Here is a 57,671-nt window from a genome sequence, read left to right on the forward strand (position 1 = left end):
ACGCTTACAGGCCGTCATCAAGCCTGTTTAAGGGATTTATGGTTTCTATCTACGTGTGTGGCGAAAACAAGCCTCGACAGGTCAGCGACTGGGTTATAAAAAAGAATACTCAGGACGAATTCACGCTGACGTGTCATTACCCCTCTCAACCGTCTGACGACAGCCCGCTTAGCGACTGTAAGATCGTTCCCACCCTTGAGCTGAAGGGCATGCTTCTTCTGAAAAAAGGAAGCGCTGTGCTCAATCCCGTCGAGAAGGTGGAGATATATGGCGAAAAATACGCGCTCGTTCAGTATCCGAAAAGCTTGAAAAAATACCTGTTCAAGATGGACAACATCGAACTCGTTTCACCGACGTCGATCACCGATGAACCTGCATTCACTTATTTTCGCTCTGTGGCTGAAGCTCGGGTTAGCAACGCGGCTGATGATGACAAAAAGGGCATCGCCGAAAATGTTGCTCGCCAGATGGGGAGCCTTTCGTTGTCTCCGGACACAGCGCTACATGCGTACTGTAAAAGGCAGCAAGCAAAACTGGACTCGCCGGGGAAGTTTATCTTTCCATTCGGGCTTAACGAAAGTCAGCTCAAGGCGGTCGAGCAGGCTTTCAGTTCGCAAATAAGTGTGATCGAAGGACCACCCGGTACTGGCAAGACGCAAACAATCTTGAACGTCATTGCCAATATTCTCTTGCAAGGGAAAACCGTGGCGGTGGTGTCCAATAACAATCCTGCGGTCGAGAATGTCTATGAAAAGCTGGGCAAGTGCGGGCTGGGCTATCTGGTTGCGAGGTTGGGTAGCCAAAAAAACCAGAAAGCATTTTTTGCCGATGTGTCTTCTCGGCCTTCAGCAGGCCTTGAGCCTGCGCCTTCAATTGAAAGTATCCAGAGCGTTCTGCAGCAACTCAAACGCTGTCTGAGCGCGCAAAATGCAGTGGCCCAGTTACAGATCGAAATTAACGAGCTGGAGATAGAACGGCGCTACCTTCTTGAGTGGCAGCAGGAAAATGGAATCGTGCCTGTCCATGACAGGTACAGGTTGTCGCCACGAAAAACGACGGATTTGATGGCCTACCTGCCGCGCATTCCCGGTGATCGGATCCGGATCAAGGACCGGATCGGGTTGTTGTTCAACTTCAGAATAGTGCGCACCCGGTCGCTGAAAGACCGGGAGAAGCGCATGTCAGCTTTTTATAGCTTGCAGCTTCATTACTACGACGCGGTGCTGCAGAAGAAAAAGTCCGAACTGTCTGGTCATGAGGAAGCGCTTAGGGTCGGTAATTTCAAGGCACTGCTGGAAGAGCTGACGGCCTCTTCGATGCACCATCTGAAACACCATTTGCAGTCTCATATTCCTGACGATGACAGCTTCGATATCAATTACAAAAAGCGGCTCGATGCGTTTTTAAAGCGCTATCCGGTCATCGGCAGCAGTACGCATTCGATCGTCAATTCCCTTGGGGGCAGGGCGGTTCTGGACTATGTCATCATCGATGAGGCCTCGCAGCAGGACATTGTCCCCGGCGTACTGGCGCTGAGTTGCGCGAAGAATCTTATTATCGTGGGTGATCGAAAGCAGCTTGCCCATATTCCGGAGAAACTGGGACTGGAGGCGCCAGCTCCTTGGTATGACTGCGAGAAGTACAGCATGCTGGACTCATGCATCAGTGTATTCGGGGATTCAATCCCGATGACATTGCTCAAAGAGCATTACCGATGTCATCCGCGGATCATTCAGTTCTGCAATCAGCAGTTCTATGACAATCAGCTTGTTCCGATGACGCAGGACGGCGGCGAGCAGGCACTGACGCTGGTGGTAACCGCCAAGGGAAACCATACGCGCAACAATTCCAACCTGAGAGAACTGGACTCATTATTGGCGGTGCTCGAGGGCAATGGGGAAAGTCTCTGGGAAGGCGAGGATGGAAGAGGGTTTATCGCACCTTTCAAGAATCAGGCGGTACTTTCCAGTTCGTGTCTGCCAGCAGATTTCGTTAATGACACTGTGCATAAATTTCAAGGGCGAGAGTGCGACGAGATCGTTTTTTCTACCGTTCTGGACAAGCATAAAAGCCCGAAACGCTTGAGCTTTGTAGACGATGCTCGCATGGTTAATGTGGCAGTTTCCAGAGCCAAGAGCAGGTTCACGCTGGTCACGGGCGACAACGTATTCAAGGCTGGTAATGGCCATATCGCCGCACTTATCCGCTACATGGAATATTACGCAGAGAACGGGCAGGTGCATCGTGCGCCGGTTATCTCCGCGTTCGATCTGCTCTACAAAGAGTTCGACCAATCACTGGAACGCCTGGACCAGAGGCTCGACCCTGAAGACGTATCAGTCAAGTCCGAACGAATTGTGGCGCAGATACTTCGTGAGGCGCTGGAACACAAAGCCCGTCAAGGCATCATGTTTCATCGCGAGGTTCTGCTCAAACAACTTGTGTCGGTAACCCGCGCCGACTTCACCACACGAGAGCTGGAGTTCATGAACAACGCGGCCCGCTGTGATTTTGTGCTCTATTTCAAGGTGGGGAAAAGCCCGTTGGGTGTCATTGAAGTCGACGGCGGTCACCATAACGATACTGTACAGATTGAGCGCGACGCTGTGAAAAACAGCATTCTGAGTAAATGCGCTATCCCCTTGCTTCGTTTGCGGACTATCGAAAGCCATATCGAAGAAAAAGTAGCAGCGTTTCTGGATCAATGGACGCCACGCGCAACGGATGAAGATTCTGCAACTGCGCCGCCTTGAAAGTCATCACGTCAGGCGAGCAATTCTTCTCTCCACTGGCGAGCATTTCCAGGGCAGCAAGGCTTCGTGAGCCGAGCGCCGAAAAGCGGAAACAAGCAACAGATATCAGTTGATCTCGGAACCCATTCGCGCTGGGTGACCACCGATGAGTGCGTTCATGCTGAAAATCCGAGAACTGAATTGAGCGCTAACTTGATCAGGAATAATTGATAAAAAAATTCTGAGGAGTAAGTGATGAAAGCTTCAAGATCTATCAGTGCGCCCAAGGCTACCGAAGTCCTGGCTGATGACTCTAAACGCAAAGACAAGAATGCAGGCTCCCTCGCGTCTGATGCTGGCAGTCGTGGTGCCCCTGATAAAAAGTCAGACGAAAAAAGTGGTTCGCGTCTGGACAAGGCTACTTCAGCCGTAAACTTTGCATCGTCGCTCGTCAATGCGGGAACAAAAAGCTATACCGCCCACCAGACACTGAGCGATGGTCTGCATAAGGCAAATAAGCCAGAACAAGAAAATGTTACTTTCGCGTCTTCCGATGAGCGCGCTGAACTACAGAGCCCGGCTGTCAGCCAGGTAAGCGCTGACCAAAAGTCTGGTTCTTTAGCAGCCTTTGCAGATTTACTCACGCAGTTGCGTTCAACGGCTACGCGGTTATTAGATGACATTAGCGCCAAGCCAGTGCCACAGGTAGCCATCAATCGGCACGATACACCGCCGCCTCCGGAAAAGGAGTACCCGGGTGTTGTCAACGCTGATGGCTCGATCATCGAGACGGAAAAGGATTTGTCTGACAAACCGAGTGATGCTTCAGGCCGGCCGCGGGGCGATACCCGCACTGCGGAGCAAATTATCGATGCCAATCCGATTCTGAAAAACCTGGGTGATCAGAAAGATATAAAACGTACTGAAGCCTACGCCAGGATAGGTGACTGGACTCAAAACAATGCTGATCCAAAAGCCCGGGCGGATGCTGCATACAATGCCGCCAAAGTGCTCAACTGGAACAATAGCTCAGATCAGGCAGATGGCGCCCCTCGCCAATGCACGAACGACAGTGACTTGCAGGGTATTACCCACGACGGTGATGCCAGGCATGGTACTGAAGCAGGTAATTGGAAAGACTTCGTCGAGCAGGGCTACGCAGCGTTGAAGGGCGATCATCGTCTGGATAAAGCCAATGATTCACATGTTCGGCCTGACGTTTCAAACAAGGACAATTTTCAGGCGTTTGCAGGAGAAGCAGGTAAAAAGCTATGGCCTTTGCCGGCCGCCAGTAATGTGTTGGTCGCGGTAGGTGACTCGAAAGGCGGATTGACAGGTGCTTTGAAAGCCGGTGCAGGTGCGGCGGCGCAGACAGGCATTGCGGCTGCTGAAGGTGCTGCAGGCGGGATCAAGGGTGGACGTGCCAGTTCGGCTTCCGTAGTTGCTCTGGGTGCTGCGGGGGCAATGTCCGAGTCTCAGGCCGCGCCGGATTCGGTAAAGACCATTGCTGGCATGGTGTAGAGCCATATGCCCTTTTTTGATCACCCGACAGGTGTTGATAAAAAGGGCATTTAGCACCTGAGGAAATGCACCGCTTATAGTCTTGATACGTTTCTACAGACAGGCATAGCTACACAATCACAGCCTGAAGTAGCTGTTTTGTGCGCGCTTCTTCATATAAGGCATGGCTGGAACGAGCCAGGCAGCAATAACCTCTCGCGACTCTGACGGCCGCAGCGTTCGTAGCTGCTTTGCCGGCTTGTTTACGCCCCAACATCAGTTCGCACCCTCTGCTCTTATCTTTCCCCAAATGCAGGTGTATCGTATTCGCCCTTCGCATCTGCTCGCAGGTGCCCTCAGTTTTCGTTTCAGAGGTCCCGCCGTTCATGTCCTTCACCCGTCGTCAAATCCTCACAGGCATTGCCGGTCTTGCTGTAGTCGGCCTTGGAGCAGGCGGTGCTTCGCGTTACTGGATGGGACGTCGCGAATCGGAGGCTGGTTCGGATTTTGTGCTGATCGCTGCTCCGCTGGATGTGGAGCTGGTGGCGGGCCACAAGACGCCTGCCTGGGCATTTGGCGGTTCTGCGCCAGGTACCGAGTTGCGGGTGCGGCAGGGCGAGTGGTTGCGGTTGCGCTTCATCAATCAGTTGCCGGTCGAAACCACCATTCACTGGCATGGTATCCGGTTGCCGCTGGAGATGGACGGCGTGCCTTACGTTTCGCAGCTGCCGGTCAAGCCGGGTGAGTATTTCGATTACAAATTCCGTGTGCCGGACGCCGGTAGCTACTGGTATCACCCGCACGTCAGCAGCAGCGAAGAGCTGGGACGTGGGCTGGTCGGGCCGTTGATCGTAGAAGAGCGCGAACCGACCGGCTTTGCCCATGAGCGCACGGTCAGTCTGAAAAGCTGGCATGTGGACGAAGAGGGCGCATTCACCGAGTTCAGCGTGCTGCGTGAAGCGGCGCGTGAAGGCACGGCTGGGCGGTTATCTACGTTGAACGGCGTTGCGCAGGCCGTCATCGATCTGCCAGCCGGACAGATTACCCGAGTGCGGCTGCTCAACCTCGACAATACCGTGACCTATCGGCTCAATCTGCCGGACGCCGAGGCGCAGATTTATGCGCTGGATGGCAACCCGATCACACCGCGCCCGTTTGGTGAAGAATACTGGCTGGGGCCGGGCATGCGCATCTGCCTAGCAATCAAGGCACCGCCTGCGGGTGAGGAGATTTCATTGCGCAACGGCCCGGTGCGTCTGGGGACATTTCGTTCGGTTGCCAATAATGATGCTCCCGGCTCGTGGCCGCCCGAGCTGCCAGCCAATCCGGTGTCCGAGCCCGATCTGGATAAAGCCGAGAAAATCAATTTCAATTTCGAGTGGGTTGGCTCGATGTCGGTCAACACCGGCAATGGCAAGCCACCCAGCCTGTGGCAGATCAACGGCCAGGCCTGGGATATTACCGACAAGACCTGTGCTGATCGCCCCATCGCCAAACTGAAGCTCGGCAACAGCTACATTTTCGAACTGAAGAACATGACGCAGTATCAGCACCCGATTCACCTGCATGGCATGAGTTTCAAGGTGATTGCGTCCAATCGGCGCAAGATCATCCCTTACTTTACCGATACCTTCCTGCTGGGCCGCAATGAGCGGGCGCGGGTCGCGCTGGTGGCGGATAACCCAGGGGTGTGGATGTTCCATTGCCACGTCATCGATCACATGGAAACCGGCCTGATGGCCGCCATTGAGGTGGCGTGATGAGGCAGCCGCCGATCATTGACCGCAGTAACGACCAGTACTTTATGCGCGAAGCGTTGGCGTTGGCGGCCCAGGGTGCGTTGCTGGGTGAAGTCCCAGTCGGCGCGGTTGTAGTTCACAACGGTGAGATTATCGGGCGTGGTTACAATTGCCCGATCAGCGGCAGCGACCCCAGCGCTCATGCCGAGATGGTTGCGATTCGCGAGGCTGCAAAGGCGCTGGACAATTACCGGCTGCCGGGCAGCACGCTTTACGTGACACTTGAGCCGTGCAGCATGTGCGCCGGGTTAATCGTGCATTCGCGTGTGGCGCGCGTGGTCTACGGCGCGCTTGAACCCAAGGCGGGCATTGTTCAGAGCCAAGGGCAGTTTTTCAGTCAGGCCTTTCTCAACCATCGCGTCCTGTTCGAAGGCGGAGTGCTGGGCGAGGAGTGTGGCGCGATGCTGAGCGAGTTTTTCAGAATGCGCCGAGCGGCCAGAGAGGCGAGTAAAGGCCAGGCGAGTTAGAGCGCCGGTTTTTCTTCGTTGCTGGCAGGCGCCGGACCGGGCGGTACGGCGGGTTGCGTCTTGTCGACACCTGGCACGTGCAGATTGCCATCGGCCACCTGGCTGCCTTCAAGCTGCGGCTGAGTGACCCAGGTCAGAATGTCGTAATAGCGGCGAATGTTGGCAACGAAATGCACCGGCTCACCGCCTCGGGCATAGCCGTATCGGGTTTTGCTGTACCACTTCTTTTGTGCCAGACGCGGCAGCATTTTTTTCACGTCGAGCCATTTATCGGGATTCAGCCCCTCGGTTTGGGCGAGTTTGCGCGCATCTTCGAGGTGGCCGCTACCAATGTTGTAGGAAGCGAGAGCCAGCCATGTGCGATCTGGCTCTTTAATAGAGTCGTCCAGTTGATCCTTCACGTAGGCAAAATACTTTGCCCCGCCTTGAATGCTCTGTCGGGCATCCAGCCGGTTGGTCACGCCCATGGCTTGAGCCGTGTTCTGGGTGAGCATCATCAGGCCGCGCACACCGGTTTTTGACGTCACTGCCGGTTGCCACATCGATTCCTGATAGCCGATAGCGGCCAGCAACCTCCAGTCGACTTGCTCTTTCTTGGCAGATAACTGGAAGTGCTTTTCGTATTTGGGCAGGCGCTCCTGCAGGTGCTGGGCGAAGGTATAGGCGCCGACGTAGCCAAGTACGTCAACGTGCCCGTAGTAGCGGTCCTTGAGGCGCTGCAGCGTGCCGTTCTTCTCGACCTTGTCGAGGTAGGCATTGATTTCGTTGAGCAGGCTGTTGTCTTCCCCCGGAGCAACGACCCAGCGCTGTTGGCGGGCCTCGCCCAGGTCGAACGCGACGCGTACGTTGGGGAAATACACCTGATTCATCGCCAGTTCGTTGGAGTCGACCAGTGTCAGGTCAATCTGGCCCTCATCCACCATCCGCAGGAGATCGACGACCTCGACCGCGTCCGACTCTTCATATTCAATGGCAGGATTCTTTTCCTTGAGCGCCGCCAGCTGTTCGGCATGGGCGCTCCCCTTGAGCACCACTATACGTTTGCCCACCAGCTCGGCGGGGTCAGTCGGGCGCGACTGGCCATTGCGGTACACAACCTGAGGGGTGACTTCCAGATAGGAGTGCGAGAAGCGCGCCTGTTGCTTGCGCTTTGGCGTGTCGATCAGCCCGGCTGCGCCAAGCACCGGGCCGCCCGGTTTGTTCATCTGATCGAACAGATCGTCGAGATTGTCGGCCGTTTCGATTTTCAGTTCGACGCCTAGATCTTCGGCGAAACGCTTGACCAGCTCGTACTCGAAGCCGGTTTCACCGTTGCGATCCTGGAAATAAGTCGCCGGGCTGTTACGGGTGATCACGCGCAGAACACCGTCCTCCTTGACTCGTTCCAGTGTGGTGGGTTTCTCCACGCAGGCGCCGAGCATCAGGAAGAGTCCGGTTGCGATGAGCCACTTGGCGCAACGTGGGCGGAAATCTGGTCTGAAGAACATCGGTGCAGTATACGCAAAGCGCACCGGGCGCCATATCTCGACAGTGATGCTTGCGTCTGATAGGCGAAGGTATTTTTCAGGCATTTGTCGGCTTTTTTCGAGCGCAGCGACATTTGCGCGCATGAGGGGCTGCCGTTTTGAGTGATCAAAGGCCCGGTTTAGGCTAGAATACGCGGCCTCAAAGCACACCCCCTTCTCGAGGCTGTCCCGAAGATGTTGATCCTGCGCGGTGCTCCTGCCCTTTCTGCCTTTCGCCACAGCAAATTACTGGAACAACTGAAACAAAAAGTTTCAGCTGTCAGTGGCTTGTACGCCGAATTCGCCCACTTCGCTGACGTCACCGACGTTCTGACCAGCGAAGAACAGCAGGTTCTCGACCGTCTCCTGAAATACGGCCCAAGCGTGCCGGTTCAAGAGCCGAGTGGTCGTCTGTTTCTGGTGTTGCCACGTTTTGGCACCATTTCTCCCTGGTCGAGCAAGGCCAGCGATATCGCTCGCAACTGCGGTCTGAGCAAAATTCAGCGCATCGAGCGCGGGATTGCCTTCTATGTAGAAGGCCAGTTCAGTGAAACAGAAGCTCAGGCCATCGCCGACAGCCTGCACGACCGCATGACACAGCTGGTATTGGGTGATCACGACCAGGCCGCGGGTCTGTTCAGTCACGCTCAGCCAAAGCCGCTGACCGCTGTGGACATTCTGGGAGGCGGTCGTGCTGCGCTGGAGAAGGCCAACGTCGAACTGGGCCTGGCCCTTGCCGAAGATGAAATCGATTACCTGATCACCAGCTTCAATGGCCTGGGGCGCAACCCTCATGACATCGAGCTGATGATGTTTGCCCAGGCGAACTCCGAGCATTGCCGCCACAAGATTTTCAACGCCAGTTGGGACATCGACGGGCAAAGCCAGGAAAAAAGCCTGTTCGGCATGATCAAGAACACCTATCAGATGCACAGCGAAGGTGTGCTGTCCGCTTACAAGGACAACGCGTCGGTGATCGTCGGCAACGTCGCCGGGCGCTTCTTCCCGGACCCTGAAACCCGCCAGTACGGTGCGGTACAGGAGCCGGTGCACATTCTGATGAAGGTCGAGACCCATAACCACCCGACTGCGATCGCTCCGTTTCCTGGCGCAGCCACCGGTTCCGGCGGCGAGATTCGCGACGAAGGTGCAACCGGTCGCGGCGCCAAGCCCAAGGCCGGTCTGACCGGTTTCACCGTGTCCAACTTGCAGATCCCCGGTTTCGTGCAGCCTTGGGAAGTGCCTTATGGCAAGCCCGAGCGCATCGTGACGGCGCTGGACATCATGATTGAAGGCCCGCTGGGTGGCGCGGCGTTCAATAACGAGTTCGGCCGTCCTGCGCTGACGGGTTATTTCCGCACCTTCGAGCAATCCATTACCACACCGCATGGTGATGAGGTGCGTGGTTACCACAAGCCGATCATGCTGGCAGGCGGTATGGGCAATATCCGCGAAGATCACGTCCAGAAGGGCGAGATTACTGTCGGTTCCAAGCTGATCGTGCTGGGCGGTCCAGCCATGCTGATCGGTCTGGGCGGCGGCGCGGCGTCTTCGATGGCGACTGGCACCAGCTCTGCAGACCTTGATTTCGCTTCTGTTCAGCGTGAAAACCCTGAAATGGAGCGTCGTTGTCAGGAAGTCATCGACCGCTGCTGGCAGCTGGGCGATCGCAACCCGATCAGCTTTATCCATGACGTCGGTGCCGGTGGTTTGTCCAACGCCTTCCCTGAACTGGTCAATGATGGCGATCGCGGCGGTCGTTTCGAACTGCGCAACGTGCCCAATGACGAGCCGGGCATGGCCCCGCTGGAAATCTGGAGCAACGAATCCCAGGAGCGTTATGTGCTCGCGGTCGGCGTCGAAGACTTCGAGCGCTTCAAGGCTATCTGTGAGCGTGAGCGCTGCCCGTTTGCAGTGGTCGGCGAAGCCACTGCCGAGCCACAACTGACCGTGACCGACAGCCACTTCGGCAACAGCCCGGTGGATATGCCGCTGGAAGTGCTGCTCGGCAAGGCGCCGCGCATGCACCGCTCGGTCGAGCGTGAAGCCGAGATCGGCGATGATTTCGACCCGAGTACGCTGGACATCGAAGAAAGTGTGCAGCGTGTGCTTCGTCACCCGGCCGTGGCCAGCAAAAGCTTCCTGATTACCATCGGTGACCGCAGCATCACAGGCCTTGTGGCTCGCGATCAGATGGTCGGCCCCTGGCAGGTGCCTGTGGCTGATTGCGCCGTGACGGCGACCAGCTTTGACGTCAACACCGGTGAAGCAATGGCTATGGGCGAGCGCACACCGCTGGCGCTGCTGGATGCCCCGGCTTCGGGCCGCATGGCGATCGGCGAGACGCTGACCAACATTGCCGCCTCGCGTATTGCCAAGCTGTCCGACATCAAGCTGTCGGCTAACTGGATGTCGGCTGCCGGGCATCCCGGCGAAGATGCGCGTCTGTATGACACCGTGAAAGCGGTCGGCATGGAGCTTTGCCCGGAACTGGGGATTACCATTCCAGTGGGCAAGGACTCGATGTCCATGAAGACCCGATGGAGCGACGAAGGCACCGAGAAAAGTGTGACTTCGCCGCTGTCGCTTATCGTGACCGGCTTTGCGCCGGTGGTCGATATCCGTCAGACCCTCACGCCCGAACTGCGCATGGACAAGGGCATCACTGACCTGATCCTGATCGACCTGGGTCGTGGCCAGAACCGTATGGGCGCCTCGATCCTTGCGCAGACGCACGGCAAACTTGGGCGCGTTGCACCGGATGTCGACGATGCGGAAGACCTGAAAGCATTCTTCACCGTGATTCAGGGCCTGAACGCCGATGGCCATATTCTTTCCTATCACGACCGTTCTGATGGCGGTCTGCTGGTCAGCACGCTGGAAATGGCGTTCGCCGGTCACTGCGGCCTTAACCTGCACCTCGACGGTCTGGCTGACAATGTTTCAGAAATCGCGGCCATCCTGTTCAATGAAGAGCTGGGTGCGGTCATCCAGGTTCGTCAGGACGCTACGCCTCTGGTGCTGACGCAATTCAGCGCGGCTGGTCTGGCGGATTGCGTTGCGGTGATCGGGCAGCCGATCAATAACGACGAAGTGTCGATCAGCTTCCACGGCGAGCCGGTGTTCAGCGGCCAGCGCCGTCTGTTGCAGCGTCAATGGGCCGAGACCAGCTACCAGATCCAGCGCCTGCGCGACAACGCCGAGTGTGCCGATCAGGAGTTCGACGCACTGCTGGAAGAAGATAACCCGGGTTTGACTGTCAAACTGGGCTTCGACGTCAACGAAGATATCGCTGCGCCTTACATCAAGACCGGTATCCGCCCTCAAGTGGCCGTTCTGCGCGAGCAGGGCGTCAACGGTCAGGTCGAGATGGCTGCAGCCTTTGACCGCGCCGGTTTCAACGCAATCGACGTACACATGAGTGACATCCTCGCCGGTCGTGTCGATCTGAACGACTTCAAGGGCATGGTGGCTTGTGGCGGCTTTTCTTACGGCGACGTGTTGGGTGCCGGCGAAGGCTGGGCCAAGTCGGCGTTGTTCAACAGCCGCGCGCGTGATGCGTTCCAAGGCTTCTTCGAGCGTTCCGACAGCTTTACGCTGGGCGTGTGCAATGGCTGCCAGATGCTCTCCAATCTGCATGAGCTGATTCCAGGGAGCGAGTTCTGGCCGCACTTTGTACGTAACCGCTCCGAGCAATTCGAAGCGCGCGTGGCAATGGTGCAGGTGCAGGAGTCGGCGTCGATCTTCCTGCAAGGCATGGCCGGTTCGCGCATGCCTATCGCCATCGCGCACGGCGAAGGTCATGCGGAATTCCGCAACGACGATGCGCTGCTCGAGGCAGACGTCTCCGGTACCGTGGCACTGCGTTTCGTGGACAACCACGGCAAGGTCACAGAAGCCTATCCGGCCAACCCGAATGGCTCGCCACGGGGTATCGGCGGCATGACCACCCTCGACGGTCGCGTCACCATCATGATGCCGCACCCGGAACGAGTGTTCCGCGCGGTGCAGAACTCGTGGCGTCCAGAGGACTGGAATGAAGATGCGGCCTGGATGCGCATGTTCCGCAATGCGCGGGCGTGGGTTAACTAAGGCTCGTGTACAAGCTCGCTTTCTTTGTGCCAGCGAGCCATGTGGACGAGGTCAAGAGCGCTGTATTCGCAGCTGGTGCAGGGCGAATCGGTGCTTACGATCAATGCTCATGGCAGGTGCTCGGCCAAGGCCAGTTCCGCCCGCTGAATGGCAGTCAGCCATTTCTCGGGCAGAGTGGCGTGGTCGAGCAGGTGGACGAATGGAAAGTCGAGCTGGTCGTTGCGGACGAACTGATCGCGCAAGCGGTAGTGGCGCTCAAACAGAGTCATCCCTATGAAACGCCTGCTTACGAAGTATGGCGTCTGGAAGAGTTCTGAGGCGCATCCAGGGCTGGACGCAGAGCGTCCGGAAAGGCATTGCAACGCTGAGCGTCAGGCTGATTATTGTGCCAATGCTCCGCGTTGGCATGCAGTTCTAGACGCTCTACGTCTGGTCTTGATTGTGCGGGGCAGCGCTCTAACCCCTTGCAATGATCAGGGTCGAATTTCGATCATTGTCCCGTCTTTCACCAAGTCCCAGACTTCACGCATGTCGTTGTTCTTCATCGCAATGCAGCCGTTGGTCCAGTCAAGCGTATGGAAATACCACTCCGGATATTCCTCATCCACCGGCGTGCCATGGATCATGATCATGCTGCCCGGTTTGACGCCTTCGTTGCGCGCCCGCGCCGAGTCGGTGATGTTCGGGTAGGAAATGTGCATCGACAGGTTGTAATTGTTACTGGGCTTGCGCCAGTCGAGCCAGTAAAAACCCTCTGGAGTACGTTGATCGCCTTCCTGAAGTTTGGTGCCCTTGGGGTTTTTACCCAAGGAGATGCGATAGGTCTTCAAGGCTTCACCGTCGCTGATCAACTGCAACTGACGCGCCGATTTGAGTACCAGCACCTTGTCGATCTTCTTACTGGCAATGCTTTCGGTATTGATAACTTTATTGTTGATGATTTTCTGTTCGCTGCCCTTGGGCACAATAGTCTGCGTGAACGCAGCCTGCGACAGTGGCAAGAATGACATGCAGAAGAACGCGAGCAACCAGCGCATTACGATTTCCCTGACGGCCTTGATTCATGGATAACGATCGTTATCGATGACAGGCCGATGTTATTTGCAGCCCTGGCTCAGGTGTCCAGCATCGGACGTGACGGGGGGAGGGCGCTGGTATGAACCGGGTAAGTCTGCCGACGCCGATCCGCGAAGAAGCATTCTAGAGTACGCCTGACCGTCATGAAAGCCAGGTCCGCCCACGGAATGTCGGCTTCGTCGAATAACTGCACTTCCAGGCTCTCTATACCGGCGGCGAACGTTTCGGAGGCCATTTCTGCACGATAAAAAACATGCACCTGATTGATATGCGGAACATCAATCAGCGTATACAAGTGTAGCCCGGCCAATGTGGCGCAGGCTTCTTCGACGGTTTCCCGACGCGCGGCCTGCTCGACGGTTTCGCCGTTTTCCATGAAACCGGCCGGCAATGTCCAGAAGCCCAGACGCGGCTCGATGGCGCGACGGCAGAGCAAAACCTTTTCACCCAGCGTCACCAGACAGCCCGCGACAATATTCGGGTTCTGGTAATGGATGGTATGACAATGCTCGCAGACGTACCGCAAACGACTGTCGCCCTCGGGGATACGCTGAATGACCGGGTTGCCGCACTGGCTGCAGAATTTCATGTTTTCAGTCGATAGTGAACGCAGTCGCTATCTTGGCCTGTCGTGCCGTAGCTCGGCAACCCTCGGGTTTATCTGAGTTGCCTTGCAGGGGGTTGGGCACGACGTTGCTTTGGTGCATGATGCCAGACAGGCAACAGAACGAGATTTCCCATGCTGGATGAGCTACTTCGCCGAGTCGTCAGTCACACGCCAGAGACTCTCGACACGGATCAAGGCTTCCCCGAGGCGGCCGTGCTGGTGCCTGTCACCCGCAGCGAACAACCCGAGCTGATCCTCACCCTGCGTGCCAGCGGCCTGTCGACTCATGGCGGTGAGGTGGCTTTTCCGGGTGGTCGACGCGATCCGGGCGATCCCGATCTGATCTTCACGGCTTTGCGCGAGGCGGAAGAGGAAATTGGCCTGCCTCCCGGCCTTGTCGAAATTATCGGCCCGCTCAGCCCGTTGATCTCCAAGCACGGGATCAAAGTCACACCCTATGTGGGGGTCATCCCCGATTTTGTCGAGTACCGCCCCAATGATGGCGAGATCGCGGCAGTGTTCAGCGTACCCCTTGAGTTCTTTCGTCAGGACACCCGCGAGCATACGCACCGCATCGATTACGAGGGCCGGAGCTGGTATGTGCCCAGTTATCGCTATGGCGGTTACAAGATCTGGGGGCTGACCGCGATCATGATCGTCGAACTGGTCAATGTGCTGTACGACAGTAAAATCAGCCTGCATCATCCGCCTGAACGCTCGACCACCTGAGCTGACGATTGCTACATCACCTGTAACCATCATCTGTAACAAGCCGAGCCATGAGCGGCCAGTCTGAGGTAACCGCATGAAGTTTCGCCTGGGAGAATCCCGTGTTCAGACCGACCCGCAAAGCTGGGTCGCGCCCAGTGCCGTGCTTATCGGCAATGTCAGGCTTGAGGCCGGAGCGAGTGTCTGGTTCAACACCGTTTTGCGCGGCGATAACGAGCTGATCCACATCGGTGAAAACAGCAATGTGCAAGACGGCACGGTGATGCACACCGACATGGGGTCGCCGCTGGCGATCGGCAGGGGCGTGACCATCGGTCACAATGCCATGCTGCACGGCTGCAGTGTCGACGACTACAGCCTGATCGGTATCAATGCGGTCATTCTCAACGGAGCAAAAATTGGCAAATACTGCATCATTGGCGCTAACTCGCTGATTGCAGAGGGCAAGGTCATTCCTGACGGCTCGCTGGTCATGGGTTCACCAGGCAAAGTGATACGCGAACTCACCGATGTGCAGAAGAAGATGCTTGAGGCCAGCGCCGCCCACTACGTTCACAATGCCCGGCGCTATGCCCGCGACCTGGCCGTACAGGAAGATTGATGAGTAACGATTCCACAGATTCCATAGTTGAAAAGCCAGTCCGTTCCCCGTGCGTCAGCATCTGTGCGCTGGATGAGCAGGATATTTGCACCGGTTGCCAGCGCACCGTGGACGAGATCACACGGTGGAGCCGAATGAGCAACGACGAGCGTCGTGTCGTACTGGGGCTGTGTGACGAGCGTGCCAGGGCCAGCGGGCTGATGTGGACGGTGGGCGGGGCACACTGATCATGCTTTTTCTGCTCGCCTACATCGGCAGCGTCGTGCTGATTAATTTCGCTTTTTCCAGTGCGCCGCATCTGGACATGATCTGGTCAGCGTGGGGCGGTCTGGTATTTGTGCTGCGCGACATGGTGCAGATTCGCTTCGGGCATGGCGCAATCGTCGCCATGCTGGCGGCGCTCGTGCTGTCTTATGTCACCAGCGATCCCACTATCGCGCTGGCCAGTGCCACGGCGTTTGCCGTATCCGAGTGCATCGACTGGCTGGTCTTCAGCATCACCAAGCGGCCGTTGCGTGACCGTTTGTGGATCAGCTCTGCACTAAGCATTCCGCTCGATACCTTCATCTTCTTCGGCATGATTGATGCCTTGACCGCCCCCGTCGTGCTGACCGCGCTGATCTCCAAGTTCGCCGGTGTCACTATTGTCTGGATGATCATGGCCTGGCGTGCGCGCAACAGTGCCTGCGCCGGTTGAAACCCATTTGTCCGGGCTTCATGGTAAATTGCGCGCCTTTCTTCACTGCGGTTGCTCGCATTAGGCGTGCAGCTCTCGATATCTGCTTCACGAGGACCTGAGATGACTCGAATCGGAACTCCACTGTCGCCCACCGCGACTCGCGTACTGTTCTGCGGCAGCGGCGAACTGGGCAAGGAAGTCGTGATCGAACTGCAGCGCCTCGGCGTTGAGGTGATCGCTGTTGACCGTTATGAGAACGCACCCGCCATGCAGGTCGCGCATCGCAGCCACGTCATCAACATGCTCGATGGCGCGGCCTTGCGTGCCGTCATCGAGGCTGAGAAGCCGCATTTCATCGTTCCGGAAATCGAAGCGATTGCCACTGCAACGCTGGTCGAGCTCGAAGCTGAAGGCTTCACGGTCATTCCGACTGCACGTGCCGCGCAGCTGACCATGAACCGCGAAGGCATTCGCCGTCTGGCGGCGGAAGAATTGAAGCTGCCGACCTCGCCGTATCACTTTGCCGACACCTTCGAGGCTTACAGCAATGCTGTCGAAGACCTGGGTTTCCCATGCGTGGTCAAGCCGGTCATGAGTTCTTCGGGCAAAGGGCAAAGCCTGCTGAAAAGCGCCGATGATGTGCAAAAGGCTTGGGATTACGCTCAGGAAGGCGGCCGTGCCGGCAAAGGGCGCGTCATCGTCGAAGGCTTTATCGACTTCGATTACGAGATCACCCTGCTGACCGTGCGTCACGTGGGCGGCACCACATTCTGTGCACCAGTGGGCCATCGTCAGGAGAAAGGTGACTATCAGGAGTCCTGGCAGCCACAGGTCATGAGCCCTGTAGCTCTGGCAGAGTCGGAGCGTGTTGCCAAGGCGGTGACCGAGGCTCTCGGTGGGCGTGGCATGTTCGGCGTCGAGTTGTTCATCAAGGGTGATCAGGTGTGGTTCAGCGAAGTCTCGCCGCGCCCGCATGACACCGGACTGGTTACCTTGATTTCTCAGGACCTTTCCCAGTTTGCTCTGCACGCTCGTGCCATTCTGGGTCTGCCGATCCCGTTGATTCGCCAGTTTGGTCCATCGGCCTCGGCAGTGATTCTGGTCGAAGGTCACTCCACGCAGACCGCTTTCGCCAACCTGGGCGCCGCGCTGGCAGAACCGGACACGGCGTTGCGTCTGTTTGGCAAGCCGGAAGTCGCCGGTCAACGTCGAATGGGCGTTGCCCTGGCTCGTGACGAGTCGATCGAAGCTGCGCGTGCCAAGGCGACACGGGCCGCTCAAGCGGTCAAGGTAGAACTGTAGGTCGTAAGCCCAAGGCTGCAGAAAAGGGCGTCCGGCCCTTTCTGCAGCCTGCAGTTCAAAGCTCTGTGTCTTTCGTTTCCTTCAGGCTCAAGACCGCCAGCACGCTGATCAGCGCTGCTGCAGAAACATACCCGCCGACCCAGCTCAAGCCGCCCATCGCTACCAGTTTCTGGGCGAAGAAGGGGGCCACCGAGGCGCCCACGATTCCACCCAGGTTGTAAGCGGCGGATGCGCCCGTGTAACGAACCTGCGTCGGAAACAGCTCTGGCAGCAGAGCGCCCATCGGGGCAAAGGTGATGCCCATCAAAAACAGTTCGATGCAGAGGAACAGGGCCACTGCCCAGGTGCTGCCGTGGGTCAGCAGCGGCTCCATGATGAAGCCCGACAGAATTGCCAGCACGCCACCGACAACCAGCACCGGCTTGCGCCCGAAGCGATCGCTTGCCAGTGCCGCCAGCGGTGTGGCCGCGGCCATGAACAACACGGCAAAGCACAGCAGCCCTAGGAATGTTTCGCGGGTATAGCCCAGGGTCGAAACGCCATAGCTCAGCGAAAACACGGTCGAGATATAAAACAGCGCGTAGCACACCACCATCGATGCCGCACCCAGAAGCATGGGTTTCCAGTGCTGACCGAAGGTTTCCACGATAGGCAGGCTGACGCGTTGTTGGCTTGCCATCGCCTTGGCGAAGACCGGCGTCTCTTCTAGTTTCAGGCGTACGTAGAGCCCGACCATGACTAGCACTGCGCTGAGCAGAAACGGGATTCGCCAGCCCCACTCGCGGAACTGATCGTCGTTCAGCATCATGGCCAGTGCCAGAAACAGACCGTTTGCGGCCAGAAATCCGATTGATGGGCCCAGTTGCGGAAACATGCCGAACCAGGCGCGCTTGCCCTTTGGCGCGTTCTCGGTCGCCAGCAGGGCTGCGCCGCCCCATTCACCGCCCAGCCCCAGCCCCTGACCGAAGCGCAGTACGCAGAGCAGAATCGGCGCCCATGCGCCGATGGTCGCATAGCCCGGCAAAACTCCGATCAGTGTGGTGCAGATCCCCATCAGCAGCAGTGACGCGACCAGTGTCGACTTGCGCCCTATGCGGTCACCGAAGTGGCCGAACAGCGCTGACCCCAAAGGACGTGCAAGAAAAGCGATGCCGAAGGTCAGAAACGACGAGAGCATTTGTGCAGTGCCTGACGTCTGCGGGAAAAACACCGGGCCGATCACCAGTGCGGCTGCCGTGGCGTAAACGTAGAAGTCGTAGAACTCGATGGCCGTGCCAATGAAGCTGGCAGTGGCTACGCGGGTTGTTGAGTTGACTGGAGTAGCGAGCGCGTCATTACCTTCACGGGCGAGCAGAGTATTGGTCATGCGGACTCCCTGACAGTCATCTCGCCGGTCGGCCTGCGCGGTGCCCCGGCAAGCGTTGATTATTATGGTTGGGGTGAAGAGCGGGGGAGAATAACGCGAAGAGTGGGGCGAAAGGCAATGGTGGCGCCCGTGAATCTATTTTAACGTGCCCACCAGCGTGTTGTGCCACATGGCTACCCGAGTGACGCGGTTGTCCTCGGTCTCGAGTATCTCCAGGCGGTAAGGCCCGATTTTCAGGCAGACCGGAGCCTCGGGAATGGTCTCTAGCGCTTCTGTAACCAGCCCGTTGAGGGTCTTCGGACCATCGGACGGCAGGTGCCAGCCGAGGCTTTTGTTCAGCTCGCGAATGGACGCTGCACCTTCGACTTCGAGGCGTCCGTCTTCCTGGCGTTTGACGTGAGGGTTGTCCAGCCTCTGCTCGCTCTCGAACTCGCCGACGATTTCTTCGAGAATGTCTTCGAGGGTAACAATGCCCAGCACTTCGCCGTACTCATCCACCACCACGCCAAGGCGGCGTTGCTGCTTGTGAAAGTTCAACAGCTGCAATTGCAGCGGGGTGCTTTCGGGGACGAAATAAGGCTCGTAGCAGACCGCCAGCAATTGCTCCTTGGTCAGCGTGGCTTTGGGCAGCAGATGGCTGATGTCGCGAGTGTTGATGACCCCTTGTACCTGATTGATATCGTTGTGATAGACCGGCAGGCGCGTGTGACGGGAAATGATCAAGCGTTCGATGATCAGTTCTATCGGGTCATCAAGGTTGACGCCGTCAACGTCATTGCGGGGTATCAGGATGTCATTGACGGTAATGCTGTCCAGCGCACGGATGCCCGAAAGCACGTTGATACGCGGGTTATGTTCCTGAACAATCTCTTGCTGAACGGCCTTGTGCGAATCGTCATCGAAGGCCTGGCTCTGAGGTTGCACGTGGCGTGACGGAAACGGGCGCAGAAGGGTCTTGGCAAGCACGTTGAAAGCGTAGGCCAGCGGCCAGACGATCTTCATCGGGATGCGCAATACGCCATTGCCCAGCATCAGGGTCGCTACCGGATGGCGGTTTGCGAGGCGTCGCGGTATGTATTCGGCAAAAACCAGCATGACGCTGAACGTGGCCAGCCACGCCACGGTCGGTCCGTTGTAGAACCAGTAACCGGCAGCGATGAGTGTGACAATGACGGTGATCAACACCTTGATCAGGGTGTTGCACAGAATCAGGCTGTTCAGGTTGAACGCCAGATCGGGAAGCGTCGCCGCTTCGTCCTTGCGGCTGGCGGCGCGCAGTGTCTTGAGCTGATGGTGAGCGGTTTCGACTGCCGTCAGCAGGGCGGCCCAGAGAGTCAGCAGGGCGACTACGCCAAGCAGCGGGCCGAGCGGCAAGTTATCCATGATCAGAGGCCATCAGATGTGCAGAATGAATTCGCGTACCAGCTTGCTGCCGAAATAGGCCAGCATCAGCAGGCAGAAACCGCCCAGGGTCCAGCGAATAGCCTTGTGCCCACGCCATCCGAGACGGTTGCGTCCCCACAGCAACACGCTGAATACAATCCAGGCCAGGCAGGCGAGCAGGGTCTTGTGCACCAGATGCTGGGCAAACAGGTTCTCGACGAACAGCCACCCGGAGAGCAGCGACAGCGACAGCAGTATCCAGCCAGCCCACAGGAAGCCGAACAGCAGGCTTTCCATGGTCTGCAGTGGCGGGAAGTTTCTGATCAGTCCGGTCGGATGCTTGTTCTTGAGCTGATGGTCCTGCACCAGTACCAGCAAAGCCTGAAAGACCGCGATGGTGAACATCCCGTAAGCCAGCAGCGAGAGCAGGATGTGGCTGAGGATGCCCGGTTCTTCCATGATCGGCTGCACCGTACCGCTGGGCGCGAATTGCGCCAGCAGCACGGTGATCATGCCGAGCGGGAACAGCAGCACCAGCAGGTTTTCCACTGGTATGCGCGACGTGGCGATCAGTGTGACGGCGATCACCGAGGCGGCAATGAGGCTGGCCGAGTTGAAAAAGTCCAGCCCAAGGCCGACGGAGTGCGTCAGTTGGGAAAACAGACCTAAGGCGTGCGCGATGACTGCGAGCGTGCCGAGCAGGCACAGCAGCCGTTTGTCGGGCCTGGCGGTCTGGCTCAGGCGCACGCCCTGGTAAGCGGTCGCGGCGGCATAAAGGGCGGCGGCGGCGAGGCTGGGAAGCAGGCTGGGTGGCAAAGGGGACATAGATCCTGATGGACGGGCCTGGAAAGACGCTGAGTTTGGCATATAACCGGTAAATCACGAAAGACCAGAGAAGCAGTCTGCGTGGTGTCCGTGTGACGGAGTCTTCGCTATAATCCGCGACCTGCTCACGCCGCAGGCTCGCCGAGCGCCATTTCTGCATTACGGGCCGGGCCGCATCAACCGGGGTTCGACGAGAGCCTGAAAGGATCGCGCATGTTTGAAAATCTGACTGACCGCCTCTCGCAGACGCTGCGCCATGTAACTGGCAAGGCCAAGCTTAACGAGGACAATATCAAAGATACCTTGCGCGAAGTGCGTATGGCGTTGCTTGAAGCCGACGTCGCCTTGCCGGTGGTCAAAGACTTCGTCAACAGTGTCAGGGAGCGCGCCGTCGGTACCGAGGTGTCGCGCAGCCTGACGCCGGGTCAGGCGTTCGTGAAGATCGTCCAGGCCGAACTCGAAAGCCTGATGGGCGCCGCCAACGAAGACCTGGTGCTCAATGTCACTCCGCCTGCCGTGATCCTGATGGCGGGCCTGCAGGGTGCGGGCAAGACCACCACGGCTGGCAAGCTGGCGCGCTTCCTCAAAGAGCGCAAGAAAAAAACCGTCATGGTGGTGTCGGTCGACGTGTACCGTCCTGCCGCCATCAAGCAGCTCGAAACGCTGGCCAACGACATCGGCGTCACGTTCTTTGCTTCCGATATCAGTCAGAAGCCTGTCGAGATCGCGCAGGCTGCCATAAAAGAAGCGAAGCTCAAGTTCATCGACGTCGTGATCGTCGATACCGCCGGTCGTCTGCACGTCGATGTCGAGATGATGGGCGAGATTCAGGCGCTGCACGCTGCGACCAAGCCAGCCGAAACGCTGTTCGTGGTCGATGCCATGACCGGCCAGGATGCGGCCAATACCGCCAAGGCCTTCGGCGATGCGTTGCCGCTGACCGGTGTGATCCTTACCAAGGTCGACGGCGATGCTCGTGGAGGTGCTGCACTGTCGGTGCGTGCAATCACTGGCAAACCGATCAAGTTCATCGGTATGGGCGAGAAGAGCGAGGCGCTGGAGCCGTTCCACCCGGACCGTATCGCCTCGCGGATTCTCGGCATGGGCGACGTGCTCAGCCTGATCGAGCAGGCCGAACATACCCTCGACAAGGACAAGGCCGACAAGCTTGCCAAAAAGCTCAAGAAGGGCAAGGGCTTCGATCTCGAAGACTTCCGCGATCAGTTGCAACAGATGAAGAACATGGGCGGTCTCGGCGGCCTGATGGACAAGCTGCCGAGCATTGGTGGCGTCAACCTGTCGCAGATGGGCAATGCCCAGGGCGCGGCAGAGAAGCAATTCAAGCAGATGGAAGCCATCATCAACTCGATGACCCCTGCCGAACGTCGGGATCCCGAGCTGATCAGCGGTTCGCGCAAGCGCCGGATCGCCATGGGTTCCGGGACCCAGGTCCAGGACATCGGGCGTCTGATCAAGCAGCACAAGCAGATGCAGAAGATGATGAAAAAGTTCTCCGCCAAGGGCGGAATGGCAAAAATGATGCGCGGCATGGGCGGAATGCTGCCCGGCGGCGGCATGCCGAAAATGTAATTGTGTCGCGTGCAAGAGGTTTTGCATGCGTTTCATTCGGGAGGTGACTCCCGTCCAGCCCGTGTCATGCGGGCTTATACTCGCTGTCTTGATGACAGCTCCTTGGCAAATCTGGAAGGCATGCCGATAGGCGCCGGAAAAAGACATTTGCAAAAGTCCGGATATTCCTTAGAATATGCGGCCTTTCGGGCACCTATGCCCGCTGTGCATCTTAGATTTGCAGCACCGACTACAGGAACGATGTTCAATGCTAACCATCCGTCTTGCCCTTGGCGGCTCCAAAAAGCGCCCGTTTTACCACTTGACCGTAACCGACAGCCGCAACGCTCGTGACGGTTCCCACAAAGAACAGATCGGCTTCTTCAACCCGGTTGCCCGTGGTCAGGAAATCCGTTTGTCCGTTAACGAAGAACGCGTCAACTACTGGTTGAGCGTGGGTGCACAAACTTCCGAGCGCGTTGCCCAACTGCTGAAAGAGCACAACAAGACCAAGGCCGCGGCCTGAGTCTTATGAGCGCGACGCCTGCATCTGCCGACGATCTGATCGTCATTGGCAAGATTTACTCGGTTCATGGCGTTCGCGGCGAAGTGAAGGTGTATTCCTTTACTGATCCGATTGGAAACCTGTTGGACTACAAAACCTGGACGCTTCGGCGCGAAGGCAGCGTTGACAAACAGGTGGAGCTGGTCAGCGGACGCTTGCAGAGCAAGTTTCTGGTCGTAAAGCTCAAGGGTCTCGATGATCGCGAAGAAGCTCGTCTTCTCTCCGGTTACGACATCTGCGTGCCGCGCAACCTGTTCCCTGATCTGGACGATGGCGAGTACTACTGGTACCAGCTTGAAGGCCTAAAGGTCATCGACCAACTCGGGCAACTGCTCGGTAAAATCGATCACCTGCTCGAAACCGGTTCAAACGATGTAATGGTTGTAAAGCCCTGCGCGGGCAGCCTTGATGATCGTGAACGCCTGTTGCCCTATACGGAGCAATGCGTGTTGGCAATCGACATGGCCGCTGGCGAGATGAAGGTGGAATGGGACGCGGACTTCTGAATGCCATGGCCGGTCTGCGCATAGAAGTCATCAGTCTGTTTCCTGAAATGTTTTCCGCCATCAGCGAATACGGCATTACCAGCCGTGCGGTGAAACAAGGGCTGTTGAAGCTCACTTGTTGGAATCCGCGGGATTACACCACTGATCGCCATCACACTGTGGATGATCGCCCATTTGGCGGTGGTCCGGGCATGGTGATGAAGATCAAGCCCCTTGAAGATGCTCTGGTTCAGGCCAGGCAAGCGGCGGGGGATGCGGCGAAGGTGATTTACCTGTCGCCACAAGGCCGACAGCTGAATCAGTCTGCGGTACGCGAACTGGCGCAGGAGGAAGCGATTATCCTCATCGCCGGTCGTTATGAAGGCATTGACGAGCGTTTTATTGATGCTCATGTCGATGAAGAGTGGTCGATTGGTGACTATGTTCTTTCCGGTGGCGAGCTGCCAGCGATGGTCCTGATTGACGCGGTTACGCGGCTGCTGCCTGGAGCTTTAGGGCATGTGGACTCCGCGGAGGAAGATTCCTTCACGGACGGTCTGCTGGATTGCCCGCATTACACCCGACCTGAGGTGTATGCGGATCAGCGTGTTCCCGACGTGTTGCTTAGTGGCAATCACGCGCACATCCGGCGTTGGCGTTTACAGCAGTCCCTCGGGCGGACCTATGAACGACGCGCTGATCTTCTGGAAAGCCGCTCGCTTTCTGGAGAAGAGAAGAAGCTGCTGGCGGAATACATCCGCGAGCGGGACGATAGTTAACGTATCGATGGTCGATCCAGACGGATTACCTTAGGAGCACCAGCATGACTAACAAAATCATTCTTGCCCTCGAAGCAGAGCAGATGACCAAAGAGATCCCTACCTTTGCACCAGGCGACACCGTTGTCGTTCAGGTTAAAGTGAAGGAAGGCGACCGCGCTCGTCTGCAAGCATTCGAAGGCGTTGTCATTGCCAAGCGTAACCGTGGCGTGAACAGTGCTTTCACTGTTCGTAAAATCTCCAACGGTGTTGGCGTTGAGCGTACTTTTCAGACTTACAGCCCGCAAATCGACAGCATGGCAGTGAAACGTCGCGGTGACGTTCGCAAGGCCAAGCTGTACTACCTGCGTGACCTGTCCGGTAAAGCAGCGCGCATCAAGGAAAAACTGTCCTGATACAGTTTTTCGATGCATAAAAAAGGCAGCCTCAGGGCTGCCTTTTTGCTGTCTGTTATCTGATGATTTGCTCTTGGCTTATTCCCACATGTAACGAGTAAAAATGGCTGCCATCGACCATCCGCTGATTGACCGGTTTCTGGACGCCCTCTGGCTCGAAAAGGGCCTGTCCGATAACACCCGCGACTCTTATCGCAGCGATCTTGCGCTGTTCAACGGCTGGCTGCAGGAACGCAACGTCGATCTGCCCGTTGCCGGGCGCGAAGTGATCCTTGATCACCTTGCGTGGCGCGTGGAAAATGCCTACAAGCCGCGTTCTACCGCGCGTTTTCTGTCCGGCGCGCGCGGCTTTTATCGCTACCTGCTGCGCGAAAAGCTGATTGCCACCGACCCCACCCTGCAGATCGACATGCCTCAGCTGGGCAAGCCGTTGCCCAAGTCGCTCTCCGAAGCCGACGTCGAAGCATTGCTCGCCGCTCCTGACCTGAGTGAGCCAATCGGTGAGCGTGATCGTGCCATGCTTGAGGTGCTGTATGCCTGTGGTCTGCGCGTGACCGAACTGATCAGCCTGACACTGGAACAGGTCAACCTGCGCCAGGGCGTGCTGCGAGTGATGGGCAAGGGCAGCAAGGAGCGGTTGGTGCCAATGGGGGAGGAAGCGATTGTCTGGGTCGAGCGTTACATGCGTGGCGCCCGTGATGAGTTGTTAGGCGGAAAGCCCAGCGACGTGCTGTTCCCCAGTACCCGCGGCGACCAGATGACTCGTCAGACGTTCTGGCACCGTATCAAGCACCAGGCAACGGTTGCTGGTATCGGCAAATCCTTGTCGCCGCACACCCTGCGTCACGCCTTCGCGACTCATTTGCTCAACCACGGCGCCGACCTGCGCGTGGTGCAGATGCTCCTGGGGCATAGCGATCTGTCGACGACCCAGATCTACACCCATGTTGCGCGTGCGCGGTTGCAGGAAATGCATGCGAAGCATCATCCTCGGGGTTGAATGCTCGCGCTTTTCGCGAAAAGTCTTACATCAGTGCAGAGCGGCCTTTAAGCCCTAATGTGGTAGGCTTTGCCGGTTTCGCAGAACAAGGCCTGACCCTTCTGTTTTCAGCAGCCGTCAGCCTGTCCGCCGTCATAGGAGTTTTCATGCGTTTGCCCCAGATTTTCGCTGCCGCCGCTTTCATGCTGGCCGGTACTCTCAGTATGTTCGCCGCCGCAGATACCGCACCTGACCAGGCCATCCGCAAGACACTGGATTCGCTCCAGCTGGAACTGCCGGTCGAGAGCATTTCGCCGAGCCCGCTCAATGGCCTTTACGAAGTGAAGCTCAAGGGCGGTCGCGTGCTGTACGCCAGCGCCGACGGCCAGTTCGTGATGCAGGGCTACCTGTTCCAGGTGCAGAACGGCAAGCCGGTCAACCTGACCGAAAAGACCGAGCGTCTGGCCATTTCCAAGACGATCAATGGCATTCCGCTTTCCGATATGGTCATCTACCCGGCTGTCGGCGAGACCAAGTCGCACATCACGGTATTCACCGACACCACCTGCCCGTACTGCCACAAGCTGCACGAGGAAGTCGCGCAGCTGAACAAGATGGGGGTCGAAGTGCGGTACATGGCCTTCCCCCGTCAGGGGCTGGGTTCTCCGGGTGACGAGCAGTTGCAGGCTGTCTGGTGCTCCAAGGATCGCAAGTCTGCCATGGACCGTATGGTCGACGGCAAGGACATCAAGGCCGCCAAGTGCGACAACCCGGTCAGCAAGCAATATGAAATCGGCCAGTCTATCGGCGTGAACGGCACACCTGCGATTGTTCTGGCCGATGGTCAGGTCATTCCGGGCTACCAGCCTGCTGCTCAGGTCGCCAAACTGGCGATGGGCGCCAAATAGCACTGCGTCGCGTGAGGCGCAATCCTGGCGCCTCGTCTCATTTGTGGTCGCATGGTGACATGCGGCGGTTTTCCACGGCTGATTCATAATCGGCCGTTTTTCGGGGAGTTCATCAGTGAAACCGGTCAAAGTAGGCATCTGTGGGCTGGGTACTGTCGGTGGCGGTACTTTCAACGTACTTCAACGTAACGCCGAGGAGATTGCCCGTCGTGCCGGGCGTGGAATCGAAGTGGCGCAAATTGCGGTTCGTACACCCAATCCCAACTGCCAGATTGCCGGTACCCCTACCACCAGCGACGTGTTCGCGGTTGCGACCAACCCTGAAATCGATATCGTCGTGGAACTGATCGGTGGTTACACCGTTGCGCGCGAACTGGTGCTCAAGGCCATCGAAAACGGCAAGCATGTGGTCACGGCCAACAAGGCGCTGATCGCCGTTCACGGCAACGAGATTTTCGCCAAGGCCCGTGAAAAGGGTGTGATCGTTGCGTTTGAAGCGGCTGTCGCCGGTGGCATTCCGGTCATCAAGGCCATCCGTGAAGGTCTGTCGGCGAACCGTATCAACTGGCTCGCAGGCATCATCAACGGTACAGGCAATTTTATCCTCACCGAGATGCGCGAAAAGGGTCGCACCTTTCCGGATGTGCTGGCTGAAGCTCAGGCGCTGGGTTATGCAGAGGCCGATCCGACATTCGACGTCGAAGGTATCGACGCTGCTCACAAGCTGACCATCCTGGCGTCCATTGCCTTTGGTATCCCGTTGCAGTTCGACAAGGCTTACACCGAAGGCATTACCAAACTCACCACTGCAGATGTGAACTACGCCGAAGCGCTGGGCTACCGCATCAAGCACCTGGGTGTCGCGCGCAGCACGGCACAGGGCATCGAACTGCGTGTACACCCCACGCTGATCCCGGCCGATCGCCTGATTGCCAATGTCAACGGAGTGATGAACGCGGTGATGGTCAACGGCGATGCCTCCGGTTCTACCCTGTTTTATGGCGCCGGTGCCGGTATGGAGCCGACCGCATCGTCAGTCATCGCCGATCTGGTGGACGTCGTGCGGGCCATGACCTCTGACCCGGAAAACCGCGTGCCTCACCTGGCCTTCCAGCCTGATTCATTGTCCGCTCACCCGATTCTGCCGATCGAAGCCTGCGAAAGCGCCTATTACCTGCGCATCCAGGCCAAGGATCATCCGGGTGTGCTGGCGCAGGTGGCGAGCATTCTGTCCGAGCGCGGCATCAACATCGAATCGATCATGCAGAAAGAAGTCGAAGAACACGATGGCCTGGTGCCGATGATCCTGCTGACGCACCGCGTGGTGGAACAACGTATCAATGACGCCATCCAGGCACTGGAAGCGCTTCAGGACGTGGTAGGGCCGGTGGTTCGTATTCGCGTCGAGCACCTTAACTAACGTCGTTTGCAAGCTGTCGGTTACAGGCTGCAAGCACCAGACGACCAGATGCACGTCAGGCGTCAGTTGTTTTGAATTTGAGGCTTGAAGCCTGAAGCACAGCGCTTCAAGCTTCAAGCTCACACCAAAGGTTTGATCCCATGCGCTATATCAGTACTCGCGGGCAGGCACCGGCCCTTAATTTCGAAGAGGTTCTGTTGACTGGTCTGGCCAGTGACGGCGGCCTCTATGTGCCTGAAAACCTGCCTCGTTTCACTCAGGAAGAGATCGCTTCCTGGGCGGGGCTGCCTTATCACGAACTGGCTTTCCGGGTGATGCGCCCGTTTGTGACAGGCAGCGTCCCGGATGCCGATTTCAAGCAGATCCTCGAAGAGACCTACGGCGTCTTTACCCACAGCGCGGTCGCGCCTCTGCGCCAGTTGAATGGCAACGAGTGGGTACTTGAGCTGTTCCACGGTCCGACTCTGGCGTTCAAGGACTTCGCACTGCAACTGCTCGGCCGTCTGTTGGACTACATGCTGGCCAAGCGTGGCGAGCGCGTGGTGATCATGGGCGCCACCTCGGGCGACACCGGGTCTGCAGCCATCGAAGGCTGCCGTCGTTGCGATAACGTCGACATCTTCATCCTGCATCCGAACAACCGGGTCTCGGATGTTCAACGTCGACAGATGACGACCATCTTCGGCGATAACATCCATAACATCGCCGTCGAAGGCAACTTTGACGACTGTCAGGAAATGGTCAAGGCCAGCTTCGCCGACCAGAGCTTCCTGAAGGGCACGCCTCTGGTGGCCGTCAACTCGATCAACTGGGCGCGCATCATGGCCCAGATCGTTTACTACTTTCATGCCTCGCTGCAACTGGGAGGCCCGGCGCGCTCGGTATCTTTCTCGGTTCCGACCGGCAACTTCGGCGATATCTTCGCGGGTTATCTGGCGCGCAACATGGGGCTGCCGATCAATCAACTGATCGTCGCTACCAACCGCAACGACATCCTGCACCGTTTCATGAGCGGTAATCAGTACGTCAAGGAAACCCTGTACTCCACGCTGTCACCTTCAATGGACATCATGGTTTCGTCGAATTTCGAGCGTTTGCTGTTCGACATGCATGGTCGCAAGGGCTCGGCAATCGCCGAACTGATGAGCACGTTCAGACAGGGCGGCGGTTTCAGCGTCGAAGAAGAGCGTTGGACCGAGACCCGCAAACTGTTCGATTCGCTGGCGGTCAGTGACGAGGACACTTGCAAGACCATCGCCGAGGTATTCGAGAGCACCGGCGAGCTGCTTGATCCCCATACCGCTATCGGCGTGAAGGCTGCCCGTGAGTGTCGTCGCAGCCTGGATACGCCGATGGTGATCCTTGGCACAGCTCATCCGGTCAAATTCCCGGAAGCAGTGGAGAAGGCGGGCGTAGGAAAAGCGCTTGAGCTACCTGCACATTTGTCTGATTTGTTCGAGCGGGACGAACGCTGCACCGTACTGCCGAATGACCTGAAAGCCATACAGGCCTTTGTCAGCCAGCACGGCAACCGCGGCAAACCGCTCTGACAGAAGCGTCGTGTAACAACTTTAGGCCCGCCACTTGGCGGGCCTTTGTGTTCCTACGTGCCAAACTTCGCTGGTTTTTCGAACCAGAGAGTTGAGTCATTCGTGGGCAAGCAGGCAAGCAGGCAGGACGTAGTCAGGGAGACGGGCAGCACGATGAGAGGCCGCGCATGGCGCATGGCATGGATGCTGTTGGCGCTGTTTCTTGCGCGTTCGGTCGATGCAGCCCAGAGCCTGCCATTCACTCTCACCGCTCCGTTCGTGGTGTCTGAGGACCTCGTCATCAAGGCCAGGGATCGCGCATGGCTGGACCAGCGCAAGGCACTCAGGGTCGGCATTGCGATTGCCGATTACGAGCCGATCGATATTACCAGCGATCGTAATCGCTATCAGGGCATCAGCGCCGACTACCTGGGTCTGGTCAGTGATCAGTTGAATATACCGATGCAGGTCGTCGGTTTCACCAGACGTGAAGAGGCCATTGATGCACTGCGCGCGGGCAGGATCGATCTGCTGACCAGCGCCAACGGGTTCGAGCGAGGCGTGCCAGGGCTGTCGTTCTCGAGCGAGTACATGCCGGACCGGTCAGTGGTGGTCGGTCGGGGCAACGATCTGAGTCCGCCATCGAGCCTGGCCGGCAAAAAGGTCGTACTGCTCGACGGGTACGCCGATTCCGAGGTGGTGCACCGCGTCTATCCAGACAGCGAGATCATCATTGCCCCCAACCTCTACAGCGCGCTGGAGGCTCTCAGCCAGGGGGAGGCTGACGTTTTTATCGGCAACGAGGTGATCGTGCGCACTTACACCGCGCTGCGACCTTATCTGGGCTTGCAGATCAAGTTTGAAAGCCGCTTGCCGCCTGTCGGATTTTCCTTTGCCATGCGCGGTGACGAGCAGCGCTTGCTGAGCCTGATTGATCAGGCACTCGGCAGTATCGCCCCTTCGGTCAGCCGTGAGGTGCTCGGGCGCTGGACTCTGGGCCTTGGGGCGGACGTAGACGGGCAGCGCATACGTCTGACCGGCGCAGAGCGCCGCTGGTTGCTCAAGCATCCGAAGGTGACGGTTTCTACCACGCAGCATCCACCCTACATCTACAAGGACAAACATGGCCAGTGGGTGGGGCTCAATGTCGACGTGCTCGCGCGTATCTCGCGCATGACTGGCTTGCAGTTCGAACATCAGGAAGTGCCCTCCACGCAGCAGAGTATTGATCTGCTTCGCTCTGGCCTGGCAGACATGAACACCTCGCTGGCCGAAAATGCCGAACGACGACGGTATCTGGACTTCACCTATTCGTTTGGTGGCAACAGCTGGATGTTCGTGGTGCGCTCCGATCGCTCGTCGCGGATATCGCTTGCCAGTCTGGACGGACAGGTGCTTGCGCTGCCTGCCCGGCACGCGCTTGAGGACATGATCAGGCAAGAATACCCGCTGATCAAACTCCGCCTGGTGGACACCTACGAGCAGGCACGCGCACTGGTCGAAAATGGTGCTGCAGAGGCGACCATTCAAAACGAAGCGGGCGCCTACCTGTTCCCCTCGGGGCAGTTGAAAGTGGCGCGCAGTGTCGATGGCAAGTGGTCCCCTGACAGGTTTTCAGTGGTCAAATCCCAACCCGAACTGCTGAGCATTCTGAACAAGGCGCTGGAAGAGTTCCCGGTCGCCGAGCTGCGCTCTATTCGTTTGAAATGGTTGGGATCGACCCTGCCTCAGCCTTCGCTTTGGTCGCGGATACCGCAATGGGTGTTCTGGGTTGTGGCGCTTGCAGTGCTTACCGGGCTGGTATCGCTGGCCTGGAGCAGCCGTCTGAACGCGCAGATTCGCCAGCGACTCAAGGCTGAGCAACAGCTCAATGATCAACTGGCATTCAAGCATGCCTTGCTCGACGGCATCCCCAACCCCATTTATGTGCGTGACCTGAAAGGGCGTCTGATCTCGTGTAATCGCAGCTACGAGCAAGCGCTGGACATCAGCTTCGAACAGATGAACGGGCGACGCCTGACAGATGTTCATCTCATTCCGCGGCCATTGGCCGAACAGATGCATGCCGACTACCTCAAGCTGCTGGAAAATCATCAACCGGTCTTTTCCGACCGCACGATCGAGTTGTCCGGAAGGCGCATGGACGTCTGGCAATGGACGGTGCCTTTCTTCGCCGCCGACGGGCAATTACAGGGGCTGCTGGGTGGCTGGATCGACATCACCGAGCGCAAGCAACTGGAGCAGCAACTCGAAGACGCCATGCGTCAGGCAGCCGATGCCAACGAGGCGAAAAGTCTATTCCTGGCCAGCATGAGCCACGAAATTCGGACGCCGATGAGCGCAATCACCGGTTTGCTCGAGCTGGAATGCGAGCAGGCGCTACGCCAGGGTCAGGCACCATCCCAAGGCTTGCAGATTGCCCTTAGGTCGGCCACGGAGCTCGTGGCATTGATCGGCGAGAGCCTTGATCTGGCCAGGATCGAAGCAGGTGGCATGCAGTTGTCACTGTCGGTGACGTCGCTGCAGGCAGTATTCGAGGGAGCCATTGAACTGTTTTCGGCGCAGGCCAGGGAAAAAGGTCTGGAACTGCATCTGCAGTTCAATGAACAGGCGCGGGGCGACTATTGGCTGGACTCGCTGAGGCTGCGTCAGGTGTTGCATAACCTGCTGGGCAATGCCTTGAAGTTCACTCACCAAGGGGAGGTTGTCGTCAGTGTGGATGTCTCGGATGTTTCGGCCGATGCTTCGCGGGCGCGAATCTGTATTCAGGACAGCGGTGCCGGTATTGAGCCGGAGCGTCAGCAGCAGATATTTCAGCCCTTTATCCAGGCCAATGACGACACGGCTGCACGCTATGGCGGCAGCGGGCTTGGACTGAGCATCACCCGTCAACTGGTGGAACTGATGACAGGCGATATCAGCCTGCATAGCGAGCCGGGAAAGGGCACGCGGGTAACCATCGACATACCGCTTGCACGTGTCACCGGGCCGCTTGAGCCCATTGAGGATGCTCGGCAGGTGTACGCAGACACTCGCAGCCTGCGTCTGATAGTGGTCGATGACATGTCGGCCAACAGGCTGGTGCTCACCCGGCAACTGGAGTTTCTCGGCCATCGGGTGGTGGCGGTTTCGGACGGGGAGGCCGCCTTGGCGATATGGCGCGAAGAACTGTTCGATGCCGTAATCACCGATTGCAACATGCCAGGCATCAGCGGCTACGCATTGACCCAGGCCATTCGACAGATCGAGCAGAAAGAACGCCGCCGGCGCTGCCCTGTTATCGGCTGCACCGCCAACGCTCTGATTGATGAGGCCGGGCGCTGTGAACAGGCCGGCATGGACGGGCTGTTGATCAAGCCGCTGTCTCTGGCGCGTCTGGCCCAGGAGCTGACAGACCGGGTGTCTGAGCCGACCTTCGACATACGCTCGCTGCAAGACATGACCCAGGCCAATCCGGAGCAGATGGACCGGTTGTTAAGCGAACTCTGGAAAAACCTGCGACATGAGCATGACTTGCTGGAGCCTGCGGTATTGGCAAGCGACTGGAAGACGCTGGGTGCCTGCCTGCATCGGCTCAAGGGTGCTGCCAGCCTGGTGGACGCCGTGCCCTTGGCCAAAGCGTGTGCTGCGCTGGATGAAAGCGTTCGGCTGCAATCCGCAGCTGGCCTTGCCGAGCGCTGGCTGACGCTGGAAACGGCCATGACCTGCCTGCGCGCTGATATCGAGCTGCAACTGGCAGCGGTGCCTGAAATGACGCCGTCTCGCGATTGAGCTTTGCGGAACCGGTTCTGCAAAAAAACGCCGTGATCGCCAGCGCTTTTAAGACATGTCTTATGGGGCATGTCTGCGCGAGGGACTAAAATCAGTGTTCTGCTGTTCCGATGCTTTCAATCCCGTAGGCGTGACCGTGCATACACTCAAGGTTCTGATTCTCGAAGACCACCCGTTCCAGCTGATGGCCTTGCACCAGATGCTCAATGCCAATCAGGTCTTTGATGTGCTGGCCGCTGACAGCGTCGAAGCTGCGAAACAGTCATTGCACAGCCGCGGCCCTATCGACATCGCGATCTGCGACTTGCAGATGGAAGGGCCTGACGGTCTTGAACTGATCCGCTTTCTGGCTGAAAGCGGGCAGGCGAGGGCGCTGATCATCCTGAGTGTTTCCGCCACTTGCGTACTGGAGGGCGTTGCGCAACTGGCACTCAATCAAGGCATAAAGGTGCTGGGTTACTTGCAGAAACCCGCTTCAGCCGCCGCGCTGTGCGAATTGCTCAAGGCTTATGGGCCTGGTCGTGCCGAGTCGACGGTGCCTACGCCATCGCCTGCAAGCTGCGCTCCCGAAACTTTGTCTGCGCCAGAGCTGTTTGCCATGATAGGCCAGGACGCAGCCGGCGCAACCTCTGTGGCGGAGCAGTGGATTGCCTATTTTCAACCCAAGGTCAGCCTGCGCGGCGAATTGCTGGGGGTAGAAGCGCTGGTTCGCTGGCAGCACCCTGTGCATGGCCTGCTGGCCCCCGGGCGGTTCATGGCCACCATCGAAGCCAAAGGGCTGACCGCTGCGCTGACCTGGCGGGTGCTGGATCAGGCACTGCAATTATCTGCGCAAGTCCTGCGAGAGCAGGGTATGGCGTTGCCGGTCGCCGTCAACATCGACCCGCACGTGCTTCATCAAGCGGATTTCGCCGAGCAGATCATCCAGGCCCTTGCGCGTCATGGCATACCGGCAAGTGCCCTGACCCTCGAAATTCTCGAGCAGGATGCCGCCCGGCCTGAAAACTGGCAACTGGAGAGCCTGTTGAGGCTGTGCATGCAGGGCTGCAGGTTGTCCATTGATGACTTCGGCATGGGCGCATCGAATATCGAAAGGCTGCTGCAGCTGCCGTTTTCCGAGCTGAAAATCCCGACCGAGTTTGTGCGTGGCATGGCCGATGATGCGCGCAAGTCCGCTGTAGTTGCCGGGGCAATGCTCATGGCGCAACGCCTGTCCATGTCAGTGGTGGTTGAAGGCGTCGAGACGGTAGACGATTTTCACAGTGTGCTGGCGTTGGGCGACCCTGCCGTTCAGGGGTATTTCATTGCCCGTCCGATGCCGACGTCCGAGCTGTTGCACTGGATGGCCTCACGTGATGAAACGCGCCGACAGGCGGTGCTGGAGTGACTCCCGCAGTCAAGACATCCCGCTTTCCTGCAGGTAAATGAATAATGTTGCGTCGTTGGCCAGGCCGAGTTTGCGCATGGCTCCGATTTTCTGCGCACTGACCGTCTGTTTGCTGCGATTGAGCTGTGCGGCGATCTGGCCGACCGTATGACCGGCCGCAAGCAGGCGCAGCACTTCCAGCTCCTTGGGCGACAGGCGTTCGGACGGCCGCATTGGCTGAGGTCCATGCGGGTGTATTTCTCTCAGAACCCTGCGCACTGAATCGGAAACAAACACCTCACCGAGCCGCGCACTTTTGATCGCCATCGGCAGTTCCCCGGTCAGGCTGGCCTTGCTCAATAACCCTCGCACACCGATGTCGAGCATGGACTGAAACAACCCGCCGTTGCTCAACGTTGTCACCACAACCACGGGCAGCGCCGGAAAGTCCCGGCGGATGCGCTGCAGCAGGCGCAAGCCGTCGCTTTGCTGTTCGACGGGCATCATGAAATCAGTCACCAGCACATCACAGCGGTGCTGCGTCAGCGCCTGCAGCAGTTCATCCGGGTTATGGGCTTGAGCCACCACGTTCGCCAGGCCATGCCGTTCCAGTACTACCCGCAGACCAATGAGGAAAATAGGGTGGTCATCTGCCACGATGACGCGCAACGGGCGATCGGTTGAATCGCTCAAGGTGTGCCTCCGTCATAAATGGGCTGGACGTATTTCAGGTGATCCAGCTGTTTATAACAGGAGGGAAGGGCATGCACGCTACGTAGGACCTGTAGCGGAATTTTGTCGTCTTTTCCTACCTGTCCGGTTTCATACTTGGGGTGACTCGTTTTTTCCGTGTCACATTCAACAGGCATGCTCGAAATAACAAGCAGTGCCGTGATCGGCCGATAGAAAGAACTTTTTTCTATCAGCGATGGTCATTTGTTGGCACCTTTGCATTCAAACTGTTGAGTGGTGATCCGGATGGAAAATATCAGCTTACTGCTAAGCGAAGCGCTGGCGCCTTACCAAGCCACTATCGGGCCGGCGGGTTCTCGGGGCGAGCGTCTGGTGACTCTGGAAGATAAAGCGGGTGCCTGTGTGATCAAGCGTACATTCAGCGCCGATCAATTGAACGATAAACGTCAGCTCACCGACGTGGTGGATGGTCTGCGCCGAGACCTGATGGTCGCTGAAGGCCGTATCGAGCCTTGTGTCATTGCGGCCATGCGCAACCTTGCAACCAGCCGTGCCTTTGCCGGCGCCCGTTCATTCGCTTAACAGACGCTTAACGGCCTTCAACAGGCCCGGAACCTGACGGGTTCGCGGTAATCCTATCCATTATGCCAGCCTTGATCACTGTGCTCCGCTGATCAGGGGCTGGCGTACTGACCCAAGTGGTCATGTTTGCCCTGGCCAGACCCCCTCTGTCCGGGGTTTCTTTTGCCTGCTCAGTTCTTTTCCAGCAGCGCTTTTACCTCCTCCAGATAGCCAGCCCGCTGGGCGGGATCCAGCCATTGTGCGTAGAGCTTCATAAGGCTGGATTCACGCAATACACGCATTTCGTTATTGATCTTGGCGATGGCCTGCTCGCCTTCAGGTGACCGGCTGCAACTGATATAGATGAATTGGTAGGCCGGGTTTCCCTTGATCGGTATAAAACTCAGTTCTTCGGGCAATATGCCTTGTTGCATGGCTTGATAACGAGCTTCCGGCCAGAAGCTGATAAACGCCTGCAGACGCCCGAGACGTTCCATTTGCAGGAGGCTGCCGATGGCGTCGTTGCCATAGTGCGGGATCAGCGTGTCTTCATCGACTGTGCGCAGAGTATGGTCGATCAGCTCACCGTAGCTGCGTTCTGCAACCACCCCCAGCCTGATTGCGTGGCTGTCCATCAGCGCCACAAAGTCGATTTTTCCGTCTTCCATGAAAGGGGCAAACGTCTCCACGTCCTCTTTGCGCACGATCAGGCCGCTGCTCATGATGGCAACAATGGGGATGGAAAACAGCAGGGTCCTGGCGCGTTCCTCGGTCCACAACATGGTCGGGTCGCAGCTCAGAGAGGTCGCGTCATTCAGCATCTGCAGGCCCCTGGCACGATTGACCCGCATCAGCACATGGTCGTATTCGGGCATTCTTGCGGTCAGTAATGGCATGAGCTGATCGATCGCTCCCTGCCCGCGCATCGTTCCGGAGAAGATCGTCGACGGGGGTATGTCGCGCATCAGCCAAGTCAGCGTTTCTCGTGCCTGACAGACACCCGACAGGGTCGTCAGCGCAATGACGAGCATCAATCGAGCCGCTGTACAGTGCGAGGCAGGAAGGGGCATTCGCGGGTGTCATCCTCGAAAAAGGGTCAACAATCTGAGTGGGGTGGCAGGTCTTTGAATGGCGCGGCACCAGTGGCGTCACATTCAAGCACCCAAAGCCGTCTTCAGGCTGGCAGCCTGACGTGTCCGCAGAGACTGTTGCAAAGTATCAAGATGTATCAGGATTTTGTTTCAGACTATCGTTTTTTTGATGTGCCGCAAATCAGTGAAGCACGGCCCGGACTTTGGTGCCTGCGCGAGCAAATTCCTTCGCGGGGCGCGCATCGGTTAGACTTGCGGTCTTCCCTCCAGACTCTAGAAGCCCGTTCATGGCCCAGCCGTCCACGACCTACAAATTCGAACTCAACCTGACAGACCTCGACCGCGGGGTTTACGAAAGCGTCAAGCAGACCATCGCCCGGCACCCATCGGAGACCGAAGAACGCATGACCGTGCGTCTGCTGGCCTACGCCTTCTGGTACAACGAGCAGCTGTCGTTCGGTCGTGGTCTGTCCGATGTGGACGAGCCGGCACTCTGGGAAAAGAGCCTGGATGATCGCGTCCTGCACTGGATCGAAGTGGGGCAGCCTGACGCCGACCGCCTGACCTGGTGTTCGCGGCGTACCGAGCGCACCAGCCTGCTTGCCTACGGCAGCCTGCGCGTCTGGGAAGGCAAGGTCATCCCGGCGATCAAGAACCTGAAAAACGTCAACATCGCAGCAGTCCCGCAGGACGTACTGGAAGTGCTGGCCAAAGACATGCCGCGGGTCATCAAGTGGGATGTGATGATCAGTGAAGGTACTGTGTTCGTTACCGATGACCGTGGCCAGCATGAAGTCCAGTTGCAGTGGCTTGCCGGCGAGCGTGGTTGACCGCAGCCTGCCTGTATCGAACGTATTGTCCATCGACACCCTGAAGAGAATCAGCTGACCCGCATGCGCATTGAACCCCGTCTGTTGCCCGACACCTTGCCGTTTCTCGGTGACCTGCCGCCCTTGCTCACTCGTCTGTACGCCTCCAGAGGCGTGTCCTGCGAGGCAGAGCTGGACAAGAGTCTGGCGCGACTGATCCCCTATCAACAGCTCAAGGGCATCGATGCAGCGGTCGATCTGCTGGTGACCGCACTGCGTGAAGGCCAGCGGATGCTGATCGTCGGCGACTTCGATGCCGACGGCGCTACCGCCAGCACCGTGGGTGTTCTGGGCCTGCGCCTGTTGGGGGCTGCGCATGTTGATTATCTGGTGCCCAACCGGTTCGAGTACGGCTATGGGCTGACGCCGGAAATCGTCGAGGTCGCATTGCAGCGCGAGCCACAGCTGCTGATCACGGTCGATAACGGCATCTCCAGCGTCGAAGGCGTGGCGGCAGCCAAGGCGGCAGGGTTGCAGGTTCTGGTCACCGATCACCATTTACCCGGCCATGAGCTTCCAGCGGCGGACGCCATCGTCAATCCCAATCAGCCAGGCTGTACCTTTCCCAGCAAATCGCTGGCAGGGGTCGGGGTGATTTTCTATGTACTGATGGCCTTGCGCGCGCGGCTGCGTGAAACCGGCTGGTTCGATAGCAATCAGCGTGCCCAGCCTAATCTGGGCGAACTGCTTGATCTGGTCGCGCTGGGAAGTGTGGCCGACGTGGTTCCTCTGGATGCCAACAACCGCATTCTGGTGCATCAGGGCTTGATGCGTATCCGGGCCGGGCGCGCACGTCCGGGCTTGCGCGCGATTCTCGAAGTCGCACGGCGCGAGCCTGCGCGCATCACCTCGACCGATCTGGGGTTCATTATCGGCCCGCGCCTGAACGCAGCAGGGCGCCTGGACGACATGAGCCTGGGCATTGAATGCCTGCTTTGCGACGACCCGACGCTGGCGCGGGAAAAGGCCGTGCGGCTGGATGAACTGAATCAGAACCGCAAGTCCATCGAGCAGGGCATGCAGCGCGAGGCGCTCGCCCAGCTCAAGGATCTGCCGCTTGAATCGATGCCGTTTGGCCTGTGTCTGTTCGATGCCGAGTGGCATCAGGGTGTCATCGGCATTCTGGCCTCGCGTCTCAAAGAGCGTTACCACCGACCGAGCATTGCCTTCGCGAGTGCGGGCGAGGGCGTCCTAAAGGGCTCTGCGCGTTCGGTGCCGGGCTTTCATATCCGCGATGCGCTGGACGCTGTGGCAGCGCGTCATCCGCAACTGATCAGCAAGTTCGGCGGGCACGCGATGGCGGCCGGTCTGTCGCTGCCTGAGGAGCACTTCCCGGCGTTTGCCGAGGCGTTCGACCAGGAAGTGCGTCGCCAGCTTGAAGAGCAGGACCTGACCGGGCGCTTGCTGTCCGATGGCTCGCTGGCTGTCGAAGAGTTTCATCTGGAACTGGCCCACGCACTGCGCAATGGCGGCCCCTGGGGGCAGCATTTCCCCGAGCCGTTGTTCCACGGCGTGTTTCAGCTGGTCGAGCAACGGGTCGTGGGCGAACGCCATTTGAAGATGGTGCTCAAGACCGAATGCGGCAGCGTGAAGCTGGATGGCATTGCGTTTGGCGTGGACCGCGACATCTGGCCCAACCCCAATATTCGCTGGATAGAACTGGCCTACAAGCTCGACCTCAACGAGTTTCGCGGCAACGAAACCGTACAGCTGATGGTGGTGCATCTCGCACCACGCTGACAATCAGCAGGAACCGCTCTCGCTGCCGGGTTGTCGACAACAGACGGTCCAGTGGAATCTGTTGCCTGTATGAACAGAGCCTGGACTCCCGGATTTTCAACACGAGAGGTCACCATGAGCCTGCTGCTAGAACCCTACACCCTGCGCCAACTGACCCTTCGCAACCGCATTGCCGTGTCGCCTATGTGCCAATACTCCAGTGTTGACGGCCTGGCCAATGACTGGCATCTGGTCCATCTTGGCAGCCGCGCCGTTGGCGGTGCCGGACTGGTCATCAGCGAAGCAATGGCGGTTACGCCTGAAGGTCGCATCACTCCCGAAGACCTCGGTCTGTGGAACGATGAGCAGATCGAACCGCTGCAACGCATTACTCGCTTCATCAATGCCCAAGGCGCCGTCGCGGGCATTCAACTTTCCCATGCCGGGCGCAAGGCCAGTACCTGGCGTCCGTGGCTGGGCAAGCATGGCAATGTGCCTTTGACTGAGGGCGGCTGGACGCCGGTCGGTCCGTCGGCGATTGCTTTTGATCCGCAGCACACCGCGCCTGTGCAACTGAGCGAAACGCAGATTCAGGAGCTGATCAAGGCCTTTGTCGATTCCGCACGTCGCGCGCTGACGGCAGGCTTCAAAGTGGTCGAAATTCACGCCGCGCACGGTTACCTCCTGCATCAGTTTCTCTCGCCAATCAGCAATCAGCGCACCGATCAATACGGCGGATCTTTCGAGAACCGCATTCGCCTGACGCTGCAAGTCACCGAAGCGGTGCGTGCCGTGTGGCCCGCAGAGCTGCCGCTGTTCGTTCGCGTGTCCGCTACCGATTGGGTGGAAGATGGCTGGAACGCCGATGAAACCGTCGAACTGGCTCGTCGACTGAAAGCGCTGGGCACCGACTTGATCGACGTGTCTTCAGGTGGTACTTCCGCCAACGCCGAAATTCCGGTAGGCCCCGGCTATCAGACCCGATTTGCCGAGCGGGTTCGCAAGGAGTCCGGGATCGCCAGCGGTACTGTGGGGATGATCACCGATCCGGCTCAGGCAGAGCATATTTTGCGTACCGGACAGGCCGATATCATTCTGTTGGCCCGTGAGCTGCTGCGTGATCCGTACTGGCCATTGCGTGCCGATGAAGATCTGGGCGGACGCCTGGCAACCTGGCCTGCGCAGTACCAGCGCGCCACGCATCGTGACCAGCCGATTCATGAGTCTGATCTGCGCGATTGATTGCTGATCAGGGCATTGAATGAAATGAGCGCCATATGGCGCTCATTTTTTTCACTCACCTTCCAGCAGTTCGGTTACTCGGCTGATCAATTCAGCGATGGCGAACGGTTTTGGCAGCACATGCATGCCGGGCTCCAGCGTGTCGTGTGCCAGCGCGGCGTTTTCTGCGTAGCCGGTCACGAACAGGATTTTCAGATCGGGCCTCACTTCCCGTGCAGCGTCTGCGACCTGACGACCATTCATGCCGCCTGGCAGGCCAACATCGGTCACCAGCAAGTCGATGGCGGTTTTTGATTGCAGGATGCCCAGCGCATCAGCGCCGCGCTCGGCCTGCAATACCGCATAGCCCAGGTCTTCAAGCAGTTCGACAATCAGCAGTCGGACGGCGGGTTCGTCGTCGACGACCAGAATCGTCTCGTCGCCGGTATTTTGCATCGGCACTTGCAGCAGTGAATCTTCCAGCGCAGGGGTTTGGGCCTCACCTTCGTGTATCGGCAGCAAAATGCAGACGCTCGAGCCGTCTCCGACTTTCGAGGTGATGCTGACACCGCCACCTGATTGCCGCGCAAAACCATAGATCATTGACAGGCCGAGGCCTGTGCCCATGCCCAGTGGCTTGGTAGTAAAGAACGGATCGAAGGCCCGCCCGATGACGTCTTCCTCCATGCCGCTGCCCGTGTCACTGACTGACAATTCCACGTAGCGCCCCACAGGCAGCCCGTGTTTCGCGGCTTCCGCAGCATTCAGGTTGCGATTGCCGGTTCGAATCAGCAACTGCCCGCCATCGGGCATGGCGTCCTTGGCGTTGATGCACAGGTTGAGTAGCGAGTTTTCCAGTTGGTGCGGGTCTACCAGGGTTGACCACAGGCCTTGCGAAGGCTTGACCTGCATATCGATGCCGGGGCCTACGGTTCGTCTGATCAGCTCGTCCATGCCGGCCACCAACCGGTCGATGTCGATGGCAACCGGGGCCAGTGTCTGCCTGCGTGAAAACGCCAGCAACCGATGGGTCAGTGACGCGGCGCGTCTTGAACCTTCCAGGGCGGCGTTGATATAGCGATCCAGCTCGGTGAAGCGCTCTTGCCGTATTCTCGACAGCAGCAGCTCCATGTTGCCCGTCACGCCCATCAGCATGTTGTTGAAGTCATGTGCCAGGCCGCCGGTCAGTTGTCCGACCGCCTCCATTTTCTGAGACTGGATCAGTGTTTCCTGTGCGACGCGCAGGGCTTCGATGCGATCCTTTTCATGGGTCAGGTGCTTGCCCAGCGCAAAAATGATTCCGTTGCCTGGTGCAGCGGTCCAGCCGAACCAGCGATATGTCCCGTCAACGTGCTGATAGCGGTTTTCAAACAGCGGCAGGACATGGCTTGCAGCGTGGGTCAGCGCATGTTCTGTATTACTGACGTCGTCCGGGTGGAGCAGGGTCAGGATCGAGCTGCCCAGCAGCTCGTCTTCCGTACGACCGAGGATCGCGTTCCAGGCAGGGTTCACTCTCAGGAAAATGCCGTTGAAATCGAGAATTGCCAGCGGGTCGGGAGACATTTCCCAGAACGTGTCCAGTTCGAGCGTACGTTGCTCCAGCGTAGCTGCCTGGCGTTTTTCCAGAGTGATCAGTTCGTCGATCAGGTCCAGGCGTTTGCGTTCGCTTTCCTGCAGGGCCCGTTGATTGAGAACCAGATTGGTGGTTTCGTTGGTGATGCAAAACATACCGACGGTTATGCCGTGTTCGTCTATCACCGGCGAAAAGGAAAATGTCCACCACGTTTGCTCTGGCGCTCCGTAGCGCGCCATGCTCAGCGGCAGATCCTTGAAGTGGCATGCCTTGCCTTCCAGTGCATCTATCACCAGCGGGGCTACCTGATCCCAGACGTCAGCCCACAGGTCCGGGATAAGCGCGCCGATTGCGTCATCCTTGCGCGGGCCGAGGATCGGGGTGTAGGCGTCGTTGTGGAAAAACACCAGGTCTGGCCCCCAGAGCAGGTACATCGACTCTGGCGAATTAAGAATAAGGTTCAGGGTATTTTTCAGTGACGCAGGCCAGCGCTCGATCGGCCCGAGTGATGTTCGGCTCCAGTCTTTCGAGCGAATGGTCTCAGCCGCCTTGCTGTCACTTGCCGGGAAACTTATGGGGGAAATCAACTCAGGCAAGCTCCTCGCGGCTGCATTTTACTGCAAGGCATTCGAATGACATGTTTTAGCGTACTAATCAATTCAAATCGATGCATTATTACTGTTGGCGTTTTTCCAAGCGCACATTATTGACCCTGCCCGGCAGGCCGGGGTTGCACGCATTTAGCAGAATAAGTTGAACGAGCGGATGAGCGGATGTTGCCCGCAGCAGCCGTAACATTCGGAAGCACACCAGGGAGAGGGGGCGGGGGACTTCTGGTTAACCTGCGGGTCAATAAATCATCTGACAACCGCCATCGGAGGTTTCTTGTGAATACGCGTGGTTTACTCGATCAACTGCTCAAGTCCGGGCAGAGCATGTTACAGGACAAGACAAGTGGCAAATCCGGCAAGTCGTCTTCGGGAGGCGATGCGCTCATGAATGGCCTGGGCAGTTTGCTTGGCGGCGGTCAGGGCAAAGGGCAGGGCGGGCTGGGAAGTCTTCTGTCCGGTGCTGGTGGCGGCGCACTGGCCGCTGGAGCGATGGGGCTGCTCAAGGGCAAACGGTCGCGTGGCATGGGTGGCAAGGTGCTGACCTACGGCGGGCTGGCAGCGTTGGGTGTGCTGGCCTACAAGGCATATAACAACTGGCAGGCCAGCCAGGGTGTTGCTGGCCAGCGTGAACCGCAGACCATCGATCGTCTGCCTGAGGCTGAGGCCGAGCAGCACAGTCAAGCCATCCTGCGAGCGCTGGTTGCCGCTGCCAAAGCTGACGGTCACGTCGATGAACGCGAGCGTGAGCTTATTGAGGGCGAGTTCAGCAAACTGGGTACTGATCAGGAACTGCAGCATTGGCTTGAGGCAGAATTGAAAAAGCCTCTGGACCCGGCTGATGTGGCACGTGCCGCAAGCACACCGGAAATGGCTGCCGAAATGTACATCGCCAGCGTGATGCTGGTGGATGATGAGCAATTCATGGAGCGCGCCTACCTCGACGAACTGGCGCGTCAGTTGAAGCTTGAGCCCGGGCTCAAGGCCGAGCTGGAAGGGCAGGTCAGAAACGCCTAGCAGCCCGCCTTTGGCAACGAGCCGACTGATACCTGCAACGGTATCAGCCGGCCCTCTGATCAACTGTTTTCCAGTCCCTCGGCGTTGGTCAGTTCTCTGATCAGCGCTGCTTGCTGATCCTTGAAGTGCGCCTCGAACTCTCGAATCCTCCCCTCATATTCCTCGCTGTCCAGAGTAATGTTGCGCTGTTCGAACTCATCGGTCAGTCGTGTCAGCCCGGTTCTGTAGATTTGCTCGAGTGCGTCGAATCTTCCCCTGTATGTTTCTCGCAGGTAGCCGACCCAATAATCCTGTTGCGCAGCAAAGTCGAGAAAGGGTGCGCCTTGTTCCCCGGACTGCACGCGCAGCAGCGCAGTGTCCAGTTCCCCTGGCTGAATAGCAGCATGGGCTTCGAAAAGCATGCCTTCAGGCGGCACAGGCAAGTCCAGTGCGCTTGCCCAACGCGTGCGGTACGCCAGACGCACTTCGGCTTCGTCTCTGCCGCCAGCCTGTTCGCGCGCTGCCGCATCCAGCTCCGACAGACGATAAAGCCGGGTAGTGAGGCGGTAGAGTGAAGCACCGCGCTGTTCAGGCACGATGTCCTGGACTGTCTGGCGAGTGAACACCAGAACTTCCATCTGATTGAACTCCAGCAGGATGCCGTCCGGGCACGTGTGGTTGCTGCGGAACAGTCTGAGCGGCTCTTCTGCAATTGCGTTGAGTGTCATGCGCAGTGGCGGGTCTTGATTCACGGTGTACAGCACTCGCCAGACACGTTCCTGCAATGCGGCTCGACTGGCAGTATTACGATAATCGGCGCTGTGGCGCAGCGAGCTGATCAGCTCCAGCAGGTTGCCGGTGTGTTCCCCGGCTTCAAGCTGTTCCCATATCTGTCGGCGCTCGCCGTTCAACGGGCTGGAATCATCCAGCCAGGGCTCCACGGTGACTGGATCCGGAGTGGAAGAGCGACTTGCACTGGACATGTAGTCTGACAGCGAGCCGTCGGAATCCTCGTCTTGCGCCCATTCCATCGTGCTTAGTTCAGGCGGCACGTCCATGTCAAAGGTGTAAGCGTTCCCGTAACGCTCTGACAGCAGTGCGCTACGTATGGTTGTTTCGGAGAGCGGATTGTTCAGCAGGCTGATTTCCATATGAGACTGGCTTTCAGGATTGGCAAGAACGTGATCCGGCAGTTCGCTGAGCATATTGCCTTCCAGCAGCAGCGTCCTCAGCGGCCCAGGCACGAGGTCATTCAGCCAGACTGGCCATTCGCTCATTCCGACACTGTTCAACGACAGCCAGGCCAGAGCATTGTCTCGCAGGCCTGCCACGCTGTTGATGGCCCCCAGCCGATTGTTATCCAGTTCCAGTCGCTCAAGGGTCGGAATGCGACTTAGGAAATCGATATGGTGTTGACCGATCAACATCCCTTGGTCGTTGAGGATCAGCGAGCGCAGGAATCTGAGTTCCAGCAGTGCTTGTGGCAGTTGGACCAGCGGTACGACATGCCCATTCATTTCCAGCGAACTGAGTTCAGTCAATGGGCGCAGCAACTGGTCGAGATCAGACACCGTCCCGGTGATTCTGCTCAGGTGCAAGTGGCGCACCTGGCGATAGAAAAACTCCGGCAGGTTTCTCGGGAAATGGGCCAATGCGATGTCGGCAAGACGCAGCGGCGTGTGGATCTGCCCCAGGCTGAAAGTTCGCCAGTGGTCAATCAGTACCGAGCCGATCTGGCGTCTTGCCCCGATGGTCTGCTCACTGGGAATGGCCAGCGAGCTTGATGCATGGACCCACTGATCGAGCGCTACGGACAGTTCGGCGCCCTGCAGCAACTGCATGTTGACAGCCGCCTGTATGGCAAGGGGGGTGTCCATGACAAACCGGAACGAGCGGTCGGCTACCGACTCGGTAATGCGTGCCTGTATCGCGGAATTCCGGGAAAGGCTGTTGCCGCGTAGATCGATCAATGTCTGGCGACCAGTACCGGGCGGATTTTCAAGAATCCGGCCCGGAAGCTCTGTCAGGTTGTTTTGCGCCACCGAGAGTTCGCGCACGTTGTTCGGGAGCAGATCTGTCAGCCATGAAGGCCAGCGGTGCATACCGACCCGCTCCAGCACCAGTCGATCCAGATGCAGCCAGTTCAGGTCCATTGGCAGCACGCAGACTATTCGATTGCCGCTGAGGTCGAGCATTCTGAGATCAGTCATGCTGCGAAAGTGGTTCATCTGCGTCTGGTCCAGAAATATGCTCTGGTTGATCAGCCCAAGCTCGGTCAACTGCGGCAGCATGCTGGACACCCAATAGGGCAGGTTGAGAAAGACCGACGACTGCGGATCCAGACCGGCGGCGGGTTCGCTGATCAGGTGCAGTGAACGCATATTGGGGAAACGTTGCAGGAAATGCCCCAGCTCGAAACTGTTGGTCAACTGGCGAGGCAGGCTCACCTCTGCGGATTGCGCAACTGCAGTACCCGGCTGAACCCTTGCTTCGATCGAGATATTCTCCAGGTGCAGCCCAGTGACGCGGGCATGGACAAAGTCCGGCAGATACCGGGGGAAATCGGTCAGGGACACATACTGCAGACGCAGCGGCTCGAAAGTGCGTCCGATCTCGGGCAGATTGTTAAGGCGCCAATGGTTCCAGATGGCGTCGCTGATACGCTCTCGACTGTCTATGTGCGCCTGACTCATGGGCGGCAACGTGATGATTTCATCTGTCCAGGCGATAAGGCTTGCCCGCAAATCCAGTTGCTCGCTCAGCAGAGTATTGAGTCGCTGGTCGATTTCTCTGTTATTCCAACCGGTATGACGCAGGCGGCTGAGAATGTCCTCCGGGAACACGTCCTCCAGCTCCAGTGTGCGGATCTTGTCCAGCAGGCTTTCGTCGGTTATGTGCCAGTCGGTCTCGCTGCGACCACTCAACGGATAGCCCACCCGACCGTCAGCCAGGCGCATGGGTGACCTGGAACCTGGTTTGATGGCCTGCATGTTCAGCAATTTGGCGAGCTCCTGGCGCGGCAGGGGATTGTCCTGAATGAGCGTCGCCAGCTCCAGTTTCTGGCCGGTATGGGTAAAGCCCAGCTGCATGCACTCAGCGTCCGGCAGTGCATGAAGCACAGAAGAATACATATCATCCAGACCCTGCAGATGATGGTCTTCAGCATCGCGGGCCTGATATAGGTCGCCGTCTTTTATCAGCACCCTGCGAATCGGCGCGTCCTGCGGGCCAATGCTGTCGACCAGCGTGCCGCCGAAAAAGCGGTTATGCACCTCGAGCCTGATTTGTGGCGGCCACTGTGGCAAGGCTTCAAGACTGTGCAGAACAAGGCGGTCGGTATCGGCACTGGACACGGAGGTCAGATAAAGCCCTTCATAAGCTCGCGCCAGCCTGACGTGCTGCAGATACACGCTGGCCTCTTCGGCAATTCGCAAGGGTACGCGACGCTCCGTTGTCAGTTGGGTCAGCTCCGTCGGCGTTGCGTGGCGGGTCAGTTCGTACACCACAGCAGTTGGCAGCCCGGGAAACGCCTTGTGCAGGGTTTGCGCGCTGTCTGCCTCAGCGACGGCAAGCGCACGGTAGTGTGATTCGAACAGCCAGGCTCTGGTCGCGCGGGCACGGGCTGTCAGTAGCGCCCGCAATGTGGTCACTCGCGCTGACATACCCGGTTGGCCGGCCCCGAACTCTTCGTCGAGCAGAGTGCCAATTTCACTGTTGCTCAACTTTTCCAGAACCTGGCGCAGGGCATCCTGGCGCAGGGCGTCAGGCTGGTCGACACGTACCGTGATGCTGTCGCGAGTAACAGCCTCCTGCGTTGGCGGGAACGTTTGAATAGGCGCGCCCTGGGCATCCACCAGCGTCAGCGCCCGGTTGTTCGGCCAGCGAGGATCCTGGCTCAGCAGTTCAAGTTGCAGAGGGGTTGAAGCGCTTGCATCGTTTGCTGCCATCTGCTCGATGAACCGATCGATTTGCTGGTCCAGCCTGAAACGCAGCGCGGTGTCCTCAAGCAGTGCAGGCGGGCGGGCCTGATCAGTCAGCGCCTGACGCAAAACTGATTCGGGCGAGTTGCTGACGCTCAGCAGATGCCTGGCTGTGGTGTCGGAAAATACCTCACTGGAATACCCCAGCCGGCGAAACAGCGTCAGACCCTCCATTTGCAGTGGGCGATCCAGCTCGTGCAGCCAGGCACCTGCGCCGTTGTGCCGCAAGGCTGGCTGGTAGCTGTCCGGGCGGGTGGGGTGCGTCATCCGGTAGCCATCGCCGCTCTTGCCGGGCTCTATGGCATAGGTTTTCCCTTCGAGCGCCAGCCACTGCCTGCCTTGCCATGTATACAGGCCAGTAGCGTCTGGCTGCAGACCGCCTGGCAGCACGATGTCATGGGCGAAGGGGGCGAGGTCGGGCTTCCACAGGCGTGTCGCGCCGTCCGGCAGTTCCACGGCTTTCAAGCCCCTGACGAACTCGGGCACTTGCAGCGCAGGTATGCCGGCCCCTGCGATCGTCGCAGCGCCGAGCGCGGACATCAGGGCGATGTTCTCCACCACGTCGAACAGATAAGCGAAGGCCTGCTGTTTTTCATCCTTCGCCCAGCTTTCTGCGCCCTCGTAAACTTCATGGATCAGTTGCGCAGCCGTCACCGCCAGCATCAGCTCGCCCAGGACCGGAACCACAAAGCTTGCGATGTTCAAGACGTCCAGCGCTTTGCTCTTGAAGTACTGCACCCGTTCATCGAACGTCTTCTGATCCTGATCCGCCGTAGGCACCCCCTGAAACAAGGCGTCGTCACGCAGTACGGCCTGTTTGCGATCGTACAGTTCGTCCAGCAACGGGCCGCTCAGCGGGGTTTCCCTCAGGTGCAGCCTGGCGTTTCGATCTTCTTCACGCTCCAGCCACTGGCGCTCGAAAATGCTGCCTTTCGTGACCTTGGGGTGCAGACGTTCTAACAGCTGTTCAAGCACTCTATTGCGGTGGCGTGCCGGAATGAAACGCTTGAAGAAGTTCAGATACCCTTTGACGAACATTCGCTCGCGCAGCGAGTTCATGAAGACTTCGACCGAGTCATATTCTTTAAGCGGTGCAATGGGATCGTCAGGCAGATAAACGACAATTTTTTCCAGCCCGGTTGCGATGTTCCGGTTCTTGCCGAAGACGAAGGGGCCGTTAAGCTCTATATCCCCCAGGCACAATACGCTGCAGTTTAACGGCGTGTTATCGAGCAGGGCGCCTTGCCTGCCCGCAAGCGTTTCCAGTAACGCAACCTTCAACGGTTCACTGACCAGTTCCTGAAGCGTTGCGATCTGCAGTTGCAGCCGGATGGAGGAAGACTCCAGTTGCATGAAGTCCTTGCGCAGTCTCGAGGCAGCCGAGTCCGAAGTTTCATCTGGCGTCGAGGGTGCGCTGAAGACGGATTTGATATGCGTCTGATACCTGCCGCCCAGGTCCAGTTCGCGGCACAGTGCTGCAAACTCTGTGGGAGAAACAGGCAAAGGCTTGCCCTCGATGTAGTTGCCTGTGATTTCGCAAGACGAAAACACTTCGGCCCTGGTGCCAGTATCCGGGTCCATCGCTCCAGGGACTGTTTCCCACGCCTCGAAGTTCTGCAGAGCGGCGTTGAGCAAGGTCTGCCTTGCAGCTCTCAGGGCCGTATTGGCCTCGGTCATCGGGTCTTTGGAGGCCGACGCGAACGACTGATCGACCTTTGCACGACTGGCGTGAAACAGCCAGGTATCGGTAACGTCAACATCCAGACCGAACCGTTCCTTGATTGCCTCCGTCAGCAGGGGCCTGGCAAAGTCTTCAAGGGTAGAAAGACCGTCGAGTGTCGGACGGACTTTCTGTTCGGTGCGGCGCTGTTCTGCGTAGAGTCGCTGCAGTTCGTCGAGCCGTTCGGGACTGGACGTACGGGCGTTCGTCAGCCATTGCGGTGAACGCCCGGAAGACCGGCGTAACGTTGCGTGGACAGCCGGTCCGGCCTCAAGCAGCCACTCGGGTGTCTTGTCTTTTATATGCTGCACATGAGAGTTTGTCGGAGCAGCGTCCGACAGTAATGAATCGAGCATCGAAGTGCCTTGTCATGAATGAGGAGGCGACGAAGCTTACGTTTGTGTTTGACCCCGCAAGTGCTAACTATTTATGTGTTTTGATTATTCGTTGCACGTGGCGCTCAAGTAGTGCGCAGCGTTGCCGAAAATATTTGAAGGGTGTGATTAAACCGCCTGACGAGTTGATTCCCGTCTCGCCCGCCCGGCCTCTGGAGGCTGGGCTATACTCACGCCGCCTGGACCGTTCATCGGTCTGCATCTTGAACACGGCTGACGCCGTCGTTGAACTCTTGAGGGATGACTGTGAAGAACTGGACCTTGCGCCAACGGATTCTGGCGAGCTTTGCCGTCATCATTGCCATCATGCTGTTGATGGTGGTCGTGTCGTATTCCCGGCTGTTGTCCATCGAGTCCAGTGAGGAGCAGGTCCGCCTTGATGCGCTGCCTGGCGTCTACTACAGCACGCTGGTTCGCAGCGCCTGGGGCGAAAGCTACATCCGCACGCTGGAGCTGATCTCCGAGGGTGCCGCGCGGCCGCTGACCAAGCAGGAAAAAGATCAGTACAAAGGGTTCGATGAGAACCTGCAGACGCAAATGGATGGTTACAAGAAATCTATCTTCGATAAGGACGACCGCGACAGTTTTGCACTCTTCGAGAAGCGGCGCGACGACTATGCCCGCATGCTCAACGAAGTGCTTGCCAACTATGATCGCGGTGATTACGCCAGCGCGCGCGCCGAGCTGTTCGGTGATGTGAACCCCGTGTGGCTGGCGGGCCGCAAGCAGCTCAACGAGCTCATTGTCGCCAATAAACAACTGGCTGACGAAGCCACCAACAACATCGTCAGCGCGGTGCTGAGTGCCAAGGTCAGCATGATCCTGTCCTTGCTGATCGCCATCATGGCAGCGGCGGCCTGTGGCCTGCTGCTGATGCGCTCGATCATGGCGCCGATGCAGCTCATCGTACGTATTCTCGACATCATGCGCTCCGGCGATCTGAGCACACGCCTCAGCCTGGCTCGCAAAGATGAGTTCAACGCAGTCGAGACCGGCTTCAACGACATGATGACCGAGCTCACCGGGCTGGTCGCGCAGGCCCAACGATCTTCCGTTCAGGTCACGACGTCGGTCACCGAGATCGCCGCGACCTCGCGTCAGCAACAGGCCACCGCTACGGAAACGGCTGCGACCACCACCGAGATCGGTGCGACATCGCGGGAAATCGCTGCCACTTCGCGTGATCTGGTGCGCACCATGACCGAAGTCACGTCGGCTGCTGATCAGGCATCGATTCTGGCCGGCTCGGGCCAGCAGGGTCTGGCGCGTATGGAAGAAACCATGCATCAGGTGATGGGCGCGGCCAATCTGGTCAACGCCAAACTGGCCATCCTTAACGAGAAAGCTGGCAACATCAATCAAGTGGTCGTGACCATCGTCAAGGTTGCCGACCAGACCAACCTGCTGTCGCTGAATGCTGCCATCGAAGCCGAAAAGGCCGGTGAATATGGCCGCGGTTTTGCGGTGGTTGCCACTGAAGTACGCCGCCTGGCCGACCAGACCGCTGTGGCCACGTACGACATCGAGCAGATGGTGCGTGAAATCCAGTCAGCGGTGTCCGCTGGCGTCATGGGCATGGACAAGTTTTCTGAAGAAGTGCGTCGTGGCATGTTCGAAGTCACTCAGGTCGGGGAGCAGCTGTCGCAGATCATTCATCAGGTGCAGGCGCTGGCGCCGCGCGTGCTGATGGTCAACGAAGGGATGCAGGCGCAGGCCACAGGCGCCGAGCAGATCAATCAGGCGCTTGTGCAACTGGCCGATGCCAGCAGCCAGACTGTCGACTCACTGCGTCAAGCCAGTTTCGCCATCGACGAGTTGAGTCAGGTTGCGGTCGGCTTGCGCAGTGGCGTTTCGCGCTTCAAAGTCTGAGTCCGGACAATGACGGAGCAATCGCCGAGGCGCACCGGTCCGCCAGTGACCGCCAACAAGCTCTTCCTGCTGTTTTGCATCGGTGAAGACCGTTACGCGCTGGAAGCGACTGAAATTGCCGAAATTCTGCCGCGGGTGAAGCTCAAGAAGATTGCCAGAGCACCTCACTGGGTGGCCGGGATTTTTGCCCACCGTGGCGAAATCGTGCCGGTCATCGATATCAGCGCGCTCAATTGCGGCCAGCCGGCCCACGCGCGCACCAGTACCCGCATGATTCTGGTGAACTACCGCTACGACGACGCCCACCCTGCTCAACTGCTCGGGCTTATTCTGGAGCAAGCGACAGAAACCCTGCGCTGCCCGGTTTCACAGTTCAAGGCCTATGGCCTGGACAATCGCCTGTCACCTTATCTGGGGCCGGTCCGGGAAGACGAGAAGGGCCTGCTGCAATGGATTCATGTACAGGAACTGTTGAGCGAACCGGTGCGCGAGCTTCTGTATCCGGTGGTGCCGGTAGACCTCGAATTGCTTGAGGACGCGCCATGAAAGTTGATGATTCACGTTTTTTCAGCTTTCTGAAAGACCGCATCGGGCTGGATGTGACCTCGGTTGGCGAAGCCATTATCGAGCGTGCCTTGCGCCAGCGGGCGACCGCTTCCAATTGCCCCGACAGCGATGCCTATTGGCACCTGCTGGTGACCTCGCCTCAAGAGCAGCAAGCGCTGATCGAGGCCGTGATCGTTCCCGAGACCTGGTTTTTCCGTTACCCAGAGTCGTTTCTGACACTCGGCATGCTGGCCCGTGAGCGTGTGGAGAACCTCGCAGGCGTGCGTCAGCTGCGCATTCTGAGCTTGCCGTGTTCGACTGGCGAGGAACCCTATTCCATTGCGATGGCATTGCTGGACGCTGGCGTAGATCCTCGGCAATTCAAGGTTGATGCCATCGATATCAGCCCGGTTTCGATTGCCAAGGCCGAGCATGGCGTTTATGGCAAGAACTCGTTTCGCGGCAGCGATATCGGCTATCGCGAACGCTTTTTCAATCCGGTGGCCAACGGTTTTGAGATTTCCGACTCGATTCGCGGCTGCGTGAATTTTCAGTCCGGCAACCTGCTTGACCCGAAACTGGCAACGCAGGTGGCCTATGACATCGTGTTCTGTCGCAACCTGGTGATCTATTTCGACCAGCAAACCCAACAGCGTGTATTCAAGGTTCTCAAACAGCTGACCCGTGAAGACGGCCTGCTGTTCATCGGCCCTGCCGAGGGCAACCTGCTGGCAGGTATCGGCATGCGCCCCATAGGTATCGCCCAGTCATTTGCCTTTCGTCACGCGCCTGTTGCGGCTGTCGTGCCGGTGCCTCCGGCAGCTTTCGCCGTATCGCGCCCTGCGCCTCCGGCAGCGCCTGCACCGCGCACAGCACCTGCGGCTCGCACATCCGCCGCTTTCGCACCCGTTGTGAAGGCAACAGCCAGCGCCGACAGTACGGGGGCTGCAGCATTGCTTGAGAGTATCGCGACGCTGGCCAACGAGGGTAAAAGCACTGAAGCGCGTATGGCGTGCGAGCGCTACCTGCAGCAGCACGAGCCGGCGGCGCAGGTGTTTTACTGGCTGGGGCTCCTCAGCGAGGTGGAGGGCGCTGTGGCGCAGGCCCAGGGTTTCTATCGGAAAGCGTTGTATCTGCAACCCCAGCATCGGGAATCGCTGGCCCAGTTGGCAGCGATGCTTGCCGCTCAGGGAGACAGCGCCGGAGCCCGACGTTTGCAGGACCGTGCGGCACGTGGTGCGAATAAACAAGGAAACCATTGATGACGGGCCTGTCCGGCTTTTCCAGCCTCACCCATGATCAGGCGCAGGACATCGACGATTGCTGGAACCGCATCGGTATCCACGGCGACCGCTCGTGCCCGTTGCTGGCAGAGCATATCCACTGCCGCAATTGTGCAGTTTATTCCGCTGCCGCCACACGCTTGCTGGATCGCTATGCTCTGGCTCAGGAGCAACAGGAGCACTTTCAGGGCTCTGTGCTGCAGCGCGATATCAAGACTCGATCGATTCTGGTGTTTCGCCTCGGTGAGGAGTGGCTGGGGCTGGTTTCCAGCTGCCTCTCGGAAGTGGCCCCGCAACAGACCATTCACTCGCTGCCGCATCAGCGATCACGTGCAATGCTGGGTGTCGCCAACGTGCGGGGCGCGCTGGTAGCGTGCATTTCGCTGGTCGAGCTGCTCGGCCTGGACACCAATCCAGTGGTAACGCAGTCATCGCGCATCTTGCCGCGTATGCTGATCGTTGCTGTCGAGGGTGGCCCGGTTGTCGTGCCGGTGGACGAGGTAGACGGCATTCACGCCATCGACGAGAGTGTGCTGGAGGCTGCCTCTGCATCCGGTACACATGCCAATGCCCGCTTCACCCGAGGCGTGTTGCAATGGAAGGACCGCAGCCTGCGTTGGCTTGACGAAGAAGAGTTGTTGTCGGCGGTACACCGGAGCCTCACATGACGCCAGATCAAATGCGTGACGCTTCACTGTTCGAGCTGTTTACCCTGGAGGCCGACGCCCAGACTCAGGTTCTGAGTGCGGGCCTGCTGGCGCTCGAGCGTAACCCGACTCAGGCAGATCAGCTGGAAGCCTGCATGCGCGCGGCTCATTCGCTAAAGGGCGCAGCGCGTATCGTTGGTGTCGATTTTGGTGTCAGCGTCGCACACGTGATGGAAGATTGCCTGGTCAGCGCCCAGGAAGGCCGCCTGTTGTTGCAGGCCGAACACATCGACGCGCTGCTGTCCGGCACTGACCTGTTGATGCGCATTGCCACGCCCGGCGGCAACAGCGTCGGCCAGCCCGATGTCGACCTCTACGTCGAGCGACTCAACACGCTGCTGGCATCTGGTGCGGGGGCGGCGCGCACCGTCAGTGCGCCACCCATCGATCCGTTGCTGGCGAGTGCGATGCAGCTGCTCGATCCTGCGTCCCAGGCCACACCTGTGCCGAACAGCCCTGGCGTTGACCCGCTGGCCGCTGATTTGCGCCTCGGTACGCCAGCGCCGACAGCGCCTCCCGAGCCGGAACCGCCATTCACGCCGCTGCGTGAGCGGCGCGTGACAGAGGGCGGCGAGCGCGTTCTGAGGGTGACCGCCGAACGCCTGAACGGGTTGCTGGACATGTCGAGCAAGTCGCTGGTGGAAACCCAGCGGCTCAAACCGCTGCTGGCCGGCATGCAGCGTCTCAAGCGCCTGCAGAGCAGCAGCGACCGTGCGCTTGAGGTGCTGGGCGCCAGCTTTGGTGAAGACGGTCCCGGTGCCGATGTACAGAAGGCACTGGAAGATGCGCGGGGGCTGTTGTCTCAGGCGCAACACATGCTGGCCCTGCAGACGGCCGAGCTGGATGAATTCGGCTGGCAGTCGGCGCAGCGCGCGCAGTTGCTGTATGACACAGCGCTGGCCTGCCGCATGCGACCGTTCGCCGACGTCCTGGCGGGGCAGGCGCGCATGGTTCGTGACCTTGGCCGCGAACTCGGCAAGCAGGTCCGGTTGCAGATCGAGGGCGAGAAAACCCAGGTCGATCGCGATGTACTGGAAAAACTCGAGGCTCCGCTGACGCATCTGCTACGCAATGCTGTGGACCACGGCATCGAATCACCGGAAAAACGTGTCGCCTGTGGCAAGGAACCTGAAGGCCTGATCCGTCTGCAAGCTTCTCATCAGGCCGGGCTGCTGGTTGTTGAATTGAGCGATGACGGCGGCGGCGTAGACCTTGAGCGGCTGCGCCAGAGCATTATCGAGCGCAAACTTTCGCCCGCTGAAACCGCCGCGCAATTGAGCGAAGAAGAACTGCTGAGCTTTCTGTTCCTGCCGGGTTTCAGCATGCGCGACAAGGTCACGCAGATATCCGGACGTGGTGTGGGGCTGGATGCCGTGCAGCATATGGTTCGCCAGATGCACGGCAGCGTCGAGCTGCAGCAATGGGCCGGCGAGGGCAGTCGCTTCAGAATTGAAATGCCGCTGACACTGTCCGTGGTGCGCAGTTTGGTGGTCGAGGTGGGCGGCGAGGCCTATGCGTTCCCGCTCGCGCACATCGAGCGCATGCGCGACCTGCAGCCCGATGACATCTTGCAACTGGAAGGACGCCAGCACTTCTGGGATGAAGAACGCCACGTCGGTCTGGTCTCGGCCAGCCAGTTGTTGAACCGGCCGCCCGCCCAGAACCCCGGAGAAGCACTCAAGGTCGTGGTCATCCGCGAGCGTGATGCCGTTTATGGCGTAGCCGTCGAGCGCTTCATTGGCGAACGGACGCTGGTGGTCATGCCGCTGGACGCGCGTCTGGGCAAGGTTCAGGACGTCTCGGCAGGTGCCTTGCTCGACGATGGATCGGTAGTACTGATCATCGACGTCGAAGACATGTTGCGCTCGGTGGAAAAGCTTCTGAACACCGGGCGGCTCGAACGCATCGACCGACGCAATCGTCAGGTTGATCATGTTCTGCGCAAGCGTGTGCTGGTTGTCGATGACTCTTTGACGGTTCGCGAGCTTGAACGCAAGCTGCTGGTGGGTCGCGGCTACGAAGTCTCAGTGGCCGTGGACGGCATGGACGGCTGGAACGCACTGCGTGCCGAAGACTTCGATCTGCTGATCACCGACATCGACATGCCACGCATGGACGGTATCGAACTGGTGACACTGTTGCGCCGCGACACTCGCTTGCAGTCTCTGCCGGTGATGGTCGTTTCCTACAAAGATCGTGAAGAAGACCGACGTCGTGGCCTGGATGCCGGCGCCGATTATTACCTGGCCAAGGCCAGTTTCCATGATGATGCCTTGCTCGATGCCGTTGCCGAACTGATAGGAGACGCGCAAGGATGAAGATTGCCATCGTCAATGACATGCCCATGGCTGTCGAAGCCCTGCGGCGTGCATTGGCTTTCGAGCCCGCGCACCAGATTGTCTGGGTGGCGAACAACGGTGCCGACGCGGTGCAGCGCTGCATCGCAGAAACCCCGGATCTGATCCTGATGGATTTGATCATGCCGGTGATGGACGGCGTGGAGGCAACACGTCGGATCATGGCAGAAACGCCCTGTGCCATTGTCATCGTGACCGTCAACCGCGAGCAGAACATGCGTCGTGTCTTCGAGGCCATGGGGCACGGCGCACTGGACGTGGTGGACACACCTGCAGTCGGTGGTCCCAACCCCAGAGAAGCGGCGCTGCCACTGCTGCGCAAAATTCTCAATATAGACTGGCTGATCGGCCAGCGCGGCAGCCGTGAGCGCGTTGTTGCAGCCCCGGTGCGAGAGTCGGTAAAGCGCGACAGGCTGATCGCCATCGGGTCTTCTGCCGGCGGTCCGGCGGCGCTGGAAATTCTTCTGAAAGCGTTACCGGCAAATTTTTCCCCGGCCATTGTGCTGGTGCAGCATGTCGACCAGGTATTTGCCGCAGGCATGGCGGACTGGCTGTGTTCGGTGTCCGGTGTACCCGTCCGGTTGGCAAAAGAGGGCGAAACGCCGCAGCCAGGGGTGGTCTTGCTGGCCGGGACCAATCATCATATCCGGTTGCTGAAGGAAGGTACGCTGGCGTATACGGCGGAACCGGTCAATGAAATCTACAGGCCCTCGATCGATGTGTTTTTCGAGAGCGTGACCCGTTACTGGAGTGGGGAGGCAGTGGGCGTTCTACTGACTGGCATGGGGCGTGACGGCGCGCAAGGGCTCAAGGCAATGCGTGAACGGGGGTTTCTGACCATCGCTCAGGATCAGGCCAGCTCTGCGGTCTATGGCATGCCCAAGGCGGCGGCCGCCATCGATGCAGCTGTTGAGATACGTCCATTGCTCACCATTGCACCTCGCCTTGTCGAGGTATTTACCCAATGATTGTTCAGGTGCAAACACTGACTGTCGGCGAACAGGAGACAATCCATGGATGACCTGCACAAGGACGACATACTCCCCCCTGACG

General features: G+C 58.5%; 42 protein-coding genes and 2 pseudogenes (1 of these 44 only partly in view). 34 read left to right on the forward strand and 10 right to left on the reverse strand.

Annotated features, from left to right (window positions below; genetic code table 11):
• Positions 1-38: 38 nt before the first annotated feature.
• From I9H09_RS06215 to tadA, 4 genes are all read left to right on the forward strand, one after another.
• Complete coding sequence (locus tag I9H09_RS06215; RefSeq protein ID WP_183142478.1) at positions 39-2,753, forward strand: AAA domain-containing protein; 2,715 nt, start codon at positions 39-41, stop codon at positions 2,751-2,753.
• A gap of 234 nt (positions 2,754-2,987) precedes the next feature.
• Entirely contained in the window at positions 2,988-4,253 is a 1,266-nt protein-coding gene (locus I9H09_RS06220) for a hypothetical protein (RefSeq protein ID WP_122347474.1), read from the forward strand.
• Between the two features lie 365 nt (positions 4,254-4,618).
• The gene (locus I9H09_RS06225; RefSeq protein ID WP_122347473.1) at positions 4,619-5,992 is read left to right on the forward strand and encodes a multicopper oxidase family protein; all 1,374 of its coding nucleotides are present in this window, start codon (positions 4,619-4,621) and stop codon (positions 5,990-5,992) included.
• Positions 5,992-6,498, forward strand: a complete 507-nt coding sequence (gene tadA / locus I9H09_RS06230; protein WP_024671782.1) for a tRNA adenosine(34) deaminase TadA — start codon at positions 5,992-5,994, stop codon at positions 6,496-6,498. Before I9H09_RS06225 ends, tadA begins: the two co-directional genes overlap by 1 nt.
• On the opposite strand, the gene mltF is transcribed toward tadA, so the two are convergent.
• Positions 6,495-7,985, reverse strand: coding sequence for a membrane-bound lytic murein transglycosylase MltF (mltF, locus tag I9H09_RS06235; RefSeq protein ID WP_042932433.1), 1,491 nt, complete (start codon positions 7,983-7,985; stop codon positions 6,495-6,497). The two genes, tadA and mltF, sit on opposite strands and share 4 nt — an antisense overlap.
• Positions 7,986-8,198: 213 nt before the next feature.
• Here mltF and purL point away from each other — a divergent pair, with 213 nt between their 5' ends.
• Both purL and I9H09_RS06245 read left to right on the forward strand, forming a co-directional pair.
• On the forward strand, positions 8,199-12,095 hold the full coding sequence (gene purL, locus I9H09_RS06240; protein ID WP_005891676.1) for a phosphoribosylformylglycinamidine synthase: 3,897 nt from the start codon (positions 8,199-8,201) through the stop codon (positions 12,093-12,095).
• 5 nt (positions 12,096-12,100) lie between these two features.
• Positions 12,101-12,412: a YqfO family protein gene (locus I9H09_RS06245; RefSeq protein WP_024671785.1), complete on the forward strand. Its 312-nt coding sequence runs from the start codon at positions 12,101-12,103 to the stop codon at positions 12,410-12,412.
• Positions 12,413-12,568: 156 nt separating this feature from the next.
• Here the strand turns inward: I9H09_RS06245 and I9H09_RS06250 are convergent.
• Positions 12,569-12,988: pseudogene (locus I9H09_RS06250) on the reverse strand (L,D-transpeptidase family protein); the annotation flags it as partial.
• A gap of 221 nt (positions 12,989-13,209) precedes the next feature.
• Entirely contained in the window at positions 13,210-13,761 is a 552-nt protein-coding gene (locus I9H09_RS06255; protein ID WP_024691347.1) for an NUDIX hydrolase, read from the reverse strand.
• A gap of 150 nt (positions 13,762-13,911) precedes the next feature.
• Between I9H09_RS06255 and I9H09_RS06260 the strand changes: the two genes are divergently transcribed.
• From I9H09_RS06260 to purT, 5 genes are all read left to right on the forward strand, one after another.
• Positions 13,912-14,508: a CoA pyrophosphatase gene (locus tag I9H09_RS06260; RefSeq protein ID WP_024671787.1), complete on the forward strand. Its 597-nt coding sequence runs from the start codon at positions 13,912-13,914 to the stop codon at positions 14,506-14,508.
• 76 nt (positions 14,509-14,584) lie between these two features.
• Complete coding sequence (locus tag I9H09_RS06265; protein ID WP_005891681.1) at positions 14,585-15,109, forward strand: gamma carbonic anhydrase family protein; 525 nt, start codon at positions 14,585-14,587, stop codon at positions 15,107-15,109.
• Positions 15,109-15,336, forward strand: a complete 228-nt coding sequence (locus I9H09_RS06270) for a DUF1289 domain-containing protein (protein ID WP_054997845.1) — start codon at positions 15,109-15,111, stop codon at positions 15,334-15,336. Before I9H09_RS06265 ends, I9H09_RS06270 begins: the two co-directional genes overlap by 1 nt.
• A gap of 2 nt (positions 15,337-15,338) precedes the next feature.
• Positions 15,339-15,806 carry a VUT family protein gene (locus I9H09_RS06275; RefSeq protein ID WP_005891683.1) on the forward strand — a complete coding sequence of 156 codons (468 nt, stop codon included), beginning with the start codon at positions 15,339-15,341 and terminating at the stop codon, positions 15,804-15,806.
• A gap of 102 nt (positions 15,807-15,908) precedes the next feature.
• Complete coding sequence (purT, locus tag I9H09_RS06280; protein WP_005891684.1) at positions 15,909-17,090, forward strand: formate-dependent phosphoribosylglycinamide formyltransferase; 1,182 nt, start codon at positions 15,909-15,911, stop codon at positions 17,088-17,090.
• Positions 17,091-17,145: 55 nt separating this feature from the next.
• Here purT and I9H09_RS06285 read toward each other — a convergent pair whose 3' ends face one another.
• The 3 genes from I9H09_RS06285 to I9H09_RS06295 form a co-directional block, all read right to left on the reverse strand.
• A complete protein-coding gene (locus tag I9H09_RS06285) occupies positions 17,146-18,456 on the reverse strand; it encodes an MFS transporter (RefSeq protein WP_122324929.1) in 1,311 nt (436 codons plus the stop codon).
• Positions 18,457-18,591: 135 nt separating this feature from the next.
• On the reverse strand, positions 18,592-19,839 hold the full coding sequence (locus tag I9H09_RS06290) for a transporter associated domain-containing protein (protein WP_122347472.1): 1,248 nt from the start codon (positions 19,837-19,839) through the stop codon (positions 18,592-18,594).
• Positions 19,840-19,851: 12 nt separating this feature from the next.
• A complete protein-coding gene (locus I9H09_RS06295; protein WP_005891690.1) occupies positions 19,852-20,664 on the reverse strand; it encodes a cytochrome C assembly family protein in 813 nt (270 codons plus the stop codon).
• A 213-nt stretch (positions 20,665-20,877) separates the two neighbouring features.
• Between I9H09_RS06295 and ffh the strand changes: the two genes are divergently transcribed.
• The 11 genes and pseudogenes from ffh to I9H09_RS06350 all read left to right on the forward strand — a co-directional run bounded on the left by ffh (position 20,878) and on the right by I9H09_RS06350 (position 34,488).
• Positions 20,878-22,254, forward strand: a complete 1,377-nt coding sequence (gene ffh, locus I9H09_RS06300; RefSeq protein WP_122324931.1) for a signal recognition particle protein — start codon at positions 20,878-20,880, stop codon at positions 22,252-22,254.
• Positions 22,255-22,501: 247 nt separating this feature from the next.
• Positions 22,502-22,759: a 30S ribosomal protein S16 gene (gene rpsP / locus I9H09_RS06305; protein WP_003377687.1), complete on the forward strand. Its 258-nt coding sequence runs from the start codon at positions 22,502-22,504 to the stop codon at positions 22,757-22,759.
• 5 nt (positions 22,760-22,764) lie between these two features.
• Positions 22,765-23,304 (forward strand): ribosome maturation factor RimM, encoded by a 540-nt coding sequence (rimM, locus tag I9H09_RS06310; protein WP_005891695.1) that lies wholly within the window; start codon positions 22,765-22,767, stop codon positions 23,302-23,304.
• A gap of 5 nt (positions 23,305-23,309) precedes the next feature.
• On the forward strand, positions 23,310-24,062 hold the full coding sequence (trmD, locus tag I9H09_RS06315) for a tRNA (guanosine(37)-N1)-methyltransferase TrmD (RefSeq protein ID WP_005891697.1): 753 nt from the start codon (positions 23,310-23,312) through the stop codon (positions 24,060-24,062).
• Positions 24,063-24,106: 44 nt separating this feature from the next.
• Positions 24,107-24,457, forward strand: coding sequence for a 50S ribosomal protein L19 (rplS, locus tag I9H09_RS06320; protein WP_004878874.1), 351 nt, complete (start codon positions 24,107-24,109; stop codon positions 24,455-24,457).
• A gap of 103 nt (positions 24,458-24,560) precedes the next feature.
• The gene (gene xerD / locus I9H09_RS06325; RefSeq protein WP_024671792.1) at positions 24,561-25,457 is read left to right on the forward strand and encodes a site-specific tyrosine recombinase XerD; all 897 of its coding nucleotides are present in this window, start codon (positions 24,561-24,563) and stop codon (positions 25,455-25,457) included.
• 146 nt (positions 25,458-25,603) lie between these two features.
• Positions 25,604-26,344 (forward strand): bifunctional protein-disulfide isomerase/oxidoreductase DsbC, encoded by a 741-nt coding sequence (gene dsbC / locus I9H09_RS06330; protein ID WP_122312499.1) that lies wholly within the window; start codon positions 25,604-25,606, stop codon positions 26,342-26,344.
• Between the two features lie 115 nt (positions 26,345-26,459).
• Positions 26,460-27,764, forward strand: coding sequence for a homoserine dehydrogenase (locus I9H09_RS06335; protein ID WP_005891701.1), 1,305 nt, complete (start codon positions 26,460-26,462; stop codon positions 27,762-27,764).
• 140 nt (positions 27,765-27,904) lie between these two features.
• Entirely contained in the window at positions 27,905-29,314 is a 1,410-nt protein-coding gene (thrC, locus tag I9H09_RS06340) for a threonine synthase (protein ID WP_024691344.1), read from the forward strand.
• 174 nt (positions 29,315-29,488) lie between these two features.
• Positions 29,489-33,064: an ATP-binding protein gene (locus I9H09_RS06345; protein ID WP_183142480.1), complete on the forward strand. Its 3,576-nt coding sequence runs from the start codon at positions 29,489-29,491 to the stop codon at positions 33,062-33,064.
• A gap of 136 nt (positions 33,065-33,200) precedes the next feature.
• Positions 33,201-34,488, forward strand: a pseudogene (locus I9H09_RS06350) (EAL domain-containing response regulator).
• On the opposite strand, the gene I9H09_RS06355 reads toward I9H09_RS06350, so the two are convergent.
• On the reverse strand, positions 34,461-35,123 hold the full coding sequence (locus I9H09_RS06355) for a response regulator (RefSeq protein WP_054991382.1): 663 nt from the start codon (positions 35,121-35,123) through the stop codon (positions 34,461-34,463). The pseudogene I9H09_RS06350 and the gene I9H09_RS06355 overlap by 28 nt on opposite strands.
• 285 nt (positions 35,124-35,408) lie before the next feature.
• On the opposite strand from I9H09_RS06355, the gene I9H09_RS06360 reads away from it, so the two are divergent.
• Positions 35,409-35,705 carry a DUF3509 domain-containing protein gene (locus tag I9H09_RS06360; protein ID WP_005891711.1) on the forward strand — a complete coding sequence of 99 codons (297 nt, stop codon included), beginning with the start codon at positions 35,409-35,411 and terminating at the stop codon, positions 35,703-35,705.
• A gap of 170 nt (positions 35,706-35,875) precedes the next feature.
• Here I9H09_RS06360 and I9H09_RS06365 read toward each other — a convergent pair whose 3' ends face one another.
• A complete protein-coding gene (locus I9H09_RS06365) occupies positions 35,876-36,715 on the reverse strand; it encodes a TIGR02285 family protein (RefSeq protein WP_055003940.1) in 840 nt (279 codons plus the stop codon).
• Positions 36,716-37,062: 347 nt separating this feature from the next.
• On the opposite strand from I9H09_RS06365, the gene I9H09_RS06370 reads away from it, so the two are divergent.
• The 3 genes from I9H09_RS06370 to I9H09_RS06380 all read left to right on the forward strand — a co-directional run bounded on the left by I9H09_RS06370 (position 37,063) and on the right by I9H09_RS06380 (position 40,605).
• Entirely contained in the window at positions 37,063-37,605 is a 543-nt protein-coding gene (locus I9H09_RS06370; protein ID WP_002554774.1) for a YaeQ family protein, read from the forward strand.
• A 63-nt stretch (positions 37,606-37,668) separates the two neighbouring features.
• Complete coding sequence (recJ, locus tag I9H09_RS06375) at positions 37,669-39,384, forward strand: single-stranded-DNA-specific exonuclease RecJ (protein WP_236502433.1); 1,716 nt, start codon at positions 37,669-37,671, stop codon at positions 39,382-39,384.
• Between the two features lie 114 nt (positions 39,385-39,498).
• Entirely contained in the window at positions 39,499-40,605 is a 1,107-nt protein-coding gene (locus I9H09_RS06380) for an NADH:flavin oxidoreductase/NADH oxidase (protein WP_005891720.1), read from the forward strand.
• A gap of 51 nt (positions 40,606-40,656) precedes the next feature.
• On the opposite strand, the gene I9H09_RS06385 is transcribed toward I9H09_RS06380, so the two are convergent.
• Positions 40,657-42,744: a response regulator gene (locus I9H09_RS06385; RefSeq protein ID WP_122312478.1), complete on the reverse strand. Its 2,088-nt coding sequence runs from the start codon at positions 42,742-42,744 to the stop codon at positions 40,657-40,659.
• Between the two features lie 300 nt (positions 42,745-43,044).
• Between I9H09_RS06385 and I9H09_RS06390 the strand changes: the two genes are divergently transcribed.
• A complete protein-coding gene (locus I9H09_RS06390) occupies positions 43,045-43,782 on the forward strand; it encodes a tellurite resistance TerB family protein (protein WP_024671798.1) in 738 nt (245 codons plus the stop codon).
• A gap of 59 nt (positions 43,783-43,841) precedes the next feature.
• On the opposite strand, the gene I9H09_RS06395 is transcribed toward I9H09_RS06390, so the two are convergent.
• Positions 43,842-49,817: an NEL-type E3 ubiquitin ligase domain-containing protein gene (locus I9H09_RS06395; protein WP_122346346.1), complete on the reverse strand. Its 5,976-nt coding sequence runs from the start codon at positions 49,815-49,817 to the stop codon at positions 43,842-43,844.
• A 285-nt stretch (positions 49,818-50,102) separates the two neighbouring features.
• Between I9H09_RS06395 and I9H09_RS06400 the strand changes: the two genes are divergently transcribed.
• The 7 genes in view from I9H09_RS06400 to I9H09_RS06430 are tightly spaced (at most 45 nt apart) and all read left to right on the forward strand, a layout consistent with a single transcriptional unit that may run on beyond the window.
• On the forward strand, positions 50,103-51,725 hold the full coding sequence (locus tag I9H09_RS06400) for a methyl-accepting chemotaxis protein (RefSeq protein ID WP_055003411.1): 1,623 nt from the start codon (positions 50,103-50,105) through the stop codon (positions 51,723-51,725).
• A 9-nt stretch (positions 51,726-51,734) separates the two neighbouring features.
• The gene (locus I9H09_RS06405) at positions 51,735-52,271 is read left to right on the forward strand and encodes a chemotaxis protein CheW (protein ID WP_005891724.1); all 537 of its coding nucleotides are present in this window, start codon (positions 51,735-51,737) and stop codon (positions 52,269-52,271) included.
• Complete coding sequence (locus I9H09_RS06410) at positions 52,268-53,533, forward strand: CheR family methyltransferase (protein ID WP_122346345.1); 1,266 nt, start codon at positions 52,268-52,270, stop codon at positions 53,531-53,533. Before I9H09_RS06405 ends, I9H09_RS06410 begins: the two co-directional genes overlap by 4 nt.
• On the forward strand, positions 53,533-54,222 hold the full coding sequence (locus I9H09_RS06415; RefSeq protein WP_005891726.1) for a chemotaxis protein CheW: 690 nt from the start codon (positions 53,533-53,535) through the stop codon (positions 54,220-54,222). Before I9H09_RS06410 ends, I9H09_RS06415 begins: the two co-directional genes overlap by 1 nt.
• Complete coding sequence (locus I9H09_RS06420) at positions 54,219-56,579, forward strand: hybrid sensor histidine kinase/response regulator (protein WP_122323530.1); 2,361 nt, start codon at positions 54,219-54,221, stop codon at positions 56,577-56,579. Before I9H09_RS06415 ends, I9H09_RS06420 begins: the two co-directional genes overlap by 4 nt.
• A complete protein-coding gene (gene cheB, locus I9H09_RS06425) occupies positions 56,576-57,586 on the forward strand; it encodes a chemotaxis response regulator protein-glutamate methylesterase (protein ID WP_122346344.1) in 1,011 nt (336 codons plus the stop codon). The genes I9H09_RS06420 and cheB overlap by 4 nt, the downstream gene beginning before the upstream one ends.
• 45 nt (positions 57,587-57,631) lie before the next feature.
• On the forward strand, positions 57,632-57,671 hold the start of the coding sequence (locus tag I9H09_RS06430; RefSeq protein ID WP_024691332.1) for a response regulator. It continues 965 nt past the right edge of the window; only the first 40 of its 1,005 coding nucleotides appear in the window; it begins with the start codon at positions 57,632-57,634; the stop codon falls past the right edge of the window.

Source organism: Pseudomonas tremae (assembly GCF_023278125.1).
GTDB lineage: Bacteria > Pseudomonadota > Gammaproteobacteria > Pseudomonadales > Pseudomonadaceae > Aquipseudomonas > Aquipseudomonas tremae.

Excerpts from the sequence above, each read along its gene's own strand:
- I9H09_RS06370 (WP_002554774.1), top strand. The coding sequence starts at position 37,063 with ATGGCCCAGCCGTCCACGACCTACAAATTCGAACTCAACCTGACAGAC.
- I9H09_RS06225 (WP_122347473.1), top strand. The coding sequence starts at position 4,619 with ATGTCCTTCACCCGTCGTCAAATCCTCACAGGCATTGCCGGTCTTGCT.
- I9H09_RS06270 (WP_054997845.1), top strand. The coding sequence starts at position 15,109 with ATGAGTAACGATTCCACAGATTCCATAGTTGAAAAGCCAGTCCGTTCC.
- dsbC (WP_122312499.1), top strand. The coding sequence starts at position 25,604 with ATGCGTTTGCCCCAGATTTTCGCTGCCGCCGCTTTCATGCTGGCCGGT.
- rpsP (WP_003377687.1), top strand. The coding sequence starts at position 22,502 with ATGCTAACCATCCGTCTTGCCCTTGGCGGCTCCAAAAAGCGCCCGTTT.
- I9H09_RS06380 (WP_005891720.1), top strand. The coding sequence starts at position 39,499 with ATGAGCCTGCTGCTAGAACCCTACACCCTGCGCCAACTGACCCTTCGC.
- thrC (WP_024691344.1), top strand. The coding sequence starts at position 27,905 with ATGCGCTATATCAGTACTCGCGGGCAGGCACCGGCCCTTAATTTCGAA.
- I9H09_RS06410 (WP_122346345.1), top strand. The coding sequence starts at position 52,268 with ATGAAAGTTGATGATTCACGTTTTTTCAGCTTTCTGAAAGACCGCATC.
- I9H09_RS06285 (WP_122324929.1), bottom strand. The coding sequence starts at position 18,456 with ATGACCAATACTCTGCTCGCCCGTGAAGGTAATGACGCGCTCGCTACT.
- ffh (WP_122324931.1), top strand. The coding sequence starts at position 20,878 with ATGTTTGAAAATCTGACTGACCGCCTCTCGCAGACGCTGCGCCATGTA.
- I9H09_RS06215 (WP_183142478.1), top strand. The coding sequence starts at position 39 with ATGGTTTCTATCTACGTGTGTGGCGAAAACAAGCCTCGACAGGTCAGC.
- purT (WP_005891684.1), top strand. The coding sequence starts at position 15,909 with ATGACTCGAATCGGAACTCCACTGTCGCCCACCGCGACTCGCGTACTG.
- I9H09_RS06260 (WP_024671787.1), top strand. The coding sequence starts at position 13,912 with ATGCTGGATGAGCTACTTCGCCGAGTCGTCAGTCACACGCCAGAGACT.
- cheB (WP_122346344.1), top strand. The coding sequence starts at position 56,576 with ATGAAGATTGCCATCGTCAATGACATGCCCATGGCTGTCGAAGCCCTG.
- I9H09_RS06360 (WP_005891711.1), top strand. The coding sequence starts at position 35,409 with ATGGAAAATATCAGCTTACTGCTAAGCGAAGCGCTGGCGCCTTACCAA.
- tadA (WP_024671782.1), top strand. The coding sequence starts at position 5,992 with ATGAGGCAGCCGCCGATCATTGACCGCAGTAACGACCAGTACTTTATG.
- I9H09_RS06365 (WP_055003940.1), bottom strand. The coding sequence starts at position 36,715 with ATGCTCGTCATTGCGCTGACGACCCTGTCGGGTGTCTGTCAGGCACGA.
- recJ (WP_236502433.1), top strand. The coding sequence starts at position 37,669 with ATGCGCATTGAACCCCGTCTGTTGCCCGACACCTTGCCGTTTCTCGGT.
- I9H09_RS06265 (WP_005891681.1), top strand. The coding sequence starts at position 14,585 with ATGAAGTTTCGCCTGGGAGAATCCCGTGTTCAGACCGACCCGCAAAGC.
- I9H09_RS06275 (WP_005891683.1), top strand. The coding sequence starts at position 15,339 with ATGCTTTTTCTGCTCGCCTACATCGGCAGCGTCGTGCTGATTAATTTC.
- I9H09_RS06415 (WP_005891726.1), top strand. The coding sequence starts at position 53,533 with ATGACGGGCCTGTCCGGCTTTTCCAGCCTCACCCATGATCAGGCGCAG.
- mltF (WP_042932433.1), bottom strand. The coding sequence starts at position 7,985 with ATGTTCTTCAGACCAGATTTCCGCCCACGTTGCGCCAAGTGGCTCATC.
- I9H09_RS06290 (WP_122347472.1), bottom strand. The coding sequence starts at position 19,839 with ATGGATAACTTGCCGCTCGGCCCGCTGCTTGGCGTAGTCGCCCTGCTG.
- trmD (WP_005891697.1), top strand. The coding sequence starts at position 23,310 with ATGGCCGGTCTGCGCATAGAAGTCATCAGTCTGTTTCCTGAAATGTTT.
- I9H09_RS06420 (WP_122323530.1), top strand. The coding sequence starts at position 54,219 with ATGACGCCAGATCAAATGCGTGACGCTTCACTGTTCGAGCTGTTTACC.
- rimM (WP_005891695.1), top strand. The coding sequence starts at position 22,765 with ATGAGCGCGACGCCTGCATCTGCCGACGATCTGATCGTCATTGGCAAG.
- purL (WP_005891676.1), top strand. The coding sequence starts at position 8,199 with ATGTTGATCCTGCGCGGTGCTCCTGCCCTTTCTGCCTTTCGCCACAGC.
- I9H09_RS06220 (WP_122347474.1), top strand. The coding sequence starts at position 2,988 with ATGAAAGCTTCAAGATCTATCAGTGCGCCCAAGGCTACCGAAGTCCTG.
- I9H09_RS06395 (WP_122346346.1), bottom strand. The coding sequence starts at position 49,817 with ATGCTCGATTCATTACTGTCGGACGCTGCTCCGACAAACTCTCATGTG.
- I9H09_RS06295 (WP_005891690.1), bottom strand. The coding sequence starts at position 20,664 with ATGTCCCCTTTGCCACCCAGCCTGCTTCCCAGCCTCGCCGCCGCCGCC.
- I9H09_RS06255 (WP_024691347.1), bottom strand. The coding sequence starts at position 13,761 with ATGAAATTCTGCAGCCAGTGCGGCAACCCGGTCATTCAGCGTATCCCC.
- I9H09_RS06345 (WP_183142480.1), top strand. The coding sequence starts at position 29,489 with ATGGCATGGATGCTGTTGGCGCTGTTTCTTGCGCGTTCGGTCGATGCA.
- I9H09_RS06405 (WP_005891724.1), top strand. The coding sequence starts at position 51,735 with ATGACGGAGCAATCGCCGAGGCGCACCGGTCCGCCAGTGACCGCCAAC.
- xerD (WP_024671792.1), top strand. The coding sequence starts at position 24,561 with ATGGCTGCCATCGACCATCCGCTGATTGACCGGTTTCTGGACGCCCTC.
- rplS (WP_004878874.1), top strand. The coding sequence starts at position 24,107 with ATGACTAACAAAATCATTCTTGCCCTCGAAGCAGAGCAGATGACCAAA.